The sequence below is a fragment of the Guyparkeria sp. WRN-7 genome (genome assembly GCF_001641825.1).
In the GTDB taxonomy this organism is placed as follows: Bacteria; Pseudomonadota; Gammaproteobacteria; order Halothiobacillales; family Halothiobacillaceae; genus Guyparkeria.
Genome location: NZ_LRFH01000002.1, coordinates 114,540 through 172,210, shown reverse-complemented (window position 1 = coordinate 172,210; position 57,671 = coordinate 114,540). Strand labels below are relative to the sequence as shown.

General features: G+C 65.6%; 39 protein-coding genes and 1 pseudogene (2 of these 40 cut by a window edge). 20 read left to right on the top strand and 20 right to left on the bottom strand.

All coding sequences use genetic code 11. The features are described from left to right. Positions 1-473 (bottom strand): annotated as a pseudogene (locus AWR35_RS00985) (ribonucleoside-diphosphate reductase subunit alpha) (its annotated part extends 2,329 nt beyond the left edge of the window); the annotation flags it as partial. Between the two features lie 682 nt (positions 474-1,155). Here AWR35_RS00985 and AWR35_RS00980 point away from each other — a divergent pair. Genes AWR35_RS00980 through AWR35_RS00970 form a run of 3 tightly spaced genes read left to right on the top strand, consistent with a single transcriptional unit; the run spans position 1,156 to position 4,787 of the window. After that, positions 1,156-2,163, top strand: a complete 1,008-nt coding sequence (locus AWR35_RS00980) for an NAD-dependent epimerase (protein WP_058574091.1) — start codon at positions 1,156-1,158, stop codon at positions 2,161-2,163. A 43-nt stretch (positions 2,164-2,206) separates the two neighbouring features. Continuing rightward, entirely contained in the window at positions 2,207-4,066 is a 1,860-nt protein-coding gene (locus AWR35_RS00975; RefSeq protein ID WP_058574090.1) for a putative nucleotidyltransferase substrate binding domain-containing protein, read from the top strand. A gap of 1 nt (position 4,067) precedes the next feature. Beyond that, complete coding sequence (locus tag AWR35_RS00970) at positions 4,068-4,787, top strand: 3'-5' exonuclease (protein ID WP_058574089.1); 720 nt, start codon at positions 4,068-4,070, stop codon at positions 4,785-4,787. Between the two features lie 13 nt (positions 4,788-4,800). Here the strand turns inward: AWR35_RS00970 and AWR35_RS00965 are convergent, their stop codons facing one another. From AWR35_RS00965 to glgB, 9 genes are all read right to left on the bottom strand, one after another. Next, entirely contained in the window at positions 4,801-7,935 is a 3,135-nt protein-coding gene (locus tag AWR35_RS00965) for an efflux RND transporter permease subunit (RefSeq protein WP_058574088.1), read from the bottom strand. Next, positions 7,932-9,221 carry a biotin/lipoyl-binding protein gene (locus tag AWR35_RS00960; RefSeq protein WP_058574087.1) on the bottom strand — a complete coding sequence of 430 codons (1,290 nt, stop codon included), beginning with the start codon at positions 9,219-9,221 and terminating at the stop codon, positions 7,932-7,934. Before AWR35_RS00960 ends, AWR35_RS00965 begins: the two co-directional genes overlap by 4 nt. A gap of 145 nt (positions 9,222-9,366) precedes the next feature. Then, a complete protein-coding gene (locus tag AWR35_RS00955; RefSeq protein WP_058574086.1) occupies positions 9,367-11,397 on the bottom strand; it encodes a UvrD-helicase domain-containing protein in 2,031 nt (676 codons plus the stop codon). Next, positions 11,385-12,293: a DMT family transporter gene (locus AWR35_RS00950; protein ID WP_058574085.1), complete on the bottom strand. Its 909-nt coding sequence runs from the start codon at positions 12,291-12,293 to the stop codon at positions 11,385-11,387. The genes AWR35_RS00955 and AWR35_RS00950 overlap by 13 nt, the downstream gene beginning before the upstream one ends. A gap of 13 nt (positions 12,294-12,306) precedes the next feature. Further along, a complete protein-coding gene (gene purL, locus AWR35_RS00945; RefSeq protein WP_058574084.1) occupies positions 12,307-16,233 on the bottom strand; it encodes a phosphoribosylformylglycinamidine synthase in 3,927 nt (1,308 codons plus the stop codon). Between the two features lie 190 nt (positions 16,234-16,423). After that, a complete protein-coding gene (locus AWR35_RS00940) occupies positions 16,424-16,819 on the bottom strand; it encodes a PilZ domain-containing protein (protein ID WP_058574083.1) in 396 nt (131 codons plus the stop codon). Further along, positions 16,809-19,097, bottom strand: coding sequence for a DUF1631 family protein (locus AWR35_RS00935; protein ID WP_058574082.1), 2,289 nt, complete (start codon positions 19,095-19,097; stop codon positions 16,809-16,811). Before AWR35_RS00935 ends, AWR35_RS00940 begins: the two co-directional genes overlap by 11 nt. Further along, on the bottom strand, positions 19,094-20,542 hold the full coding sequence (glgA, locus tag AWR35_RS00930) for a glycogen synthase GlgA (protein ID WP_197408097.1): 1,449 nt from the start codon (positions 20,540-20,542) through the stop codon (positions 19,094-19,096). Before glgA ends, AWR35_RS00935 begins: the two co-directional genes overlap by 4 nt. Positions 20,543-20,695: 153 nt before the next feature. After that, positions 20,696-22,867 carry a 1,4-alpha-glucan branching protein GlgB gene (gene glgB, locus AWR35_RS00925; protein ID WP_058574081.1) on the bottom strand — a complete coding sequence of 724 codons (2,172 nt, stop codon included), beginning with the start codon at positions 22,865-22,867 and terminating at the stop codon, positions 20,696-20,698. Between the two features lie 278 nt (positions 22,868-23,145). On the opposite strand from glgB, the gene glgC reads away from it, so the two are divergent. Genes glgC through malQ form a run of 3 tightly spaced genes read left to right on the top strand, consistent with a single transcriptional unit; the run spans position 23,146 to position 27,620 of the window. After that, the gene (glgC, locus tag AWR35_RS00920; protein WP_156413894.1) at positions 23,146-24,414 is read left to right on the top strand and encodes a glucose-1-phosphate adenylyltransferase; all 1,269 of its coding nucleotides are present in this window, start codon (positions 23,146-23,148) and stop codon (positions 24,412-24,414) included. A 48-nt stretch (positions 24,415-24,462) separates the two neighbouring features. Further along, entirely contained in the window at positions 24,463-26,166 is a 1,704-nt protein-coding gene (locus AWR35_RS00915) for a glycoside hydrolase family 57 protein (protein WP_231723531.1), read from the top strand. Then, entirely contained in the window at positions 26,163-27,620 is a 1,458-nt protein-coding gene (gene malQ, locus AWR35_RS00910; RefSeq protein WP_058574078.1) for a 4-alpha-glucanotransferase, read from the top strand. Before AWR35_RS00915 ends, malQ begins: the two co-directional genes overlap by 4 nt. Before the next feature lie 67 nt (positions 27,621-27,687). Here malQ and ppc read toward each other — a convergent pair whose 3' ends face one another. Continuing rightward, entirely contained in the window at positions 27,688-30,504 is a 2,817-nt protein-coding gene (gene ppc / locus AWR35_RS00905; protein WP_058574077.1) for a phosphoenolpyruvate carboxylase, read from the bottom strand. 406 nt (positions 30,505-30,910) lie between these two features. Here ppc and gnd point away from each other — a divergent pair, with 406 nt between their 5' ends. The 4 genes from gnd to tsaB all read left to right on the top strand — a co-directional run bounded on the left by gnd (position 30,911) and on the right by tsaB (position 35,878). Then, positions 30,911-31,831, top strand: a complete 921-nt coding sequence (gene gnd / locus AWR35_RS00900) for a phosphogluconate dehydrogenase (NAD(+)-dependent, decarboxylating) (RefSeq protein WP_058574076.1) — start codon at positions 30,911-30,913, stop codon at positions 31,829-31,831. Between the two features lie 47 nt (positions 31,832-31,878). After that, positions 31,879-33,390 carry a glucose-6-phosphate dehydrogenase gene (gene zwf, locus AWR35_RS00895; protein ID WP_058574075.1) on the top strand — a complete coding sequence of 504 codons (1,512 nt, stop codon included), beginning with the start codon at positions 31,879-31,881 and terminating at the stop codon, positions 33,388-33,390. Beyond that, the gene (gene pgi / locus AWR35_RS00890) at positions 33,390-35,069 is read left to right on the top strand and encodes a glucose-6-phosphate isomerase (RefSeq protein ID WP_231723530.1); all 1,680 of its coding nucleotides are present in this window, start codon (positions 33,390-33,392) and stop codon (positions 35,067-35,069) included. The genes zwf and pgi overlap by 1 nt, the downstream gene beginning before the upstream one ends. A 116-nt stretch (positions 35,070-35,185) precedes the next feature. Then, complete coding sequence (tsaB, locus tag AWR35_RS00885) at positions 35,186-35,878, top strand: tRNA (adenosine(37)-N6)-threonylcarbamoyltransferase complex dimerization subunit type 1 TsaB (protein ID WP_058574074.1); 693 nt, start codon at positions 35,186-35,188, stop codon at positions 35,876-35,878. An 86-nt stretch (positions 35,879-35,964) separates the two neighbouring features. Here the strand turns inward: tsaB and AWR35_RS00880 are convergent, their stop codons facing one another. Beyond that, positions 35,965-36,390, bottom strand: a complete 426-nt coding sequence (locus AWR35_RS00880; protein ID WP_058574073.1) for a hypothetical protein — start codon at positions 36,388-36,390, stop codon at positions 35,965-35,967. 258 nt (positions 36,391-36,648) lie between these two features. On the opposite strand from AWR35_RS00880, the gene crcB reads away from it, so the two are divergent. Next, positions 36,649-37,029, top strand: coding sequence for a fluoride efflux transporter CrcB (gene crcB / locus AWR35_RS00875; RefSeq protein WP_058574072.1), 381 nt, complete (start codon positions 36,649-36,651; stop codon positions 37,027-37,029). A gap of 2 nt (positions 37,030-37,031) precedes the next feature. Beyond that, positions 37,032-38,093, top strand: a complete 1,062-nt coding sequence (queG, locus tag AWR35_RS00870) for a tRNA epoxyqueuosine(34) reductase QueG (protein ID WP_082663816.1) — start codon at positions 37,032-37,034, stop codon at positions 38,091-38,093. A gap of 16 nt (positions 38,094-38,109) precedes the next feature. Here the strand turns inward: queG and AWR35_RS00865 are convergent, their stop codons facing one another. The 3 genes from AWR35_RS00865 to rdgC all read right to left on the bottom strand — a co-directional run bounded on the left by AWR35_RS00865 (position 38,110) and on the right by rdgC (position 42,042). Then, positions 38,110-39,540, bottom strand: coding sequence for a hypothetical protein (locus tag AWR35_RS00865; RefSeq protein WP_058574071.1), 1,431 nt, complete (start codon positions 39,538-39,540; stop codon positions 38,110-38,112). Between the two features lie 66 nt (positions 39,541-39,606). Further along, positions 39,607-40,992, bottom strand: a complete 1,386-nt coding sequence (gene purB / locus AWR35_RS00860) for an adenylosuccinate lyase (RefSeq protein WP_058574070.1) — start codon at positions 40,990-40,992, stop codon at positions 39,607-39,609. 162 nt (positions 40,993-41,154) lie between these two features. Next, positions 41,155-42,042: a recombination-associated protein RdgC gene (gene rdgC, locus AWR35_RS00855; protein WP_058574069.1), complete on the bottom strand. Its 888-nt coding sequence runs from the start codon at positions 42,040-42,042 to the stop codon at positions 41,155-41,157. A 251-nt stretch (positions 42,043-42,293) separates the two neighbouring features. On the opposite strand from rdgC, the gene pepN reads away from it, so the two are divergent. The 4 genes from pepN to AWR35_RS00835 are packed head-to-tail and all read left to right on the top strand — an operon-like array spanning position 42,294 to position 47,668. Beyond that, complete coding sequence (gene pepN, locus AWR35_RS00850) at positions 42,294-44,951, top strand: aminopeptidase N (RefSeq protein WP_058574068.1); 2,658 nt, start codon at positions 42,294-42,296, stop codon at positions 44,949-44,951. Positions 44,952-44,982: 31 nt separating this feature from the next. Beyond that, on the top strand, positions 44,983-45,837 hold the full coding sequence (motA, locus tag AWR35_RS00845; protein ID WP_058574067.1) for a flagellar motor stator protein MotA: 855 nt from the start codon (positions 44,983-44,985) through the stop codon (positions 45,835-45,837). A gap of 27 nt (positions 45,838-45,864) precedes the next feature. Continuing rightward, a complete protein-coding gene (gene motB, locus AWR35_RS00840; RefSeq protein ID WP_058574066.1) occupies positions 45,865-46,872 on the top strand; it encodes a flagellar motor protein MotB in 1,008 nt (335 codons plus the stop codon). A gap of 13 nt (positions 46,873-46,885) precedes the next feature. Then, positions 46,886-47,668 carry a class I SAM-dependent methyltransferase gene (locus AWR35_RS00835; protein WP_058574065.1) on the top strand — a complete coding sequence of 261 codons (783 nt, stop codon included), beginning with the start codon at positions 46,886-46,888 and terminating at the stop codon, positions 47,666-47,668. Between the two features lie 69 nt (positions 47,669-47,737). Here AWR35_RS00835 and AWR35_RS00830 read toward each other — a convergent pair whose 3' ends face one another. Continuing rightward, positions 47,738-48,019: an RNA-binding protein gene (locus AWR35_RS00830; RefSeq protein WP_197408096.1), complete on the bottom strand. Its 282-nt coding sequence runs from the start codon at positions 48,017-48,019 to the stop codon at positions 47,738-47,740. 472 nt (positions 48,020-48,491) lie between these two features. Here AWR35_RS00830 and AWR35_RS00825 point away from each other — a divergent pair, with 472 nt between their 5' ends. From AWR35_RS00825 to AWR35_RS00810, 4 genes are all read left to right on the top strand, one after another. Next, positions 48,492-49,496, top strand: coding sequence for a ChaN family lipoprotein (locus AWR35_RS00825; protein WP_082663815.1), 1,005 nt, complete (start codon positions 48,492-48,494; stop codon positions 49,494-49,496). A 137-nt stretch (positions 49,497-49,633) separates the two neighbouring features. Further along, positions 49,634-50,938 (top strand): hypothetical protein, encoded by a 1,305-nt coding sequence (locus tag AWR35_RS00820; RefSeq protein WP_082663814.1) that lies wholly within the window; start codon positions 49,634-49,636, stop codon positions 50,936-50,938. 140 nt (positions 50,939-51,078) lie between these two features. Further along, positions 51,079-52,977, top strand: coding sequence for a DUF294 nucleotidyltransferase-like domain-containing protein (locus AWR35_RS00815; RefSeq protein ID WP_058574061.1), 1,899 nt, complete (start codon positions 51,079-51,081; stop codon positions 52,975-52,977). After that, positions 52,977-53,696, top strand: a complete 720-nt coding sequence (locus tag AWR35_RS00810; protein WP_058574060.1) for a 3'-5' exonuclease — start codon at positions 52,977-52,979, stop codon at positions 53,694-53,696. The genes AWR35_RS00815 and AWR35_RS00810 overlap by 1 nt, the downstream gene beginning before the upstream one ends. A gap of 83 nt (positions 53,697-53,779) precedes the next feature. On the opposite strand, the gene AWR35_RS00805 is transcribed toward AWR35_RS00810, so the two are convergent. The 4 genes from AWR35_RS00805 to AWR35_RS00790 form a co-directional block, all read right to left on the bottom strand. Next, positions 53,780-55,444, bottom strand: coding sequence for a BCCT family transporter (locus AWR35_RS00805; RefSeq protein ID WP_058574059.1), 1,665 nt, complete (start codon positions 55,442-55,444; stop codon positions 53,780-53,782). A 58-nt stretch (positions 55,445-55,502) separates the two neighbouring features. Beyond that, the gene (locus AWR35_RS00800) at positions 55,503-55,919 is read right to left on the bottom strand and encodes a universal stress protein (RefSeq protein WP_058574058.1); all 417 of its coding nucleotides are present in this window, start codon (positions 55,917-55,919) and stop codon (positions 55,503-55,505) included. Positions 55,920-56,198: 279 nt separating this feature from the next. Next, positions 56,199-56,930, bottom strand: a complete 732-nt coding sequence (locus AWR35_RS00795) for a methyltransferase domain-containing protein (RefSeq protein ID WP_058574057.1) — start codon at positions 56,928-56,930, stop codon at positions 56,199-56,201. Further along, positions 56,920-57,671, bottom strand: the 3' portion of a protein-coding gene (locus AWR35_RS00790; protein WP_058574056.1) for an AI-2E family transporter. It continues 328 nt past the right edge of the window; the window shows 752 of its 1,080 coding nt (coding positions 329-1,080); its start codon lies beyond the right edge, outside the window; its stop codon occupies positions 56,920-56,922. The genes AWR35_RS00795 and AWR35_RS00790 overlap by 11 nt, the downstream gene beginning before the upstream one ends.

The following is a 57,671-nucleotide window of genomic DNA, read 5'->3' as shown; positions in this document are numbered from 1 at the left end:
AGGTTCGCGCAGGCCTCCTCGACCAGGCGGCTCAGGCGGGCGGTGTCCAGCGGTTCGACGGTGCCATCAAAGCGGGTGACGTTGATGGCCGCCTGCTCGGTGGCCTCCTCGGCCTCTTCCTCCATCTCCGCGGCACGCTTCTGCGCCTGCTGCTCGCGGTAGAGGACGTAGGCACGGGCGACCTTGTGGTGGCCCTCGCGCATCAGCGCCAGCTCGACCTGGTCCTGGATGTCCTCGATGTGGACGGTGCCGCCGCCCGGCAGGCGACGCTTGAGTGCCTGGTCGATCAGCGAGACCAGCGACTCGACCGACTCGTGGACGCGCTGGGAGGCCGCGGCGCCGCCGCCCTCGACGGCGAGGAAGGCCTTGGTCATGGCGACCTTGATCTTGGACGGATCGTAGGCGGTCAGCTTGCCGTTACGGCGAATGACACGGACCTGGCCCGGGGTGGCGGCGGCGTTCTCGATGCCGCTGGGGGTGTTGCCCGAGCTCTCGTGGTAGGCCTGCGTGGGGGTCTCGACTGTCTGACTGGTACTCATGCTGCTGATCCGTCCTGTTTGTTCGTGTTGCTGGCCCTTGCGGGGCGCGCGTTCCCTTTGACTTCGGTTTGTTCCCTGACGCCCCGGTTGCCGGGACGCGTGGGCCGTTGTCACCGGCCCTTGTTCGATCGCCCCGCAAGCCGCGCATGGCGGCTTTTACGGGACGCGACAGGCTGTGGGCGACTGCTCGCCGAATGGCCTGTCGAGAGCCTTGATTGTGGTCGCTGTCCGAACAAAGTCAACTCGGAAAATCGCAAATACTGTGGGCCGATTCCGTCAACACCACTATATGATGTGGATGAGTTGGTGAATGGTCTGGGGGAAGCATCTGGGCAAGCCGTGAAAAATCTGTGGATAAACTCGTGGACAGACGCGGCAAGTCCGCATTCCCGCTCGGATGTTCGGCACGGGGGCATCCAGGCCATCAACAAATCCCCAGGCGTGGAAAAAAATTTTTGTCTTCCAGCCTTGGGGGTGGCCCCGACCCGGTCATTGCGAGCAAGGATTCGGCCGGGGTCGTGAGCGCGGTTGGAGGGGCCGGGTGCGGCAGGCATAATCGACCCCGGGTGGCGAGCCCGCGATCCGCGGGCCACCGGACGATTTCAAGGGAGAACGCATGCGGATACTGGTTACCGGCGCGGCCGGTTTCATCGGCTCGTCGCTGTCGGCGCGACTGCTCGAGCGCGGCGACACGGTCGTCGGCCTGGACAACCTCAACGACTACTACGAGGTCAGTCTCAAGGAGGCGCGCCTGGCCCGCCTGACCGACCAGCCCGGCTTTTCCTTCGAGAAGCTCGACGTCGCCGACCGCGAGGGCGTGGCCGCCCTGTTCGAGCGGATCAAGCCCGACCGCGTGGTGCACCTGGCCGCCCAGGCGGGGGTGCGCTACTCGATCGAGAATCCGCATGCCTACATCGACAGCAACCTGGTGGGCTTCACCAACCTCCTCGAGGGCTGCCGGCACAATCGCGTCGATCACCTGGTGTACGCCTCGTCGAGCTCGGTCTACGGCGCGAACAGCGAGATGCCGTTTTCCGTGCACCACAACGTCGACCATCCGCTGTCGTTGTACGCCGCCACCAAGAAGGCCAACGAGCTGATGGCGCACACCTACGCCTCGCTCTACGATCTGCCCACCACCGGCCTGCGCTTCTTCACCGTCTACGGGCCGTGGGGACGGCCGGACATGGCGCTGTTCAAGTTCACGAAAAACATCCTCGCGGGCGAGCCGATCGACGTCTACAACTACGGTCATCATCGGCGCGACTTCACCTACATCGACGACATCGTCGAGGGCGTGATCCGCACGCTCGACCACGTCGCCGCCCCCAACCCCGACTGGAGCGCGGCCGACCCCGATTCGGGCACCTCGTTCGCCCCCTGGCGGGTGTACAACATCGGCAGTCACCGCCCAGTCGAGCTGTTGCGCTACATCGAGCTGATCGAAGAGGCCACCGGCAAGAAGGCCGAGCTCAACCTGCTGCCGATGCAGCCGGGCGACGTGCCCGATACCTATGCCGACGTCGAGGACCTCAAGAACGACGTGGGCTACGCGCCCAGCACGCCGGTCGAGGAGGGCGTGGCCCGCTTCGTCGAGTGGTACCGGGACTACTACCAGCGCTGAGCCGCCGCGCCCGGCGCAGATCATCACGGCAAGGAGCCGAGACATGGCCGCCGAACTCTGGGAAATACGCGATTTCATCGCCGGGGTGCCGGCCTTCGCCGAACTGCCCGCCGCCTCGCTCGAGGTGCTGCCCAGGCGGCTGACGGTCCGCTACCTGCGCCGCGGCCGGCCCTTTCCGCCGGAAGACGCCGGCCCCGGCCTGTGGATCGTGCGCAGCGGGGCGCTGACGGTGCGCGATTCGCAAGGCGCGCTGCAGGAGAAACTCGGCGAGGGCGACCTGTACCTGGCCACCGGGCCGGCGGGCGACGAGCAAGCGCAACTGGCCGTGGTCGAGGACAGCCTGTTCTATCACCTGCCCGAGTCGGTGTTCGAGTCGTTGATGGCCGACTACCCGGCCTTCGCCTGGCGGTTCGAGCGCTCGCGTCGCGAACGGCTCGAACGGGCGCTGGCCGAACTGGCGCAGGGCGGACGTGCCGAGGCGCTGATGGCGACCACGGTCGGCTCGCTGTTGCGCCGCGACCCGGTCAGCGCCGGTCCCGAGACCACCATCCGTGCCGGTGCCGAACGGATGAGCGAGACGCAGGTCTCCGCGCTGCTGCTGGTCGAGGACGGCCGGCTGGTCGGGCTGGTCACCGATCGCGACCTGCGCCGGCGCTGCGTGGCCGCCGGCCTGTCGGTCGACGAGCCGCTGCGCGCGATCATGACCGAGGATCTGATCACCATCGCCCCCGAGGCACCGGCCTTCGAGGCCTCGCTCAAGTTCTCGCGTCACAACATCCACCACCTGCCGGTCTGCGAGGAGAACGGCGAGCTGGTCGGGATCCTCTCCACCTCCGATCTGCTGCGCCACCAGGGCACGCATGCCGTGCACCTGGTGCGCGATGCGCTGGCCGCCGAGGACGTCGAGGCGGTCGCCCGCGTCGGCGCGCGACTGCCGGATCTCGAGCTGCAACTGGTCGGCATGGGTGCGGATGCCGAGCCGCTGGGCGAGGCGATGGTAACGGTCACCGATGCCATGACCCGCCGGCTGACCGAGCTGGCCGAGGCCGAACTCGGCCCGGCGCCGGTCGCCTGGGCCTGGGCGGCGCTGGGCAGCCAGGGCCGGCGCGAGCAGACCGCGCTGACCGACCAGGACAGCGCCCTGATCCTCGACGATGCCTTCCAGCCCGAGCAGCATGGCGAGTGGTTCGCCCGGATGGCGCAGTTCGTCAGCGACGGCCTGGCCGGCGCGGGACTCGAGCCCTGTCCGGGCGAGACCATGGCGACCACCACCGACTGGCGTCGGTCCGTGAGCGGCTGGCAGGCGCTGTTTCGCGACTGGATCGACCAGCCCGAGCCGCACTCGGTGATGCTGGCCACCAACTTCCTCGACATGCGGGTGGTTGCCGGTCGCGCGGACCTGCTCGAGTCTCTCTGGACGGAGGTGCGGCCTCGCGCCCGCAAGAACACCGTCTTCCAGCGGGCGCTGGCGCACAACGCGCTGGCCGTGCGCATGCCGCTGGGGTTCTTCCGCCGACTGGTGGTGGTCGACGACGAGCAGCACGACGAGCGTCTCGATCTCAAGCATTACGGGCTGTTGCCGATCGCCGACATTGCCCGGCTGCACGCGGTGGCGCAGGGGCTGCCGGAGCTGCACACGGTGCGGCGGCTGGAGGCGGCCGCCCGCGCGGGCGGACTGTCGAGCGGGGCGGCCGGCGAGCTGGTGGATGCGTGGCGGTTCTTCTACGTGCTGCGTGCCCGGCATCAGGCCGGGCAGGTACGCCGTGGCGAGCCGCTCGACAACCGCCTCGACCCCGGTGCGTTGTCGGGGCTGGAGCGCGATCACCTGCGCGACGCCTTCCGCGTGATCGACGATCACCAGCGCTGGCTCAAGGCGCACTTCGACGTCACCGGGACGCGCTGAAATGGCGCTGGTCCGCCTGTCGTGGTTCCCGCACCGGACCTGGCTTTCCTGGCGTCGCCGGCGCCAGCTCGCCCGTGCCGAGGGCGGATCGGCCCTGGCCGAGCTGCTCGACGGTCCGGTGCCGGATCTTGATGCCGACTGGACCGAGGCCGAGTACGTGGTGCTCGATTTCGAGACCACCGGTCTCGACCCGCGCGCCGATCGGCTGCTGAGTGCCGGCTGGGTGGTGATGAGGGGGCCCAGCATCGACCTCGGCGCCGCCGAGCACGACCTGATCCGCCCCGAGATGGCGATCCCCGAGGCCAGTGCGGTGATCCACCGCATCACCGACGATCACGCCGCGACCGGTCGCCCCGAGCGCGAGGTGCTCGCCGAAGTGCTGGATGCGCTGGCCGGGCGGGTGCTGGTGGCGCACAACGCCCGTTTCGAGATCGCCTTTTTGGGGGCGGCCTGCCGGCGACACTTCGGCGCGGTGCCGGTCGTGCCGGTGATCGACACCCTGCAGCTGGCGCGGCGTGGCTTCGAGCGTCGCCACCTGCACCACGGTCCGGGCGAGCTGCGGCTGGACTCGCTGCGCAATCGCTATCACCTGCCGCGCTACCATGCCCATCACGCCCTGGTCGATGCGCTGGGGACCGCCGAGCTGTTCAGCGCCCTGTGCCAGGACCGGGTCGGACCCGAGGGCCATCTGGGCGTGCGCGAGCTCTTGGTGCTCCTGTAGCGGGTCCGGACGATCAGGCGGCGGCCGTTCCCGGTGCGACGCGCTGGTGGACACTCTCGCGCAGCGAGAGCAGGGCGGGAACCACGAACAGCACCAGCAGGGTGGAATAACCGAGCCCGAAGGCGATCGAGGTGGCCATCGGGATCAGGAACTGCGCCTGCAGCGAGGTCTCGAACAGCAACGGCGTCAGCCCGCCGATGGTGGTCAGCGAGGTGAGCATCACCGCGCGCAGCCGCTTGACGGCGGCCTGTTCGAGCGCATCGTCCGGGGCGAGACCGGCGGCGAGCTGGTCGCGGTAGAAGGCGACCAGGATGATGGCGTTGTTGACCACGATCCCCGACAGGCCGAACAGGCCGAACAGTGACAGGATGGTCAGCTGGATGTCCATCAGCCAGTGGCCGGCGATCGCCCCCACCAGGCCGAACGGGATCACGGTCATGACGATGAACGGCATGGTCCAGGCCGAGAACACCCACACCAGCACCACGTACATCAGCGCCAGGCCCAGGTAGAGGCCGAACTTCATGTCGGCCATGGTCTCGCGCTGGTCGGCCTGACGCCCCTCGAAGCTGTAGTCGAGGCCGAAGCGGCTGGTCAGGCTCGGCAGCGTGTCGGACTCCAGTGCCGCCTTGAGCGTCTCGGCGCTGGTGAGACTGCGGTTGATCTCGGCGGAGACCTCCACGGCGCGCTTGCCCTCGGCGTGGCGGATCGCCTCGAAACCGCGCTGCGAGCCGAAGTCGACCACCTGGCGGATTGGCACGAACGTGCCGTCGTCGGTGCGCAGGCTGATGTCGTCCAGCGAGCCGATCTGCCGGCGCTCCGCGCGCGGCAGCAGGAGGCGTACCTCGACCTCGTCAGGGCCCGACTGGAAGATCTGGCTCAGGGCGCCGTCGTAGGCGGCCCGCAACTGGCGACCGACCTCCGCGGTGGTCAGGCCGAGCGCGCGCCCCTGGGCGTTGACCGAGAAGGTGATCTGCTGGCGCCCGTAGGGCAGGTCGTCGCTGACGTCGACCACGCCGGGCAGGCTCTTCAGGGTTTCAGCCAGCGACACGGCCGCGGCCTTGAGGTCGTCGGTGCTGCCGCCCTTGAGGCGCACGGTCAGGTCGGCCCCCGGTGGCCCGCCCTGACGCGAGCTGATCGAGAAGTTCTCCATGCCGGGCGGCACGTTGGTGTTCTCCTTCCAGCTGCGGATGAACTCGGCGTTGCGGGTCTCGCGGTCGTCCGGGGGCACCAGCTCGACCAGCATCGAGCCGAGCTGATCCCCCTGGGTGCTGCTCTGCGCGCCGATGGTGCTGCCCAGACGCGTGATGGCGGTCTGGATCAGCGGTTCGCCCAGTTCCTCCTCGGCCCGGACCAGGCCGTCCTCGAGCTCGGCCATGAATGCCTGCATCCGCTCGCGGTCGGTGCCGGCGACGAAGGTGGCATTGGCATAGACGATCTGCGACTCCGGGGTGGGGAAGAAGGTGAAGCCGATCCGCCCGCCGGCCAGCAGGCCCACGGCGAGGATCACGGTCGCCACGGCGGTCGCCAGCGTCACGGCCCGGTTGCCGATCGCGAAGCGCACCGCGCGACGGAAATGGTGATCGCGGAAATGATCGAAGCCGCGGTCGAAGCCGGCGCGGAAACGGGCAAAGGGACCGGGCTTTTTCGCCTCCGCTTCCCCCCTGGCACCGTGGCCGCTGAATGCGCCGCGCAGGTGGCCCGGCAGGACCAGGAATGCCTCGACCAGCGAGGCGGCGATCACGCAGATCATCACCACCGGGATGTCACGCAGGATCTGGCCGATGGTGCCGCCGACGACCAGCAGTGGCATGAACGCGGCGATGGTGGTCAGCGACGAGGCCATCACCGGCCAGAACATGCGCCGGGCCGCGCCCTGCGAGGCGGACAACGCCGGTTCGCCGGCACGGAAGTGCGCATCGGCGTCCTCGCCGACGACGATGGCGTCGTCGACGATCACGCCCAGGGCCATGATCAGGGCGAACAGCGAGATCATGTTGATCGAACCGCCGATCAGCCACAGGATAGCCAGCGCGGCGAGAAACGCCGCCGGAATGCCCGCGGCCACCCAGAAGGCCACCCGCCCGGGGAGGAACAGGTACAGCAGCACCAGCACCAGCACCAGGCCGCCGAAGCCGTTGGTGACCAGCAGGTTGATGCGGTCGCGGATCAGCTGCCAGGACTGGTCGTAGGCCTTGAGGTTGAGATGCGGCGGCAGGGTGGGGCGGGTGTCGTCGATCCATTGCTGCAGTGCCTCGGCCGACTCGAGGCTGTCACCGTGCTGGGCACGCTGCAGCACCAGCTCGGCCGCCGGCTGACCCTCGTGGCGCATCAGCAGCGAGTCGCGGCGCGGTTCCTGGATGATCCGCGCGATCTGCTCAAGGTCGAGTCGCACCTGCGGGGTACTGACCACCGACAGGTCGGCGAACTCGATCGGCCGGCGACGCTGTTCGACCGCGCGCAATTCACGGCCGCCGTCGGCGCTGCCGAACTCGCCGGCCGGCACGTCGCGCGACAGGGCGTCGACCGTGTCGGAGAGTTGCGGCAGCGATTGTCCCAGCTGGACCAGCGTGGCCGACGGCACCTCGATGGCGATGCGCTGCTCGGGCAGGCCGTTGACCTCGATGCGGTCGATGCCGCGGTCGATCAGCTGGCGCTCGAAGCGGTCGACCCACTGGCGGAGCGCCTCGCGGTCGACATCGCCGTAGACCAGCAGCCGTCCGACCGGGTCGAACTTGGGCACGCGGCTGATCTGCGGTGTCTCGGCGTCGGCGGGGAAGTTGCGGAAGGTGTCGACCTGTTCGCGCACGTCGTTGAGTGCCAGCACCGGGTCGGTGCCCTGGCGGAACTCGATCGTGATGTTGGAAATGCCCTGCGCCGAGGTCGAGGTCATGGTGTTCACGTTGGGCACCGAGCGCAGCCGTTCCTCGAGCGGCTCGGTGATGCCGCGTTCGATGTCCTCGGCCGAGGCGCCGGTCCAGACCACCGAGACGCCGACCACGTCAACGGCGAAGTTGGGGAAGAACTGGATGTTCATCCGCGACAGCGCGAACAGCCCGCCGAGGACCATCAGCAGCATCACCAGGTGGGGGGCGACCCGGTGACGGGCGAAGCGTTCCAGCAGACCCGGGGTGGCCTCGGTGCTCATTCGGCCGCGGTCTCGCTCGCCCCGTCCTGCCAGCGGACCTTGAGTCCGTCGACGGCGTTGGGCAGCTGGGTGGTCGCGATACGGTCACCGGCGGACAGTCCCGGGGCGCGCACCAGCAACTGGCCTTGCCCGGTCTCGTCCGTGTCGGCGGCCGCGCCGAGGCGCTCGATGCGCACCCGTTCGAGGCGGCCGTCCCGTATGCGGTAGAGATGATCGTTGCCGTACAGCGCGCTGCGCGGAATGGCGACGGCATCGTCGACTGCGGGCAGTTCGAGCTCGACGGTGAGCACCTGGCCCACCCGCAGCGAGTGGTTGGTCGCGGTGAACTCGAACAGCCCGGTCATCCCTTCGCCACTCGCCTCGCCGGCCAGCCGGGCCAGGCGCAGGGCGAGACCGTTCTCGCGCACCCGGGCCTCGGGCGCATTGCCGTCGGTCAAGGCAGCACTGATCGTGCCCACCCGGCTGCCGGGAATCAGGGCCCGCAGCTCGAAGCCGGCCCAGGGGAAGAAGTCCAGCAGGGCGGCATTGGTATTGACCAGGGCGCCGGCGGTCACCTCCACCGGTCCGACCAGTCCGTCGGCGGGGGCGGTCACTTGCGCGCGATCGAGATCGCGTCTGGCGGCGGCGACGTCGGCGGCAGCGGCATCGCGGCGGGCCTCGAGGCCGGCCAGGCGGGCATCGAAGGTGGCCAGCCGTTCGCGGCGGGTATTCAGCGACAGGCGGGCCTGGCTCAGGGCATCGCGAGCGGCGTCGACATCGGCCTGCGAGGCGAGGTTCCGCTGGCGCAGGTCACGATTGCGGGCCAGCGCGGTTTCCGCGTTCGCCACGATTTCCCGCTCCAGGGCCAGCGCTGCCCGATCGGTCTCGTGGCTGGCCTCGGCCTGCCGGATCTGGGCCTCGAGATCGGCGAGGTTGGCCCGGGCCCGGTCGAGCACCGGCTGGAAGTCGCGCGAGTCGAGCGCGACCAGGAGGGTGCCTTTGTCGACGCTGGCGCCGTTCTCGACCGGGACGGTCTCGACCCGCGCCGAAAGCGGCGCGCGCACCGTCAGCCGGTCGGGGTTGGTCACTTCGCCGTAGAGGGTGAGTACCGGATGGCGGCGGCTCGGCTCGACTACCTGGGTATCGATCAGCCATGCGCGTTCCTCCGGGGCGGCGCGTGGCGGTTCGGGGCGACTGGCCTTGAGGGCCATGAATGCCGCGATCGCCACTCCGACGATCACCAGCGGCAGGATCAGGCGGAACAGCCAGGGGCGCTTGGTCTGGGATGTCTCTGCGTGTTGGGCCATCGGTATCGGTCGATCCTTGTCGCTGGCGAAAACCGGCTGCCGACGCCGGGTGGCGGGGCGTGGAGCGTCTGCGAGCTTAGCAAACTATTCGCAAACTGGGCTTCTCGGGGTAATCCCGGATTAATGCTGTTTATCTGAGTGCCTTTCAGGAGTTGTCCGCTTTGCCCAGCATCGCACGGATCGCACTCATGGCCTCGGCAGCGGTGGCGCGGTTTTCTTCCTCGCTCTTCTGCACGCCGACGCCTTCCCAGCGCAACAGCTCGGTCTCGATCTCCTCGAGGAAGCGGCTGGGCTGGACGTCGCGCCACTGTCCGTAGCGTCGGCGACGCTTGGTCAGGGTGAAGGTGAGGCTCCTCTGGGCGCGGGTGATACCGACAAAGCACAGGCGCCGTTCCTCGGCCAGCCGGTCGTCCTCCTGGCAGTCCTGGTGCGGGAGGAGATCCTCCTCCATGCCCGAGAGGTAGACATGCGGGAACTCCAGACCCTTGGCCGCGTGCAGGGTCAGCAGGCGCACGGCATCGTCGTCCTGGTCGCGGGTCTTCTGCTCGAGGATGCCCAAGAGGCTCATCTTCTGCACCAGCTCGGTCAGCGACAGCGTCTCCCCGGACTCGTTGTCGGTGCCGATGCGATCGGTCCATTCGAGCCAGTCCTGGAGGTTGGCCCAGCGCCGTTCGGCGGCCTTGGCGGTATTCTCCTGCTCGCGCAGGTAGCCGAAGTAGTCGATCTCCTCGAGCAGGGCGCGCATGGCATCGGCCGCCGGCTCCTCGTCCATGCGCCGTCGCGTGGCCTCGAGCCAGTCGAGGAACTGCAGCAGCTGGTGATGCACGCGATTGTCGAGGCGTTGCTCGGCGGTGATCGAGCGGGCCGCCTCGGCCAGATGCGTGTGGCGTTCGCGGGCGATCTGCCCGAGGCGTTCGAGCGTGGTCGGGCCGATACCGCGCCGCGGGGTGTTGATGATGCGCAGCAGCGCGGCGTCGTCCGAGGGGTTGGCCATCAGCCGCAGGTAGGCCATGGCGTCCTTGACCTCGGCGCGCTCGAAGAACGACTGCCCGCCGGTCAGCAGGTAGGGGATCGAGAGTTTGCGCAGCTGCTGCTCGAGCAGGCGCGCCTGGTGGTTGCCGCGGAACAGGATCGCGAAGTGCCGGTAGGGGGTGTTGTCCTTGAAGTGGCGGTGGATGATGTCGGTGGCGATCCGTTCGGCCTCGTCGTCGGCGGTGTCGCAGACCAGCACGCGGTGCTCCTCGCCCGGGCCGACCGCGCTCCAGAGGTTCTTCGGCTGGGTGGTCGGGTCGTTGGCGATCAGCTGGTTGGCCGCGGTGAGTACCGTGTTCACCGAGCGGTAGTTCTGTTCGAGCTTGATGGTCTCCAGGCGCGGGAAGTCGCGCGCGAGATGCGAGAGATTCTCGGGCCGCGCGCCGCGCCAGGCGTAGATCGACTGGTGGTCGTCGCCCACGGCGGTCAGCCGGCCGAGCGGCCCGACCAGCAGGCGTACCAGCTCGTACTGGCTGGCGTTGGTGTCCTGGTACTCGTCGACCAGCAGGTAGCGCACCCGCCGCTGCCAGCGCTCGCGCGCCTCGGGGTCGTCGCGCAGGAGCTCGACTGGCCGCTTGATCAGGTCGTCGAAGTCGAGCGCGTTGCAGGCGGTCAGCTGCCGGGCGTAGTCGCTGTAGAGCGAGGCGGCCGCGGCCTCGACCTCGTCCTCGCTCGCCGCCATTGCCTGATCCGGGTTGAGCAGGTCGTTCTTCCACTGCGAGATCTTGCCCTGGGCCTCCTTGGGCTCGAGCACGCCGGCCGCGGACTCGTTCTGCTGCAGCAGGGACTTGATCAGGTTGAGGCTGTCCTCGGCATCCAGCACGGTAAAGCCCGGCCGCAGCCCCAATGTGCGGGTCTCGCGGCGGATGAGCTTGAGGCCGAGGGTGTGGAAGGTCGAGATGTTCAGGCCCCGGCGGCGTTCGGCCTCGAGGCGCTGGCCGATGCGCTCGCCCATCTCGCGGGCAGCCTTGTTGGTGAAGGTGACCGCCCAGATGCCGCGGGCGGGCAGGCCGCGGTCCTCGATCAGGTGGACGATCTTTTCGACGATCACGCGTGTCTTGCCCGAGCCCGCGCCGGCAAGTACCAGCAGCGGGGTGTCGACGTGGCGCACGGCGGCCTGTTGTTGCGGATTCAGCCCTTGCATGGCGCGACCGGAGGGTGATGGTGACGGGCCGAGGTTGCCTCGAGCAGTGCAGCGACCAGGATCAGTGCGCCACCGCTCCAGACGTTGGCGCCATGGAAGCGATCGCCCAGCCAGGCCGCCGAGGCGACGGCCACCAGCAGTTCCAGGGTCATCAGGATCGCGCTGCGCGAGGCGGGCAATCGCTCGACCGCGTACTGTGTGGCCAGGATGGCGGCGAGCAGCATGGTCGCCCCGTAAAGCGCGCTGCTGCCCAGCGCCTCGAGGGTCGGCATGATGCCGTACTCGCTCGACAGCGCCCAGGCGACGAGGCCGAGCAGCACGGTCGAGGCCTGCATCAGCGACAGCTTGATCGGAATGGGCTGGTCGGCGAGGAAGCGGAACAGGGTATTGGCGCCGGCCAGGCTGAAGCCGGCGACAAGCGCGAACAGGTCGGCCGGGCGCAGGCCGTCACCGAAGTCCGGCCCGAGGATCAGGAAGGCGCCGACCAGTGCGCTGACCACGGCGAGCATCCGCGGGGGTGTGAGTGGTTCCTTGAGGAACAGCCGACCGAAGAGCACTCCCCAGGCGGGGATGAGGAAGAACAGCATCATCGAGCGGACGACATCGCCGTAGACCATCGCCATGGTGAAGCCCACGCCAGCGACGCCCGAGGCGAAGGCGAGCAGGGCGAGCCACGGCCAGTTCAACCGGGTGATCGGTGGTCGCGAGGGATCCTTCATGGACCGCCAGGCGAAGGGGGCCACCAGCAGCCACTGAACCGCGAAGGCGACGACCGACAGCAGGATCGGACCGATGCCGAGCGCGTGGGCGTGCTTGAGCCAGATCCAGGTCAGGCCCCACAGGGTCGAGCCTGCCATCAGGATGAGACTGGGCGGGATGCGCTCGCCCACGGTCATCCCGGTCGACACCTCAGCTGTCGACCCAGACCCGGGCGTTCTCGAACAGGCGCAGCCACGGGCCCCGGTCGGTGGTCGAGTCGCTCTGCTCGTCCGACCAGCGCGCCGGTTTCCACGAGAACTGGCTTGCCCGCCAGACGCGCTCCGGGTGCGGCATCATGATGGTGAAGCGGCCGTCCTCGGTGGTGAAGCCGGTCTCGCCGCCGGCCGAGCCGTTGGGGTTGGCCGGATACTGCTCGGTGGCGATGCCGTGACCGTCGACGTAGCGCAGGGCGGTGAACGCCTCGTCGGCATCCTCGGGGCGGCGATAGGCGACGCGGCCCTCGCCGTGAGCCACCGTGATCGGCAGACGGCTGCCGGCCATGCCGGCGAGCAGGACCGACGGCGACTGCGGGATCTCGACCAGTGACAGGCGCGCCTCGAATTGCTCGGAGCGGTTGCGCAGGAAGCGTGGCCAGTGCGACGCACCCGGGATCAGGTCGGACAGCTGGGAGAACATCTGGCAGCCGTTGCACACGCCCAGGCCAAAGGTGTCGTCGCGCTCGAAGAACGCCTGCATGGCATCGCTGGCCCGCGCGTTGTAGCGGATCGCATGCGCCCAGCCGGAGCCGGCACCGAGGACGTCGCCGAAGGAGAAGCCGCCGCAGGCGACCAGGCCTTTCATGTCGGTCAGGTCGTGCTGCCCGCCGATCAGGTCGGCCATGTGCACGTCGACGGCCTCGAAGCCGGCGGCGGTGAAGGCGGCGGCCATCTCGACCTCGCCGTTGACCCCCTGTTCGCGCAGGACGGCGATGCGCGGGCGCTTGCCGGTGGCGATCATCGGCGCGGCGACCGACTTGCTGACGTCGAAGCTCGCCCGGCTGCCGGCCAGCTGCGGGTCGTCGAAGTCGGTTGCGGCCCGGTAGGCCTGCTCGGCGGTGGCCGGGTTGTCACGTAGCGCGGACATGTGGAACGAGGTGGCCGACCAGATGCCCTTGAGTTCGGCGAGCGAGCGCTCGATCAGGGTCTTGCCGCGCCAGTCCACACGCACGTCGCGTGAGGCGGTGGCCCGGCCGACGTCGATCAGGGCATCGCCCAGGCCGGCGGCTTCGAACTGCTCGCGGACGAAGTCGGCATCCGCCGCCCGTACCTGGAAGACCGCGCCGACTTCCTCGGCGAACAGCCCCGCCAGCGGGTCGCCGCCCAGGGCGTCGATTTCCAGGTCGAGGCCACAGCGGCCGGCGAAGGCCATCTCCAGCAGGGTGGTGATCGCCCCGCCGTCGCTGCGGTCGTGGTAGGCGGTGAGCATCTCGAGGCGGTTGAGCTCCTGGACCACGTCGAAGAAGGCCTTGAGCGGGGCGGGAGCGACGTCGGGCGTGGTCACGCCGGTGGCGTTGTAGACCTGGGCGAGCGCCGAGCCGCCCAGCCGGTTCTGACCCTGACCGAGGTCGATCAGGAACAGGCGGTTGTCGGTATCCGAGACCAGCTCGGGGGTCAGGGTGCGGCGGACGTCACTGACCGGCGCGAAACCGGTGACCACCAGGGAGACCGGGGAGGTGACGCTCTTCTCGGTGTCGCCGTCCTGCCAGCGGGTCTTCATCGACAGCGAGTCCTTGCCCACCGGGATGCTGATACCGAGTGCCGGGCAGAATTCCATGCCGACGGTGCGCACGGTGTCGAACAGGCGCGCATCCTCGCCGTCGTGGCCGCAGGCGGCCATCCAGTTGGCCGACAGCTTGATCATGTCCGTGCCGTCGATGGCCGTGCCGGCGAGGTTGGTGACCACCTCGGCGATCGCCAGCCGGGCAGAGGCCGGGGCGTCCAGCAGGGCCACCGGGGCGCGCTCGCCCATCGCCATGGCCTCGCCGTGGTGGTGGTAGAAGTCGGTCGAGGTGACCGCGCTGTCGGCCACCGGCACCTGGGCCGGCCCGACCATCTGGTCGCGAGCCACCAGGCCGCCGACCGAGCGGTCGCCGATGGTGATCAGGAAGCTCTTGTCGCCGACGCCGGGCAGGGCCAGCACGCGGTCGAGCGCGTCATTGATGGCGACGCCATCAGCCTGGAACTCGACCGGGGCATGCGGACGCCGGGCGACGTCGCGATACATCTTCGGCGGGTGGCCGAACAGGGTCTGCATCGGCAGGTCGACCGGATCGTTGCCGAAGTGCGGGTCCGCGACATTGAGGTGTTGCTCGGCGGTGGCGGTGCCGACCACGGCGAACGGCGCGCGTTCGCGGTCGCACAGGGCGGCAAAGCGCTCGAGATCGCCCGGCTGGATGGCGAGCACGTAGCGTTCCTGCGACTCGTTGCACCAGATGGCCAGCGGCGACATGCCCGGCTCGTCGTTGGGGATCTCTCGCAGGTCGAACTTGCCGCCCATGCCGGCATCGTTGATCAGTTCGGGCAGGGCGTTGGACAGGCCGCCGGCGCCGACGTCGTGGATGGAGACGATCGGGTTGGTCTCGCCGAGCGAGATGCAGCGGTCGATGACCTCCTGCACGCGGCGCTCCATCTCGGGGTTGGCACGCTGGACCGAGGCGAAGTCGAGCTCGGCGCTGCCGCTGCCCGAATCCTGCGAGGAGGCCGCGCCGCCGCCCAGGCCGATCTGCATGGCCGGGCCGCCGAGCACGATCAGCAGGTGGCCGGGGGCGATCGGCTCCTTCTCGATCAGGTTGGGGCGGATCACGCCAACGCCGCCGGCGATCATGATCGGCTTGTGGTAGCCCCAGGCGGTGCGTCGGCCTTCGGCGTCTGCCTCGCCCGTGTTCAGTTCAAGGGTGCGGAAGTAGCCGCCCAGGGCGGGGCGGCCGAATTCGTTGTTGAACGAGGCGGCACCGATCGGGCCCTCGAGCATGATCTCCAGCGGGCTGACGATGCGGTCCGGCCGGCCGAGGTCGGCCGTGTCGGCCTCCCAGGGTTGCGGCAGCTCGGGGATGCGCAGGTTGGAGACCGAGAAGCCGGAGAGGCCCGCCTTAGGCTTGCCGCCGCGACCGGTCGCACCTTCGTCGCGGATCTCGCCGCCGGCGCCGGTAGCCGCCCCCGGGTCCGGCGAGATCGCGGTGGGGTGGTTGTGGGTCTCGACCTTGGCCAAAAAGTCGATGCGTTCGTCGACGCTCTCGTAGTGGCCGGTCTCGGGGTTGACGGCAAAGCGGGTGCCGTCCTGACCCTGGATTACCGCCGCGTTGTCCTTGTAGGCACTCAGCGTGCCCTCGGGATGGCGGCGGTGGGTGTTGCGGATCATGGCGAACAGCGACAGGTCGTGGTCTTCACCGTCGATGGTCCAGTCCGCATTGAAGATCTTGTGGCGGCAGTGCTCGGAGTTCGCCTGGGCGAACATCATCAGTTCGACGTCGCTCGGGTCCCGGCCCAGGCGGTCGTACTGCTCGGCGAGGTAGCCGATCTCGTCCTCGCTCAGTGCGAGCCCCATCTCGGCGTTGGCGGAGGCGATCGCCGCGCGGGCATCGTCACCGAGCGCGATCCGCCCGAGCGGCGCCGGCTCGGCGTGGGTGAACAGGGATTCCAGCGACGTGGTGTCCCGGTAGACCGACTCGGTCATGCGGTCGTGCAGGATCTCGAGCAGGTCGTCGCGCCAAGCGAAATCGTTGGCGTTGAGCCCGTCACCGGATACGGCAAACTCGATGCCGCGCTCGATGCGATTGACGCCCTCGAGGCCGCAGATGCGGGCGATGTCGGTTGCCTTGCTCGACCACGGCGAGATGGTCCCGGCGCGCGGCGCGACGATGATTCGCGGCCAGTCGTCCGACCAGGCTTCCGCCGGTTCGCCGTAGTCCAGCAGCTCCTCGAGCCGACCCTCGTCCAGCGATGCCGCCGGATCGTGGTCGAGAAGGTGAACGAATCGGGCATGGACCGCCTCGATCCCGGGGTGCAGGTCGCGCAGGCGCTCGGTGAGCTTGGCGAGTCGGAAGGGGGATCGGGCGGCGTTGCCGGTAATGATTCGCATAGGTCGATCGGACGGTTCGCGTGGATTCGGTTAGGAGCGGGGCAGCCGATGGTCGGAGCCCTGCCGTCGGTCGGGACGGCGGGAATTGTACATCAGGGCGCCGGCGGCGCCGGCACGAATTGCGCGGCGCCAGAAGCGGGCGAAGGGTCTTCGGTCCTGCGGGGGCAGGCCGGTTCGTCAGACCGGGAAGTCAGGCGAGGAACAGGGCCCGCCAGTCGCGGTTGTCGTGTTGCGCCTGGTTCCCGCTGTCGTCGATCATCGGCAGTTCGATGCCGATCTGGCACTGGCCCCGGTCGAGATTGCGTACCCAGATGACCTCACCGACGAGGTAGAAGGGCTCGCTGGCATCATCGAGCCGGGCGACGACTTCGACCGGGGCGCCGGATTCGACCCGTTCGGCCCAGTCCGCCTCGCAGCAAAGGTTCAGGCCGTTGGCGCTGATGTCGATGATCTTGCCACTCCCGACGGGGGTGGCTTCGCCTTGCAGGCGCAGCAGGCCCTGGCCCGACTTCTCCAGTCGCAGGAAGTCGCGGCGGTCCTGGATGCGCTCGTCACCGGTCGGGGTTGTCGCGTGTTCAGCGCTCATCGCGAGCCTCCTCCAGCTGGGTGCGCAACTGCTCGGTGGCGCGAACGAAGCGCGGGTTGTCGAATACCAGTCGCGTGCGTTCCTCGAGCAGGTCATCGATGACCTGAGCGACCGGAAGCGTGAGCTTGGCCTGGCCAGTACGGTTGGCGAAGTTGATCACGCCGTTTTCGCTATCGAGATTGCGGATCTTGAGGCGTCGCAGGGCCCGACCCGGGCCGGTATAGACCTCGAACCACTCCTCGCTGAGAACCTGCTGGTCGAAGAACGCCTGCACGAAGTCCAGCGAGGCGAGGAACAGGCCGTCACGGGGGATGCCGGAGGCGGATTCTTCCGCCGGCGTCGGCTCGGTCCGCTCGGTCGCTGTAGCCGCCTCGGTCGCGTTGGCCGGTTCGTCCACCTCGCTGGGCGGGTTCGGTTCGACCGACGCGAGATCGATCGGTGACGGAATGTCGATCGACTCACCTGTGTCGGGGGTTGGGTCGCTCGCCGAGTCCGGCTCGGGAGCCGGGGCGGATTCGGCAGTCGCCGGGGCGGCCGCCCGTTCCTTCAAGTCCGCCGGGTCTGGAGTCTCCATGCCGAGCTCGTGGCCCGCCGGCATGACATATTCCGGCTCGGCCGACGGGGAGGAGGCGGGTGCCGCCTGTTCGGTCTCCTGCGTCACCGGCCGTTTGGGGATCGACATCTCCGGCATTTGCCGGGCCTGTTCGTCGAGATATTCGATGAAGCCGTCGAGTGCCTGCTGCTCCTCGGTGAGCAGACCGTCGCCGGCCGTCTCGTTGAAGAGTTGGGTCGCGTGACGTCGGTAGTCGTCGACGTCCGCGCGCTCGATGGTCGGGTCGATCTGCAGGGTGAGCGTGTCCTGAAGGAGCGTGATGATCCCCGCCCAGGGCGCGCTCTGGCGCCCTTGGTTGATCATCGTGCGCACCATGAACGGCTGGAAGACTTTCGCTAGGACATCACGGGCAGGCTCGCGCAGCGGCATGTCAGCGACGTGGCCGGCGAGAATCTTGTCCACCCGGACCCGGCAGCGCTGCTCGATCAGCGCCAGACGGTCGCGTGCCGGGCTGGGGCGCTGGGCCTCTGGTTCGACCGGCTTGCCCCGCGAGATGTCGCGCATCTGGTCGGCCAGTACCTCGAGACGTTCCGGCGCATCGACGATTGCCTCCTGGATCGGCACCAGCATGTCGGCAGTGGCCTGGACGTCGGGCTTGAGGTCCGGGTCGGAACCGATCAGCGCCATCAGGTTGATGATGCGACGTGCCGGGTGGTCCGCATCGGCGAGGAAGTGTCGGTCGCGCGCCGCGAGCAGCAGCACGGCGAGCTGCAGTGCGGCAATCTGGCGACGATGGCGCGGGTCGATCAACTCGTCGTTGAGCACGTCACTGAACGTCATGCCGACCAGACGGATCAGATCCCGGCTGCGTGTCGGCCAGTTGCCCAACGGCAGGGTGGGCTCGATCCGATCCATGATGAATTCGGCAAAGGCCTCGGCCCGCCAGTCCTGATCGCGTTCGAAGCGGAACAGGTACTGGTCGTCGCCGGCGATGGTGGCCCGGACCAGCGGTACCAGGCGGTCGGCGAGTGCTTCCGGGTTCGGGCCGTCGTGCCGAGGTTCCTCCGTGGTCGTGTCCGGCGGAGGAGTGATCTGCAGTGCCGGGTCGACTTCATCCAGCGGGTTGCGCAGGCGCTTGATGCCGGGGAGCACGCCTACCTGGATGAGGTAGTCGTTGAGCACCGAGTAGATCGGCGCCAGTCGGTTGAGTACCTGGTCGGCCCAGTGGGCGATGAGTCGGTGCCGAAGTGCGTCCGGAAGGTCTCGGGTCTGGGCGAGGAAGGCCTGGCTGATCGATTCCATCGTGTAGAGGTCGGCCGGCACGGCTTCCGGGTCGTCACTGTGCAGCTGGCCGATACGGGCCTCGAACTGGGCATGCTCGGTACCGCAGCGTTGCTTGGCATCAGCGAGGGCGTCCTCGAACAACAGCGCCCGCGAGCGATCTCCGATCAACTCGTGCCACTCGACCGGGTCGGTGGCCGCGCCGCTGCCGAGCAGCTTGTCTGACAGCCCGCGGAAGAAGCCGTCCTGTTCGGCCCGCGCCTCGGCGATGGCCTCAAACGCCTCGGCCCGGCGGGCATCGTCGCGTTCGCTGGAGGCCAGGTCGAACAGCTGACGCTCGACCTGGGCAAACAGGCGGCGGACACCCTCGTGCAGCGCCGCTCCCATCAGGCGAGCCAGTTCGTCGCGGACCTGGGCGGGACTGGTCTGGAATCGATTCATCATTGCGGTTCGGCTTTCGTGATCGCGCGGTAGAGGTCGAGATAGGACCGAGCGCTCGCGCCCCAGTCATAGTGTTGCCCCATGGCCTGTTTCCGGACCTGCTCGAGGTCGTCGGGGCGCCGGAACAGGGCACTGAACTCGTCTATGGACCAGAGGATAGCGTTCATGTCCAGATGGTTCATCACGACGCCCGTCGCGGTCCCGTCGCGCAGTGTGGCCGGCGTGACCGGGGTGACGGTATCGGCCAGACCGCCCACCTGGTGGACGATCGGCACGGTGCCGTACTTGAGGCTGTAGAGCTGGTTCAGACCGCAGGGTTCGAACCGGCTCGGCATGATGAACGCATCACCCCCTCCCTCCATGCGGTGGGCCAGGCCCTCGTCATAACCGATCCGGACCGCAATGCGTTCGGGGTCGGCCTCGGCGCGGGCGCGCAGTGCCTGCTCGAATCGGGCCTCGCCGCTGCCAAGGCAGGCGAACTGGACGTCCCGCTGGCCGAGCATGGACAGGGCCTGGATGACCAGGTCGATGCCTTTCTGCTCGACCAGTCGGCCGACGTGCACGATGAGGGGCACATCGTCACGTATCGGCAGGCCGAGCTCTTTCTGAAGGGCTGCCTTGTTTTCCGCCTTGCCGGCGAGGTTTGTCCGCGAATAGTTGGTCACCAGCGCGGCGTCCTCTTCCGGGTCCCAGTCCGAGCCGATGCCGTTGAGAATGCCGACCAGCGAATCGCGTCGATGGCGCAGCAGGCCATCGAGGCCGTAACCGAACTCGTGAGTCTGGATCTCGCGGGCGTAGTTCGGGCTCACCGTGGTGATGCGGTCGGCAAAGACGATGCCGCCCTTGATGAACGACATGTTGCCCCAGTATTCCAGGCCGTCTGGACGCCACAGGCTCCAGGGCAGGCCGAGGCGTTCGAATGTCGAGCGGTCGAACACGCCCTGGTAGGCGAGGTTGTGCAGGGTGAAGACCGTCTGCGGCTTGTCGGCCTCGTGGAGCAGGGCCGGGATCAGGCCGGTCTGCCAGTCGTTGGCATGCACCACGTCGGGTTGCCAGGACGGATCGACGTCACCCGTGGCGAGCGCGACGGCGGCGCGCGCGAACAGGGCGAAGCGATCCGGATTGTCGTGCCAGGAGTTGCCGTCCGGGCCCATGTAGGGGTTGCCCTGCCGGGCGGAGAACGTGGGGTGGTCTACCAGGTAGACGGGGACGCCACTGTCGGGCATCACGGTCTGGAGGATATCGACCGGCTGGCCGAGCACGTCGATGTGGGCGATGTGCTCGGTGGTCTGGTCCTCGCGCAATGCCAGATCGCCGTAGCGCGGCATGACGAGACGGACGGTGACGCCAAGCTCGGTGAGAGCCGCCGGCAAGGCGCCGGAGACATCGGCGAGTCCCCCGGTCTTCATCAGGGGATAGGCTTCACTGGTCGCGAACAACACAGACAGCGACACGTCGGTATCTCCTCGAGTCGGGTGAACGGGCGGTCAATCCACGCGACGACCTGCTCCCGGGGGCGGGTCGTCAGCCGGAGTATCGCATGTTATCCGATTGCTGTGTTCCGGGCTCGCCTCAGCGCGACCCGGAAGAGCGGGTTCGCCTCAATGGCCGCTATGCTTGAGCACCACCGCACTGAGGCCGGGCAGTTCCAGCTCGAGACTGGCGGCCTGGCCGTGCCAGGGCGTCTCTTCGGCAGCGGTTGGGGCCGGGTTTCGCCCGGCACCGCCGAATTCCTCGCTGTCGGTATTCAGTATGACCTGGTAACGGCCAGCCTTCGGCACGCCGATGCGGTATCCAGATCGCGAGACCGGGGTGAAGTTCATCACCACGATCAGGCTTTCTAAGTGGCCGTGACGAGAGAAGCTGACCACGGACTGGTTGCGGTCACTGCAGTCGATCCACTCGAAGCCGCCGGCCTGGAAGTCGCGTTCGTGCAGCGCCGGCTCCTGACGGTAGCGGAAGTTGAGTTGATCGACCAGGGACTGAATGCCCTGATGCAATGGGTAGTCGAGCATCCACCAGTCGAGCTCGCGGGCGTGCGACCACTCGTTTCCCTGCCCGAATTCCGTGCCCATGAACAGGAGCTTCTTGCCGGGGAAGGTGTACTGCCAGGCCAGCAGCAGGCGCAGGTTGGCGAAGCGCTGCCACTCGTCACCCGGCATCTTGGCGGGCAGCGCCCGCTTGCCGTGGACCACCTCGTCGTGCGACAGCGGCAGGATGAAGTTCTCGGAGAACGCGTAGAGCAGCCCGAAGGTCAGCAGGTTGTGGTGGTGCGGCCGGTGGAGCGGATCCTCGCTGAAATAGGCGAGCGAGTCGTTCATCCAGCCCATGCTCCACTTCATGGAGAAGCCCAGGCCGCCGTGATCGGGCGGACGGGAGACCATCGGCCAGGCGGTCGACTCCTCGGCCATCATCAGGGTGCCCGGGTTGCGCGACAGGATGGTGTGGTTGAGTCGCTGCAGGAATTCGATCGCCTCGAGATTCTCTCGGCCCCCGTGCTTGTTCGGCAGCCAGTCCCCCGCCTGGCGGGAGTAGTCGAGGTAGAGCATCGAGGCGACCGCATCCACGCGCAGGCCGTCGAGGTGGAGATGTTCGATCCAGTATTGCGCCGAGGCGATCAGGAAATTCTCCACTTCCCGGCGGCCGTAGTTGAAGATCAGCGTGCCCCAGTCGCGATGTTCGCCCCGACGGGGGTCCTCGTGCTCGTAGAGTGCGCTGCCATCGAAGCGAGCCAGGGCGAATTCGTCCCGCGGGAAGTGGGCCGGTACCCAGTCGAGGATCACGCCGATCCCGGCGGCGTGGGCGCGATCGACGAAACGGCAGAACGCTTCAGGTGTGCCGAATCGGCTGCTGGGAGCGAAATAGCCGGTGGTCTGGTAGCCCCACGAGCCGTCGAAGGGGTGCTCGGTAACCGGCAGCAGTTCGATGTGCGTGAAACCGCGTTCCTGGACGTAGGGAATCAGCTGGTCCGCCAGTTCGTCGTAACTCAGGAACTCGTCGCCGTGGCGGCGCCATGAGCCCAGGTGAACCTCGTAGATCGAGATCGGTGCCTGGTCCCACTGCCATTGCTCGCGCCGTTCCAGCCAGTCGTCGTCCTGCCAGTCGAAGTTCTGGAAGGCCGGCACGATGGCCGCCGTGTCCGGGCGCAATTCGAATGCACGGCCCACCGGGTCGGTTCGCAGGCGGGTTTCTTCGGTGAGTCGACTGGTGATTTCGTACTTGTAGAGATCGCCGACGTTCACGCCGGGGATGAACAGCTCCCAGACGCCGCTGCCACCGAGAACGCGCATCGGATGGCGCCGGCCGTCCCAATCGTTGAAGCTGCCGACCACGCTGACACGGGCGGCGTTCGGCGCCCAGACGGCGAATCGTGTGCCGACCACCCCGTCGACCGAGAGAACTTGCGCACCGAGCATCTGCCACAGCTGCAGGTGGCGTCCCTCGGCGAACAGGTGAAGATCGAGCTCGCCGACCGTCGGCAGGAAGCTGTAGGGGTCGATCACCTGATAGCCATGGCCGTCCTCGAGCGTGACGTGATACTCCGGATGGGCGGGCACCCACTCGCGCGGCAGGGTGACCTCGAACAGCCCCGGGCACTCGGGGTGGGCGTTGAGGCTGACGGGTTCGCCGTCGCGATCGCGTGTCTCGACCCGCGCTGCGTGTGGCTGGAAGGTGCGCAGCTTCAGGTTGTCCTGGTCGTCGGCATGCACGCCGAGTACCCGGTGCGGGTCGTGATGGCGGACGTCGATCAGAGCTTGAAGGTCGTTTTCCATGCGGTCTCGGGGAGCGATTGATGCTGTTCTGACGCAAATCGGGCGGACGCCTCCGTGGCTGCCAGCGCCAAGCGTTGACTATGGCATAGGTCAGGACAGGCGGCGAATCCGAGTGTGCCGGCCGCGCCGGGACGTGGCGATGCGCCTCGCGTCGGCGTGAAATTTGTTATCCAACCGAAATGTGGATGCGCTAGTCTCTAGGATTGATCTGGACGGCGGGCCGGCATGGGTCCGCGGGAACCTCGCAATGGATGGAGCTCAAGAGGTCTGGCCACATGATTGTCGATAGCCCCCAACGACTCGTCAGTCGCATCACCCGGGATACGCTGGCCCTGGTGCTCGCCGGCGGACGCGGTTCGCGCCTGCGCCAACTGACCGACTGGCGCGCGAAGCCCGCGGTACCGTTCGGCGGCAAGTTCCGCATCATCGATTTTCCGCTGTCGAATTGCGTCAACTCGGGCATTCGTCGCATGGGTGTGCTCACGCAGTACAAGGCGCACTCGCTGATCAAGCACGTGCAGCTCGGTTGGGGCGGCAACCACGTGGCGCGCGGAGAATTCGTCGAACTGCTACCCGCTCAGCAGCGCGTCAACGACCAGTCCTGGTACAGCGGTACGGCCGATGCGGTCTACCAGAACATCGACATCCTGCGCGCCCACGATGCCGAGTACACGCTGATCCTCGCCGGTGATCACGTGTACAAGATGGACTACGGGCCGATGATTGCCTATCACGTCGAGAAGCAGGCGGACCTGACGGTCGGCTGCATCCAGGTGCCGGTCGATCAGGCTCGCTCGTTCGGCGTGATGGATATCGATAGCGAAGGGCGGATCCACAGTTTCGTCGAGAAGCCTGACAACCCGCCGACGATGCCGCGCTCGCCCGACCAGTCGCTGGCATCGATGGGCATCTACGTCTTCCGCACCGACTTCCTGTTCGAGCAGCTGATCCGGGACGCGGATGATCCGGAATCCGAGCACGACTTCGGCAAGAACGTGATCCCGCGGCTGATCGAGGAGCACCAGGTCTTTGCCTACCCGTTCCGCGAGCCCGGTCAGGACGAGCAGTCCTACTGGCGTGATGTCGGGACGATCGACTCCTACTGGTCGGCAAACCTGGAACTGATCGGCGTGGAACCGGACCTGAATCTCTACGACACGGAGTGGCCGATCTGGACCTACCAGGAGCAGCTGCCGCCGGCGAAGTTCGTCTTCGACGAGGATGGCCGGCGGGGAACGGCGATCGACTCGATGGTCAGCGGCGGCTGCATCATCTCCGGGGCGGTGGTGCGCCACTCGCTGCTGTTCTCGAACGTGATGGTGCGCGAGCAGGCCTACGTCGAGGATGCGGTGATCCTGCCCAACGTGCAGGTGGGCGAGGGCGCCGAGATCCGGCGGGCGGTGATCGACAAGGGCTGCATCATCCCGCCGGACATGAAGATCGGGGTCGACGCCAACGCCGATCGCGAGCGCTTCGAGGTCAGTCCGAACGGCGTGGTTCTCGTCACGCCGCAGATGCTTGGCCAGAAACTGCACATGGTGCGCTGACAGGCACCGTCTGGCGATTCGTCGCCGCCGACCCTGGGGATGGGCGTGATGACAGACAAGCTTCCGGTGGTGTTTCTCTGGCACATGCACCAGCCCGAGTACCGCGATCCCCGCGATGGCGTGTACCAGCAACCCTGGACGTATCTGCACGCAATCAAGGATTACGCCGACATGGCGGCGCACCTGGAGCGTTGGCCCAAGGCTCGCGCGGTGGTCAATTTCGTGCCGATCCTGCTCGAGCAGCTGGAGGACTACGCGGCGCAGATCGAGCGGTGCCTCGCGACCGGCTCGAGTGAAGCGCTGCGCGATCCCGTTCTCAAGAGTCTCATCGATCCGGCCGCCCTGGCCGGCGAGGAGCGCAGCAGGGTGCTCGCTGCGCTACAGCGCGCCAATCGCGAGCGGATGATCGACCGCTTCCCCGCCTTCGCGCGCCTGATCCAGGCCGCCGAAGCCATCGGCGTGACCCCGACGCCGGGTCGATATGCGAGCGACACGTTCCTGGCCGACCTGTCGACGTGGTATCACCTCGCCTGGTGTGGCGAGACCTTGCGCCAGACGCATCCGTTGATCGCCCGTCTGATCAAACAGGAAGGAGCATTCTCGGCTGATTCCCGCGCCGGCTTGCTCGAGGTGATTGGTGAGACCATCGCCGGGCTGTTCGACCGCTACCGCGCATTGGCCGAACGGGGTCAGGTGGAGCTGTCGATGACCCCTTACGCACACCCGATCGTGCCGTTGCTGCAGGATCTGCGAGCGGGCACCGAAAGCGAGCCGGGTGCGCCACAGCCTGAGGAAAATACGTATCCGGGAGGCGAGAGCCGGGCATGGTGGCACATCGAGCACGGCCGGGCCGTGTTCCGCCGTCTGCTGGGACACGACCCGGCCGGCTGCTGGCCATCGGAGGGGGCGGTCTCGGATGCCACCGCCCGTCTGCTGGGCGAGGCGGGATTCGACTGGATGGCCAGCGGGCAGCAGGTGCTGCGCAACAGCCTCAACCACGCCCGCCAGGAGGTGCATTGCCCGCATCAGTCCTACGTGCTGGCAAACGAGCCCATTCGTCTGTTCTTCCGCGACGACGGCCTGTCCGATCGTATCGGTTTCGACTATCAGAACTGGCACGCCGACGATGCCGTCGGTGACCTGATCCACCACCTGGTATCGATCGCCGACACCTGCAGCCACCTGGGTGTCGAGGCCCCGGTCGTGCCGATCATTCTCGATGGTGAAAATGCCTGGGAGCACTATCCCGATAACGGGTTCTGGCTGCTCGACGGACTCTACAAACGGCTCTCCGACCACCCGCGTGTAGCGATGACCACCTTCACCGAGTACCTTTCGCGCCGGCCGGCGCCCGTCACGTTGCGGGGGCTGGTGGCCGGCAGCTGGGTTTACGGCAACCTTGCCACCTGGATCGGGGAGGCTGCCAAGAATCGGGCCTGGGATCGATTGGTCGAGGCACGGCAGGCCTATCTTGCCGCCGAGGAGAGCGACGACTGGGACGACGAGACGGCGGGGCGCAACGCGCAACAGCTGGCGGTATGCGAGGGGTCGGACTGGTTCTGGTGGTTCGACGACACCAGCCCGGCCGATGCGGTGCGTGACTTCGACCAGCTGTTCCGCCTCCAGCTCGCGCGGCTCTACGAATTGATCGGTCGACCCGTGCCGGAGGCGCTGGAGAGGCCTGTATGCGAACCCGTTCCGGATGACGAGCGGCCGAAGACCGGCGGGACGATGCGCCGGGGGCAGGCATGACGACGGCAGCCGGCGGATATTGCGAGGCACCGGCAACACGGCGCCGCGCCGGCCTGCTGCTGCCGGTGGCGAGCCTTAGCGAGCCAGGGTTCGGTCAGGCGGCCCGCGAGCTGCTCGACTTCCTGGCCCGTGCGGGCCTGTCGGTCTGGCAGGTGCTGCCGCTTGGCCCCACGCATTCGGATGGCTCCCCCTACCAGTGCCTGTCGTCGTTCGCGCTCGAGCCCACGCTGCTCGACGAACGGGACCTGGCCGAAGATCCGGCTTTCGACCGTGATACCCCGGTCACCGAACGGCGCCGGGGAGTGGGGGCGTGCCGGGCACTGCGCCAGTCCTTCGAGGCATTTCGCGACGAAGAAGCCGACTGGCTGGTCGATTACTGCCGGTTCATGGTCCTGCGTGACGAGCAGGGCGGGCGTTCATGGTTCGACTGGCCTCGCGGGCTGCGCGATCGAGAGCCATTGGCCATGCAAGGGGTTGAACGGGAGCAGGGCGACAAGATGGAGGCGGTGGCCTTCGAGCAGTTCCTGCTTGATCGCCAATGGCGGGCATTGCGGGAACAGGCCCGGTCGAAGGGCATCTGCCTGTTCGGTGACCTGCCCATCTTCGTTGCCGGCGACTCGGCCGACGTCTGGGCAAACCGTCGGCTGTTCAAGCTGGATGATGCCGGGCAACCGACGGGGGTGGCCGGGGTCCCGCCGGACTACTTTTCCGAAACCGGTCAGCGCTGGGGTAACCCATTGTTCGATTTCGACCGGATGGCGGAGGACGACTTCGGTTGGTGGCGGTTGCGGCTGGCTCGCCATCTGGCGCTGTACGACTGGGTGCGTATCGACCATTTCCGGGGATTTTCCGCCTACTGGGAAATCCCTGCGGCGGCCGACGATGCTACCGGCGGCCAGTGGATGGACGCCCCGGGGGAGGCGTTGCTCGCCTCCCTGCAGCGGGTCGGGGATGGTGATCTGCCGCTGGTGGCCGAGGATCTGGGCGTGATCACGCCGGACGTGACGGCCTTGCGTGATCGCTTTAGTCTGCCCGGCATGGCCGTGTTGCAGTTTGCCTTCGACGGTAGCGAGAACAACCCGCACCGACCCGACCAGCATCGGCAACACAGCGTGGTCTACACCGGCACGCACGACAACGACACGACGCTCGGTTGGTGGTTGTCGCTGGGCAACGCCGATCGGGCCTGCGTACGACGTCAACTGGAGGCGCTCCAGGGTATCGACCCGGCCACGCCGATGCCCGATGCGCTGGTCGAGTCGGCCCTGGGGTCGTGTGCCTCGCTGGCGATGCTGCCGGTGGCTGACTTGCTGGGGCTGGGCTCCGAGGCGCGCATCAATGTCCCCGGCACCTCGGAGGGCAACTGGGTGTGGCGCTTGCCGACCGGGGCGCTGGATGACGCACTGGCCGAACGGAGCCGGGCCAGGCTTGCCGCCCACGACCGGCTGATGTGAACGCCCGCCATAAAAAAGCCACCGCCTGGCAGCGGTGGCTTTTTCACGATTCGGCGTCGCGATCGTCCTAGCCGGTGTTGCGCATCCCCGCGGCGATCGCGTTGATGCTACGCAGCAGCGGCGGCAGCCACTTCTCGCGCTCGCCCTCCGGCACGCTCTCGTCCCGGTGGCGCGCGAGCAGGGTGATCTGAATGTGGTTGAGCACGTCCAGATAAGGATTGCGTCGCTTCATCGAGGTGCCGATGTACTCGTCGATCTCGATCAGGTTCTGCGCATGCGCGACCTCGAGCAGCTGTTCGACGGTGCAGTCGTATTCGCTGCGGATCTTGTCGTAGACCGCCTCGGCCTGCTCCTTGTCGGATACCAGGCCGGCATATTCGCGGGCGATGTTCATCTCGCCCTTGGTCAGCGACAGCTGGGTGTTGCGAAGCACACTGTGGAAGAACGGCCACTGCTCAAAGAGCTCGTGCAGGACGTCTTCCCGACCCGGGTTTTCTTCGCGCCAACGCTTGATGGCCGAGCCGATGCCGTACCAGGCCGGCAGCGTGTGGCGCGACTGCGACCAGCCGAACACCCACGGGATCGCGCGCACCGAGGCCTTCGACAGGTCGCCTTTCTTGCGCGAGGTCGGACGTGAGCCGATGTTGAGCAGGCCGAGCTCACGTACCGGCGTCGCCTCGTGGAAGTAGTGGAAGAAGAATGGCGTGTGGTCGGTCAGGTCGCGGTAGCTCTCCTCGCCGAAGCGGGCGAGATCCGAGACCACCTGCTCGTAGTCCGGCGGGACGGGATCCTCGGCCACCACCTGGTGGCGGGCCGCCTTCATCAGGCCGGTTGCGCCCATGGTGAGCTCGTAGATCGCCGTCTCGTTGTTGCTGTACTTCGAGGACAGCACCTCGCCCTGTTCGGTGAACTTGATCTGGCCCTCGACCGTGCCTTGCGGCAGCGACAGGATCGACTCGTGGGTCGGGCCGCCGCCACGGGCGACCGTGCCGCCGCGGCCGTGGAACAGGCGACATTCGATGCCGTTCTCACGGGTGACGCGAATGACGCGCTTCTGGGCGTTGTACAGGCTCCAGGTCGAAGCGAGCGAGCCGCCGTCCTTGCAGGAATCCGAATAGCCGAGCATGACCTCCTGCAGGTCTCCTGATGCGCTCACCAGGCCACGATAGGTCGGGTTGTCGAACAGGCGGCCGAGTACGTGCTCGATGTGCTTGAGATCCTCGATGGTCTCGAACAGCGGCGAGACCTGGATGTCGCTGAACCACTCGCCGGCCTCGTTCTTGCCCACCAGGCCGGTGATCGAGGCCAGATACATCACCTCCATCACGTGGCTGGCCGAGTGGGTCATCGAGATGACGTAGGTGCCGAAGCATTCGCGACTGATGTGGTCGATCAGTTGGCGCTTGACCTCGAGGACCTTGATCACCTCGCGGCTCTTTTCGCTCAGATCCGAAAGCGAGTCGGCGCGGTGGTTGCCGGCTTCGATCAGCTCGCCCAGCACCCGGGTGCGATCGTCCTCGGACAGGTTGGCGTAGTCGACGTCCGGGGCCAGCTGCTTGAGGACCTCGGTCACGGTCTCGGTGTGTTCGGTCGACTCCTGGCGGATGTCGAGACGGACCAGGTGCCAGCCGAAGGTCTCGGCCAGGCGGATGAGGTCCTTGAGGTCGCCTTCGGCCAGGAGGTGATCCCCGATGCCGGTCAGCGAGTCGCGCAGCCGGTAGAGATCGTCGAGGAAGGCGTCTTTGCTCTGGTAGGCGCGCGGATCCAGCTTGGCCGGCTTGCGGTCGAGCTCGCTGTGGATGTAGGCGAGGTTGTAGCGCAGGCGCTGGCGAATGGCGCGCAGCTTGAGGCGATAGGGCTCCTCGGGGAAGAACTCGCCGTTGCACGTGTTGCGCTCGAGCATGTCGAGTGCTTCGGCATCCGTCTTGAGTTGCAGCTGCTGGCAGTCGATCTCCGGGACCAGCTGCAACGAATGGGTCAGGATGCGCTTGAGTGTCTCGATCCGGTCGAGGTACTCGTTGATGATGGTTTCCGAGGCGAGACAGACGGCCTGGATGGTGACGTCGTGCGTCACGTAGGGATTGCCGTCGCGGTCGCCGCCGATCCAGGAGCCGAACTTGAACAGGCTCGGCACCTTGACCGGGTTGTCGGGGTGGTTCTCATTGAAATTGAGATTGACCGCTCGCTCCAGGTAGCGATACGCCTTGGGGACCGCCGCAAAGATCGAGGTGCGGAAGTAGTACATCCCCAGACGGATCTCGTCTGCCACTTCAGGGCGCGTGGTGCGCACCTCGTTGGTGCGAAGGAGGGCCAGGATGATCGACTTGACCTCGTCGAGCAGGCGCTCGCGCTCGACGCCCGTCGCCTCGGGGCGGTCGAGTTCACCGCAGAGCAGGAAGATCCGACGCTGCAGGTCCATCACCGTGCGGCGCTTGGCTTCGGTCGGGTGGGCGGTGAATACCGGCATGTACACCAGCTGATCGAGCAGACCCTGCAGCTGGTCGGGGGTCATGCCCTCGCGCTGGAACCCGCGGATGGTGTCGTAGAAGGACCCACGCCAGAGGCGAAGACCGCGGCGGATCTGGCGGCGACGGTGCTGGTGGGAATAGTCTTCCTCGGCGATGTTCACCAGGTTGAAGTACAAGCCGTAGGCACGCACGACCAGGTTCAGGCTGTCGGCGTCGAGCCCCTCGATCTCGTCCATCAACTGCTGGTAGAGCGCCTCGTCGTGGCTCTTGCGCAGATGGATGAAGCCACGCCGCAGGCTCTCGACCGTGTCGAACACGGTTTCGCCGGCTTGCTCACGCAGCACTTCACCGAGGAGGTTGCCGAACAGGCGCACTCGTGCGCGCAGGGCCTTGTCCTTGTCTTTGCTTGTCGTCATCGCGTCTGTTGTCTCGCGGCTTGATGTAGGCGGCTCCGTACCGGGGGTCGCGGCGGCCGGAGAGGGCATCCGACCCAGGGGTTGGCCCGTGGAATGTGGTCGGATGCATCGAGAAAATTCGCGGGCATTATATCGATTTCTCTCGCTTCTTGCCCCATCGCCAGCAGACAGGGGCTTCAAGAGCGAGGTTGCATCGGTGTCTCCCGACGCGAGGTTCATTCGCGAATGCGGTTGTCATCAGTGTCATAGAAATCGCATCCACCTTGTCTAGGCTTGTGTGTGAGGCGCGGGCCGCGCCGCTCGGCGTGGCCCGGACATTGCATGATCAATCGTCGTCGTTCCGGTGACGGGCCCACACCCGTCACCACGTTTCCGTGTTTTGGTTCGAACTCAGGGTGATTCAGGTATGAAACTCGCGATTCTCGGTCTCGGGCGCATGGGCGCCAACATGACCCGCCGCCTTTCCCGCGGTGGGATCACGGTGGTGGCGCACAACCGCAGCCGTGAGCCGATCGACGAGCTGGTACGAGACGAGGACAACGTCGTGCCGGCCTACACGGAGGCCGACGTCATCGCCTCTCTGGAGGCACCGCGCGTGGTCTGGCTGATGCTGCCGGCCGGCGAAGTCACCGAAGCGGCGATTGAGCGGCTCCTGCCGCAACTCGAACCCGGCGACGTGCTGGTCGACGGGGGTAACTCGCGATACAGCGAGACCATGGCGCATGCGGCGCGCGTGGAGGAGGCCGGTGTGCATTTCCTCGACTGCGGCACCTCCGGCGGCGTCTGGGGGCTGAAGAACGGCTACAGCCTGATGGTCGGCGGGAGTGAGGCCGGCTTTGTCCATATCGAGCCCGCGATTCGTGTACTGGCTCCCACCCCGGACAGCGGCTGGGGTCACGTCGGGCCAGCCGGCTCCGGCCACTTCGTCAAGATGATCCACAACGGCATCGAGTACGGCATGATGCAGGCGATGGCCGAAGGGCTCGCCGTGCTGCACAAGAAGGAAGAGTTCGATCTGGATCTCGCCCAGGTGACCGAGCTGTGGCGAGAGGGGTCGGTGGTGCAGAGCTGGCTTCTCGACCTGACGGCCGACGCACTGAAGAACGAGGGCCAGAGCCTGGAGGCGATCCAGCCGAAGGTCGCGGACTCGGGCGAGGGGCGCTGGACGGCGATCGAGGCGATCGATCTCGGCGTCGCCGCACCGGTGATGACACTGGCCCTGCAGATGCGTTTCGCGAGCCAGGATGACGAGGGTTACGGCAATCGTGTGCTCGCCATGATGCGTAACGCCTTCGGCGGTCATGCGGTCGAGCGACGGGACGACTGACGCGAACAACGCCGCCTGACGCCACTGCAACTGCCGGAACCATCAACATGCGCAAGCCCGATCAACGCAATCCGCCCAAACCGGTCACGATCGTCATATTCGGCGCGACCGGCAGCCTGTCGCGCCACAAGCTGTTGCCGGCCCTCTACCAGCTCGAGGTAGCGGGGCGCCTGGCCGAGGGTACCCGCATCATCGGCTTCGGTCGGCGGGACTGGGACGACGATGCCTGGCGCGAGGAGGTCCGTCGTCTCTGTCTCGCCGGCGGCGACGAGCCATGCGCTTCGGATGACGCAATCGAACGCCTGTTGCCGAAGCTTCACTTTCACAATGGCGATATCAACGAAACCAGCTGCTTCGAGAATCTCGCGGATCGCATCGAGCATGCCGAATTCCCGGACTGCGTGGTGTTCTATTTCGCGGTCGCCCCATCGGCGTTCGGGGCAATCTGCCGGAACCTGGGTGCCTGTGGGCTGACGGACGAGAGCCTGGGCTGCCGACGCGCCGTGATCGAGAAGCCGTTCGGTCACGATGTCGAAAGTGCCCATGCGCTCGACGGGTTGTTGCACCAGTACTTCGACGAAGGGCAGATATTCCGCATCGACCATTACCTCGGCAAGGGCACCGTGCAGAACATCATGGTGATGCGTTTCGCCAATCTGCTGCTCGAGCCGCTCTGGAACCGCAATCACATCGACCACGTGCAGATATCCCATGCCGAACAGCAGGGCATCGAGGGCCGGGGCGGTTATTACGATTCGGCCGGCGCATTGCGCGACATGGTGCAGAGTCACCTGATGCAGATGTTGGCCCTGACGGCGATGGAGCCGCCGGCCTCGATGGATGCCGAAGCGGTGCGGGACGAGAAGGTCAAGGTGCTTCGCTGCATCCGGCCGATCTCTCATCGCAGCGTGCATGCTCAGGCGTTTCGGGCCCAGTACGCGCGCGGGACGGTGGAAGGGGTGAACGAGCCCGGCTATCTCGATGAACCGGGGGTTCCCAACGATTCGGTGACGGAGACCTATGCGGCCCTGAAGCTCTACATCGACAACTGGCGCTGGCGTGACGTGCCGTTCTACCTGCGTACCGGCAAGCGGCTTTCCAAGAGCCACTCGCAGATATCGATCCGCTTTCGCGAGCCGCCCCAGCAGCTGTTCCGCGAGACACAGATAGCCAACACCGCGCCCAACTGGCTGCTGATCGGCATCCAGCCCGAGGAGAATTTCCGTTTCGAGCTCCAGATCAAGACCGAAGGGCTGGAGATGCGCACGCGAACGGTGCAGATGGATGCCAGCTACACCGGTCCGGAACCCCCCAATCTGGATGCCTACGCCAGCCTGCTTCTCGACGCGATCAACGGCGACCAGACCCTGTTCCTTCGGTATGATGAGGTGTCCTGGGCCTGGCGGGTGGTCGATCCGATCCTGCGCAACTGGGCGGTCGAGCGGGACTACATCCCGACCTACGCGGCGGGCAGCTGGGGCCCGCCGGAGGCCGACCGGTTGTTCGACTCCGATTCCCACCGCTGGCGAAACAACCTCAAGATCCCTGGGGAGGATTGATGCACAAGGAACGGTATGTCGGCCGGATGAGCCCGATATGGCAACTGCTCGAGGTCAAGGCGACCGAACACATGCGCCGTCACCCGAACGAGTGGTTCGACACCGACCCGGAGCGCGCCAACCGGCTGAGTGGTCACGCCGCCGGCCTGTCGATCGACTATTCCAAGCAGCGGGTTACCGACGATGTCATCGATGGCCTGATCGCCCTGGCCGATGAACGCAAGGTGCTCGAGCTGCGCGACGCGATGTTCGCCGGCGAGCACATCAATGGCAGCGAGGATCGGGCCGTTCTCCATGTCGCCCTGCGTAACCGTTCCAATCGCCCGATTTACCTCGATGGCGAAGACGTCATGCCCGAGGTCAACGCCGTTCTCGACCACATGGAAACCTTCGTCGAGGCCGTGCAGTCCGGCGAATGGCGCGGCTATGCCGGCGATGCGATCACCGACGTGGTCAACATCGGCGTGGGCGGCTCGGATCTGGGCACGCGGATGGTCTGCCGGGCACTCGGGTCGTACGCGGACCGGGGCATGCGGGTGCATTTCGTCTCGAACATCGCGCCGAGTGACCTGGCCTCCAAGCTGGACGTGCTGGACCCGCGGACCACGCTGTTCGTGGTGGCTTCCAAGAGCTTCGGTACCCAGGAAACGCTGGCAAATGCGCGTTCGGCACGTCGCTGGTTCCTCGAGGCTTCGGGTGACGAGCAGGCGATCGCCAAGCACTTCGTCGCGGTCTCCACCCACACGCAGCGTGTGCGCGAGTTTGGTATCGACCCTGCCAACATGTTCCCGATATGGGACTGGGTCGGTGGGCGTTATTCCCTCTGGTCTGCCATCGGGTTGCCGATCGCGCTCTATCTTGGCATGGATCGATTCAAGCGCCTGCTCGATGGGGCGCACGCCCTCGACGAGGAGTTCCGCCTGAACACGGGACGCGATAATCTGCCGTTGATCCTGGGCTTGATCGACGTCTGGAATGCCGATTTCCTCGGTTCCGATTCGCTCGCCATCTTCCCCTACGGCACGCGGCTTGGCTTCCTGCCCGCGCATCTGCAACAGGTGATGATGGAATCCAACGGCAAGCGGGTCCGCATCGATGGCCAGCCGGTCGACTCGCACACCAGTGCGGTCCTCTGGGGCGGGCTGGGCACGAACGGCCAGCATGCCTTCTACCAGCTGTTGCACCAGGGGACCCGGCTGATTCCCTCGGACTTCATCAGCTCCATTCGAACGCACTCGCCGATCGGCAGCCAGCAACGTCAGTTGCTCGCCAACCTGGTGGCACAGAGCCGTGCCTTGATGCTGGGGCGCACGCAGGAGGAGGTCGAGGCCCAGATGCGGGCCGAGGGTGCCGACGAACAGACCATCGAGCAGATCGCTCCTCACCGCGTCTGCCCGGGCGGCCAGCCCTCCAACACCATCCTGTTCCCGCAGATGACCCCCGAAGCGGTGGGTGCCTTGCTGGCACTTTACGAACACCGGGTATTCGTGGCGGGTGCGGTCTGGCAGATCGACTCCTTCGACCAGTGGGGTGTCGAGCTGGGCAAGCAGATGGCAAACGAGCTCGAATCCTTTATCGGCACCGACCAACCCGACGGGGAATTCGATGGCTCGACGCAGTGGTTGCTCAACGAGATTCGCAGTCACTGGCAGCCCGGCCAGAATGCCGACGACAGCTGAGTCGTCGGGCGGCACTTTTTTGGCGCGGATGGGAAAGTGGAGTGGCTGCCGGTAGAATCCGCACGCCGACGCAAACGGTTGGTTGTTTTTGATCCCACCGCTCCACAGGTGCCCGCTTGAACGTTCTCTACCTGGATTCCTCGACCGAGGCTTGTACCGCCGGCGTGGCGGCGGATGACCGGATCGTGACCGATTTCGCGATCGCACCGCGTGGCCACGCCCAACGCCTGTTGCCCATGGCCGAGACACTGCTGGAGCAGGCCGGCATTGGGTTTGCCGATCTCGACCTGGTCGGCTTTGGCCGCGGGCCGGGCTCATTCACGGGCGTGCGCATTGCGACAGCGATGGCGCAGGGCATCGCCATGGCCCGTGATTTGCCCATGGCGGGAGTTTCGTCGCTGGAATGTCTCGCCCTGGGGGCTTGGCAGCGGTTCCGGCGTTCCGGCGATCCCGGCGAGGGTGCCGAGATCCGCGTGGCGATCGACGCCCGTATGGGGGAGATCTATCGTGCAGTCTATCGTGCCGGGGCCTCGGGTGAGCTGGAAGTGCTCGAGCAGGAAGCCGTGACCAAGCCCGTTTTCCCCGGGCGGTTTGACGCCTCCCTGCCACTGATCGCCGCCGGGAGCGGTTTCGGGCGCTATCCCGACATGAACGAATCGGCTGTCGTCGCCCTGTGCGACCCCGACGCCTTGCCGCATGCCCGGGACGCTCTGTCGCAATTGCAACGGCTGGGCGAGGAGCGGTGGATGCCGCCCGACGCGGCCGTGCCGCATTACGTACGCGACAATGTGGCACAGGTCGCGAAGTGACTCAGGGGCCGAGCGTTATGCGTGGATGGCAACGAAAAAGCCCCCGATAGCGGGGGCTCTAGTCGTGCGGTCGTTATCAACGGGAGTTACTGGATATTGCCGCAGGCAGTGATCGTGTTGCCGTCATAGATGACAACCGAGCGCGGCTGGCCCATCAGCTCTTCGATGCTGATGTCGATGGTGGTCATCGACTGGCCGTCCTGAAACGGGGTGCACTGAAACTCCGGCTGCTTGTTGAAGGCGAGGTTTTCCGGTGCGCCCTCGCTGTCTTCCGCGTAACGGCAGACGCCGCGATGGATGCCCACCGACATGCCTTCGGCGTTCTCGGCGTTGACGACAACCGTCATCTGGCCGTTCTCCGGATCGAAGATCGCCGTGCCGGAAACGCCGGAATCCCCGCGCTCATCGACGGATGCCTGGTAGGCCTCGTACTGATCATCTTCCGCCATCGTCGGCGCGCTGAGCCCGAGGGACAGTCCGGCAATGGTGGTGGCGAGTAGCAGTTTCTTCATGCGATCTCCTTGACGTTGTCTGGATTGAGACGATTCTCGGAACGCTAGGCACTCAAACGGCTCGATTGATATCTTGCCTTTCGACTTGGTGTTGCCTGACGCCGAGCTTAGGACACTTCGACCGAGTTGCAACCGTGGACTGACGGCCAGCCGGGCGGCATCAGGTCGGCCGATCGGACCAGGTGGGCGTGCTACGCTCGCCGCCCGGATCGGCCGGCCGTCTGAGGGTGGGAACCAACACTGGAGGCAATAAACGGCATGAAGCTCTATCTGCTGATCGGTCTGGCGGGCGGGCTCGGCGCCATGGCCCGTTATCTGGTCACCTCGTTTTTCATGCATCTGGCCGGGCGTGGTTTCCCCTGGGGGACCTTTTCGGTAAACGTGCTGGGCTCGGCCTTGATGGGATTCCTGGGTGTTTGGCTGGTCGCTCGCTGGCAGCTGCCGCTGGAGTATCGTCTGGCGATTCTCACCGGATTTCTGGGTGCCTTCACCACCATGTCTGCCTTCTCGGTCGATACGCTGGCCTTGCTGGAGCGCCAGCAGTGGCTCTCGGCGATTGCCTATGCAGGCGGCACGGTGATGCTTTGCCTGGTTGCCGCCCGCGGTGGCATGTTGATGGCGGAACGGCTGGCGTCCTGAGCGTGGAAGCCGAGGATCTCAAGCGGCGTATTCTGGCCTGGGCCGAGGAACTCGGTTTCACCGATGCCCGCGTCACCGACACCGACCTCTCCGCTTACGAGCAGGGGTTCCGGGACTGGCTGGCTGACGGGAACGCGGGCTCGATGACGTTCCTCGAACGTCACGGGCTACTGCGCTTTCGGCCCGAGGAACTGGTGCCGGGCACCCGCCGGGTGCTGATGGTCAGTCGTGATTACCTGCCGCCCGAAACGACAGGGCCGCGACATGTGCTGGGAAATCCGGCCCTGGGTTACGTGAGTCGCTACGCCCTGGGGCGTGACTATCACAAGCTGGTACGCAAGCGCCTCGCTCAGCTGGCCCGCCGGATCAGCGACGAGATCGGCCCTTTCACTCACCGGGCCTTCGTTGACTCGGCGCCCGTCTACGAGACCGGATTGGCCGAAAAAGCGGGACTGGGCTGGAAAGGCAAGCACTCGCTGGTACTCAATCGCAGTGGCGGTTCCTGGTTCTTTCTTGGTGCCTTGTTTCTCGATCTCGACCTCCCGGTGGACGAGCCGGTCGACGACCACTGCGGCACCTGCACGGCCTGCATCGATGTCTGTCCGACCGGTGCGATCGTCGCCGACGGCGTGGTCGATGCCCGCCGTTGTATTTCCTATCTGACCATCGAGGCCGACGAGGACATCCCGGAATCCCTGCGACCCATGATCGGCAATCGCATCTACGGTTGCGACGACTGCCAGCTGGTGTGTCCGTGGAATCGTTTTGCGCGGCAGACGGAAGACGCCGACTTTCATGCCCGAAACGGGCTCGATGCGCCGGAGTTGGTCACGCTGTTCCGCTGGGACGAGGCGACGTTCCTGCAACGCACCGAAGGCTCGGCGATTCGTCGCATCGGCTGGAGACGGTGGAGGCGCAACCTTGCCGTCGCGCTGGGTAACATCCCGACCGATACGCCCGGCGTCGCCGAGGCAGTGGCAGCCCTGGAGGCGGGCCTGGGTGAGGCCGGCGATCAGGTCGATCGTCACATCCGCTGGGCGCTTGCCCGTCTGCGCGCAGCGTAAAGGGGGTGGGGCGCCCTCAGCCGGACGTCGTCGAGTGGCCAGATTGGATGGTCTCGAGCACTGACGCGCGGGGCAGGGTGGAGTCGCCCCGGCAACAGAGCGTCGAGACCAGCTGGCCGTCGACGGCGAGCGGCGCGATGATCAGGTTCGTGCGGCCCGCCTCCGCGAGGGCCTTGCCCAGATAGCCCTCGAGACGGTCGACGTTGTCGGCGTCGATGGTCAACGGCTCGAGCCGCGTCTGAAGCCGCGGCAGCAGCGGGCTTGCCTGCAGATCGATCGTCTCGGGCAGGCTGCCGGCTTCGTTCTGTCCCTGCCAGTGGAATCGCCGTCGGGCCTGTGTTTCGGACACGTTGCTGTAGAGCGCGATTTCCTTCATGCCCGCGAGTGTGGCGAGTCTGCGAATCATGTCGCCCAACTGGCGACTGGAGGATCGAGGCTTTGGGCTGCGTTTCGCGGCGTGATAATCGTTGTCTGCGACGTCCAGTCCGTAGTCCGCGGGCAACGGCCAGAGCCGGTCGCGGCCGTCGTCGTGCTGAACGAGCATGTGCGCCGGGTGGTACATGGGGATGTCGGCGAACTCGCGCGCATCGCGGATCGACTTGTTCACGGTCAGGTGCCAGGCGGCGTCCGGCGACAGATGCAACTGCTCGCCGAGCATCACGGTAAGCCGGCGGACGACCGGATGGTGCCAGCCGAACTCGCTGGCGAAAGCCAGGCGGCGTGCCAGGACCAGGATGGCCTGATGATGTGAACCGAGAACCGGAATGCTGGCTTCTTCCGCCAACAGCATGACCGGCAGGTAATAACGCTCGGTCATTGCATGCTCGAGTTCGGCCAGGTCGATGCCGACGTCAGCCAGTACGGCCTGGAAGGCATGCCCCAGGGAAAAGCATTGCTCGAGGTTATTGTCGTCGCCATGCGCGGCGGTGAAGTCGATCAGTTGCCGACGCGACTCGCTCAGCGCCCGGCGCGCGAGAGAGGGCTCGTCCCGCCACAGGGCGAGCTCGATCAGGTTATGCAGCAGCGCCGCGATGGCGACCATCTCGACGCTGGTTTCCCGGCGCTCAATCAGCCACGTTTCGGTCAGTCGCGCGGCGCGGAACGCGCGCGAGGACGCGGCCAGATAGCCGGCCCGCTGCGTCGGATCGGTGAGCGTGTCCTCGAGGACCGGCATCTCGGGAAGATGCCGGCGCACCCAGTTGCTCCCCAGGAGCGACAAGGCGTGCTCGAGATTGTGCGGGGCGCTGCGTTGGCGTTCGCGCTGACCGCGAGCCGCGGCCCCCAGCACCATGCTCGATGCGGCGGGGTCACGCCGCAGCCATCCCACCAGCCGGGGGAAGTCGGGCGACTCGGTCTGCAACTCGCGCCGGATGCCCTGGTGAATGGCCCGTCGGACCGGCAACGGGTGCTCGAGCAGGTACTCGCTCCAGTTATCGGGCAGGGCCATGGCGGATCTCCCTGGTCTTGATGCCGCCGCCAGCGGCTGCGGCCTGTCGCGCCGGTCCCTGGCGGGTCAGATGCGCTCGGCCATCTCCTTCGCATTGCCAATATAGTCCCCCGGGGCCATCGAGGCGAGTCGATCCCGGGTTTCCTGCGGCAATTCGGCGATGCCGTCGATGAATGCGCGCATCGCCGGACCGTCCACGCGCTGACCACGGGTCAGCGCCTTGAGCTTCTCGTAGGGCTTCTCGACGCCGTGCCGGCGCATCACGGTCTGCACCGCCTCGCCGAGGATCTCCCAGTTGCCGTCGAGTTCGGCCGCCAGCTGATCGGCGTTGATCTCGAGCTTCGACAGGCCCTTGGCCAGCGAGCGGTAGGCGATCAGCGAGTGGCCCAGCCCCACGCCGAGGGTGCGCAGCACGGTCGAGTCGGTCAGGTCGCGCTGCCAGCGGCTGATCGGCAGCTTGCGCGCGAGATGGCCCATGACCGCATTGCCCACCCCGAGGTTGCCTTCGGCGTTCTCGAAGTCGATCGGGTTGACCTTGTGCGGCATGGTCGACGAGCCAACCTCGCCCTCGACCAGACGCTGCTTGAAGTGGCCCAGCGCGATCTGGCCCCAGATGTCACGGGCAAAGTCGATCAGTACGGTGTTGGCGCGTTCGACCGCGTCGAACAGCTCGGCGATGTAGTCGTGCGGTTCGATCTGGATGGTGTACGGGTTGTGTGCCAGCCCCAGCCCCTCGACGAATCGCTTTGAGAAGGCCGGCCAGTCGACCTCCGGGTAGGCGGCCAGGTGGGCGTTGAAATTGCCCACGGCCCCGTTGATCTTGCCCATCAGGTCGACGTCGGCGATCTGCTGGCGCTGTCGTGTCAGGCGGGCGACGACGTTGGCGATTTCCTTGCCGATGGTCGACGGCGAGGCCGGCTGGCCGTGGGTGCGAGAGAGCAGGGAAACCGCTGCCCACTCATGTGCCATCTTGCGCAGGGTGTCCGCGATGCCGTCGATTTCGGGGAGGATCACTTCCTCGCGGGCCTTCTTCAGCATCAGGCCGTAGGCGAGGTTGTTGATGTCCTCGGAGGTGCAGGCGAAGTGGAAGAACTCGCTGGTGCGGCCGAGGCGCGGATGATCGGCGACCTGCTCCTTGAGGAAGTACTCGACCGCCTTGACGTCGTGGTTGGTGGTCGCCTCGAACTCCTTGACCCGCATTGCCGCGTTGACGTCGAACGTCTCGGCAATCGCGTCGAGCGAGGCGCGATCTTCGTCGCTCAGGGCCGGCACCTCGGCAATCGCGGCCTCGTCGGCCAGTGCCTTGAACCATTCGACTTCGACCAGCACCCGGTACTTGATCAGGGCGTATTCACTGAAACATTCGGTCAGCGCCCGGGTGTGACGGGCGTAACGGCCATCGAGCGGTGACACGGCGGTCAGGGCGAAAGCGGCTTGGGCTGAATCAGTCATGCGGTTTCCTGTCGAAGATCGGTTTCCGGGGTGGGGCCGACATCGGCCCGGTTCGGTGGCGGATCGGAAGCGGCCGGTCCGGCCATCGGTGTTCTGGTCGAGATTATGCGGGCGGGCGCTCGCGGGGCCAAATGGCGGGCTCCGCGTCGCGCGGGCTCGATGTCAGTTGGCGTCGGGACGCGCCAGCGCCTCGTGAAGAACGCGAGTGAGCTCACGGAGCACGTCGAGCGTCAGGCGCTGCTCGGCCTCCAGGCGGGTGGCCGGATCGTCGAGCCCATCGTCGTCGAATTCGTCGTCCAGCGTGTCGAGCGCCTTGACCTTGGTCAGGTGGCCGTCGGCACGCATGGTGAAGCGCAGCCGGTCGCGCCAGACGAGTTCGAGTTGCTCGACGGTCATGCCGTCGCGCAGGTGGGCGAGCACGTTCTCGTCCGGCAGGCCGAGGCGGGTGACGGTGATGGTGCCGCCGTCACGCGGTTCGAGCAGCTTGGCCGAGTCGCCGAGCTCGAAGCCCGCCGGCGGCCCTTCCAGCAGCCAGCGTGACAGCCGGCTTCCATGTTCCTCCGAGCCGAAGGCGGGCGTGATGCGCCACTGGCCGAGGGTCTCGCGCAGCAGGGAACTGATCTGGCTGTTGCGCTTTTCGGCGGCGTTTGCCAGCCACACCTGCTTGTTGCGCGTATCGATCAGGACCCGGGTCTCGGCCTGGCGGGGAAAGGCCTGCGGCAGGAGCTCCAGCAGGGCCGATTCGCGGGCCTGGCGCAATTCGTCACGTGACGGTTCGCGCTCGCCGGATTCCTCGGCAAGCTTCTTGGCGGCATGGTCCTGTACTACCCGCGGCGGGACCGCCCGTTCCTCGCGGCGGAACAGCAGTCCGAAGGCACCGTCCGTTTCCATCGCGAGGGACTCGTCGACCACCGGCGCCCAGCCCATCGACTCGACCTGTTGCGACAGGGTGGGGGCGAATCGCTTTTCGGCCAGCTTGTCGACAAGCGTCTCCAGGGACATTTCGGGCCAGTCGGCGAGGTCGAAGGCGGCAATCTGCGAAAAAAGCATGGCGTCGGCAACTCCCGGGAAGTCGGCTGCATTGGGGATAGCGTGCTTCTCGCGCTATCTCGTCATCGAAGGGGGCGCATTATGCCTGATGGGCGGGCCGATTGCTTCCGGGGGACGCGGGTGCGGGGCGCGTAAATCACCGGCTTCCTGATATGCTGAACGCACTTGCGTGATCCCGTGGCCACCACTGGCGACGGGGCGTCACGACCGAACTTGCGAATCCCTTTGCAACGACCTTTTTCAGAGCCCTCATGACTGAACGCCAAGCGCAGACCATTCGCCTCGCCGACTACCGCCCACCGGCGTATCTCGTCGACCACGTCGACCTGACCTTCGAGCTTGCATCGCGCAGCACCCGTGTCGTCTCCGAATTGACGTGTCGCCGTAACGGCGATCACGAGGCCCCCTTGTGGCTCGATGGTGACGAGCTGGAGCTCGAATCGGTCGCGCTGGACGGCGAGACCTTGGGGGCGGACCGGTACGAGTGCCGTGATGACGGCCTCTCGATATCCGGGGTGCCGGAGCAGTTCACCCTGACGGTTGTCTGTCGTGTCGACCCGGTCGACAACACCGCGCTCGACGGCCTGTACCAGTCGTCGGGCAACTTCTGCACCCAGTGCGAACCGGAAGGGTTCCGGCGGATCACCTTCTTCCCGGACCGGCCGGACGTGCTCAGTCGCTATCGCGTCACGCTGATCGCCGACAAGTCGACGTGCCCCGTCCTGCTGAGTAACGGCAACCCCGTCGAGCAGCGTGACCTCGACGATGGACGCCACATGGCGGTCTGGGAGGATCCGTTCCCCAAGCCGTCCTACCTGTTCGCCCTGGTGGCGGGAGATCTCAAGTCGATCCACGACCAGTTCACCACCCGCTCGGGACGGACGATCGATCTGGGCATCTATGTCGAGCCGCACAACATCGATCGCTGCGATCACGCCATGCGCTCGCTGATCAAGTCGATGGCCTGGGACGAGGAGACCTACGGGCGGGAATACGATCTCGACGTGTTCAACATCGTCGCTGTCGACGACTTCAACATGGGTGCGATGGAGAACAAGGGGCTGAACATCTTCAACTCCAAGTTCATCCTCGCCCGTTCGGAGACCGCGACCGATCAGGACTACGAGGGCATCGAGTCGGTGGTCGCGCACGAGTATTTCCACAACTGGTCGGGCAACCGCGTCACCTGCCGCGACTGGTTCCAGCTCTCGCTCAAGGAAGGCTTCACGGTCTTCCGTGACCAGGAGTTCTCTGCCGACATGGGCTCCTGGTCGGTCAAGCGCATCGAAGAGGTGAACCTGCTGCGTCAGGTGCAGTTTGCCGAGGATGCCGGCCCGCAGGCGCACCCCGTGCAGCCCAAGGAATACGAGCAGATCAACAACTTCTACACCGCGACGGTCTACAACAAGGGCGCCGAGGTGGTGCGGATGTGGCACAACCTGCTCGGCTGGGAGGCGTTCCGACGTGGCACCGACCGTTACTTCGAGCGATTCGACGGTCAGGCGGTCACGATCGAGGACTTCATCGACACCATGGCCGAGCAGGCCGACTTCGATACGGCGCAGTTCCGCCGCTGGTACGACCGCGCCGGCACCCCGGTCCTGCACGTGCGCAAACGGGTCGACGGCAACGAGCTGGTGGTCGAGTTCGAGCAGGAGGTGCCGACGGCCGCCGGGCAATCGGACGACGACCCGTTCCTGATCCCGGTGCGCATGGCGGCCTTCGATGCCGCGGGCAAACCGATCCCGTTGGGCGCACCGGATGGCGACGCGAGCGAGGAATGCACCGTGGTGCTGAGCCAGGGCACCGAAACGCGTCGTTTCCGCCTGCCGTCGGGTTCGGACATGCCCGTGCTGTCGCTCAATCGCGGATTCACCGCACCGATCAAGATCGAGCACGCCTTCACCGACGAGGACCTGGCGCTTCTGGCCGCTTCGGATACCGACGAGTTCAACCGCTGGGATGCCTATCAGCGGCTGGTATTGAAGACGCTGGTCGAACGGGTCCGCGCGGCGCAGGAGTGCGCCGACTGGCCGCAAAGCGAGTTGCCCGCCGGATTGAGCGAGGCATTCGGCCAGCTGCTGCACTCGGCTGTCAGCACGCAGGGAAAAGCGGATCCCCGTTTTGTCGCCGAATGCGTCGCGCTGCCCTCGGAAAACTACGTTGCCGAGCAGTTTTCCCAGGATGTGCCCGTGGATGCGATTCACCGGGCGCGTGTCGAACTGCGCGAGCAGCTGGCGAACGAGTGGTCGCAGACACTGGTGCTGGTGCACGGCAAGGCGGCCGTGGAAGGCGAGTATCGATTCGATAGTGCTGACGTGGCGCGTCGCGCGCTGCGGACCCAGGCACTGGTCTATCTCAATGCCCTCGACCACCCGGCATGGCGCCGGCTGGCGACCGAACAGATGGCCGAGGCGGACAACATGACCGAGCGCTTCGGGGCGCTGACCGCGTTGTCAGTGCGCGAGAGTGCCGAGCGGGACACGGCGCTCGAGGCGTTTGCCCAAGAGTGGGCGAACGACCCGCTGGTCATGGACAAGTGGCTGGCCCTGCAGGCACGGATCGTGGCGCCCGACGACCGGGAGGCACTGGAAACACTTGAAGCCCACCCGGCCTTCTCGCTTCGCAACCCGAACCGGGTCCGCGCTCTGGTCGGGGCGTTTTCCCGCGGCAACCCGGTCGCATTTCATGCCGAATCGGGTTCAGGATATCGCTGGGTTGCCGACAAGATCATCGAGATCGATGGATTCAATCCGCAGATCGCCGCGCGCCTGGCGACCGTATTCAGTCGCTGGCGCCGCTATGATGGCGCACGCGCCGACCGGATGCGGGCCGAGCTGGAGCGCATGATCGATCGCGCCGACTGTTCTACCGATCTGGCGGAAATCGCCGGCAAGGCACTGAAATAAATATAACTATCGAATTGGAGACTGATACACCATGATGGTTGCAATTGGCTGGCTGGTGGTGCTCGGGAGCATCATCGGCGGCTTCATGCTTGCTGGTGGTCACCTGATCATCCTGTTTCAGCCGATCGAGTACCTGATGATCTTCGGCGCGGCCGGCGCCGCCCTGGTGGCCGGCAACTCGCCCAAGACACTCAAGGCCACCCTCGGCGGGTTTGGCACGGCATTCAAGGGCTCGCGGTACGGCAAGAAGCTCAACATGGAGACGCTGGCGCTTCTCTACGCCATCTTCACGCGGGCACGCAAGGAAGGTCTGATGGCGATCGAGGAGGACATCGACGATCCGGAGAACAGCCAGCTGTTCCAGAGCGCCCCCGCGGTGATGAAGGACCACCATACCGTCGAATTCATCACCGACTATCTGCGCCTGATGGTCTCGAGCACCCTCGATGTGCATCAGATCGACAACCTGATGGATCTGGACATCGAGACCCATCATGAGGAGGCCGACCTGCCGCGAGAAGGGATCCAGAAAATGGGCGAAGCCCTGCCGGCCTTCGGTATCGTGGCGGCGGTGCTCGGTGTGGTGCATACCCTTGAGTCGGTTCACCTGCCGCCGTCCGAGTTGGGCAAGTTGATCGCCGCGGCTCTCGTCGGCACCTTCCTGGGTATCCTGGCGGCCTATGCGTTCGTCAATCCGGTGGCCAACAATCTCGAGCACAAGATCAACGACTCGACCAAGTACCAGCAGAGCATCAAGGCCGCCCTGATCGCCTTCATGAACGGCTATCCGCCGCAGGTGGCGGTCGAGTTCGGCCGCAAGGTCCTGTACGCCTCCGAGCGTCCGGGCTTTACCGAGCTCGAAGACTACCTCAAGCAGAACAAGTGAACCGGTTGAGAGTGGAGTAGCTGCGACGTGGCCGAACAGCCGGATCAGAACCAGCAGATCGTCATCAAGAAGGTCAAGAAGGGCCATGGTGGGCATCACGGCGGCGCGTGGAAGATCGCCTACGCCGATTTCGTGACCGCCATGATGGCGTTCTTCCTCTTGATGTGGCTGCTCGGTTCGTTGGGCGAAGAGGATCTCAAGGGGATTTCGGAATACTTCGCCAATCCCACTCAGGTCACGCTGCAAGGGGGGAGCAACGCCGGCATGAGCGAAAGTCTCATCGATGGCGGGGGCGATGATCTGACCCGGCAGGAGGGGCAGGTGCACGCCGGCGAGAAACCCACGGTCGAGAAGCGTGATACGCAGGACATGACCGAGGAAGAGATCCGCCAGATGGTGGAGGAACTCGAGCGTGAACAGATCGAGGAATTGAAGGAGCGGGTCGAGTCGCTGATCGAGGTCGACCCGGCCCTCAAGGCATTCAAGGATCAGATCAAGCTCGACATCACCCGTGATGGTCTGCGGATCCAGATCATCGATAACGAAAAACGGCCGATGTTCGAGCTGGGCTCCGATGACCTGCAGGACTACGCCGACGAAATCCTGCATTCTCTCGCCCCGATTCTCAACGAGATGCCCAATCGCCTGTCGATTGTTGGTCACACGGATGCGCGGGCATTCGGGCGCCCCGGGCGAAGCAACTGGGAACTGTCTGCCGAGCGGGCCAATTCGGCCCGGCGGACTCTGCAGCAGTACGGCTACAGCGAGGACAAGGTGTTGCGCGTTATCGGCATGGCAGCCGCTCTGCCATTCGTCGATGACGACCCGCTGGATCCGCAGAACCGCCGTATCTCGATGACGGTGATGAAGGAGTCGGCCTCGCGTCGCATCCTCCAGCCGACGACTCCCCAGGGTCTGGATGCGCGCCAACTGCTCGATACCGAAGGGGCGGTCGGTGCGGAGACAACACTCCCTGAGGCCACCGGGTCTGAGAAGGCCGCGGCGGAGGAGAGCGCCGGGGAGCCGGCACAGTGATCCGAGGGCGGCGATGCGTCGCTATCTAAGCCTGATCAGCGGCTTTGCGGTCCTCGCGCTGGCCATTACGGTCAGCGTCCTTCTGGCGCGCGCCTACATCGAGTGGAGTGGCAACAGTGTGCCGCCATGGCTGATCGCGATGATCGCCGGTGCGCTTGGCATGCTGATGGGATGGGCGCTGCTTCCCACCTGGTGGCGCGGTGTGCTCCTGATCGCTCCCCTGGTGGTCTGGGGTGGCTTCCAGATACACCCGGGATGGTTTCTTGCCGCTGCCGTCCTCCTTTTCCTGGTGCAGTTCAATGCCATTCGTCACCAGGTCCCGCTGTACCGTTCCGGTCGGCCCGTCATCGAGGCGCTGGCCGACGAAATCGAGTCACGGGGTGCGTCTTCGTTCGCCGATCTCGGCTGCGGCGATGCGCACATTATTGCCGCGCTGGCCGCCCGATATCCCGACTGCCGGTTCACCGGTTTCGAGACCGCCCCCGTGCTCTACCTTCTTGCGCGATGGCGTTGCCGGCACCTGACGAACTGCGCGATTCGCTATACCGATTTCTGGTCCGTGTCGTGGAGCCGTTACGACATGGTGTTCGCCTTTCTCTCGCCCCAGCCCATGCTTCGCCTGTGGCGAAAGTGCCAGCGGGAGCTTGCGCCGCAAGCGAGCATGTATTCACTGGCCTTCGAGGTGCCCGGTGTAGATGCCTCGGAGGTGATCGAGGCGGGACGGTTCGACCTGCTGCGCTATGCAGTGTTGCCCAAGGGCGGTGTTCGCGACGCGGGCGATCAGCCACGCGATTGACGGAGTGTCGAAAAACAGAAAAGCCGGCCAAATGGCCGGCTTTTCGTAGCGCTCCCACGGAGAGGGCGCTTAGAAACGCGAACGGAAACCGCCGCGATCGTTGTTGCGCTCACGCGGACGGGCTTCGTTGACACGGAGGTTGCGACCGTCCATGTCCGAGTCGTTCAGCGCTTCGATGGCCTGCATGCCCGCGTCGTTGTCGACCATCTCGACAAAGCCGAAGCCCTTGGAACGACCAGTGGCCATGTCCTTGATGACCTTGGCCGACTTGACTTCGCCAAAGGCCTCGAAAGCGGCCTGGAGGCCCTGGTCATCCTGGGAGTAGGGCAGGTTGCCCACGTAAATATTGATCATCTCGAAAACAAACTCTCAAACTCGTGCTGACCGTGAGGACCGTCCGCGGCGCTCAGCACGCACACACCACGGGCGGATGACAATCGCGTCGCCCTCTCGGGCGTTACCGCGACCATCACGAAATCGACAGTAACCGATCCACCCCGGAACGCAAGCAATCCGGGAGATGGCGGGCATCTCCCTGTGGTTTTTCTGCACCATCACCCGCCGACACGCCCTCGATTGGGTTCCACGCCGCATGCAAGCCCAGCTATGGCAGGCTTCCTGAGCCGCAAGTGCGTGCCTCGGCTCGATGGTTCGCCGCCCGGATCTCCCGCCTCAGACCACCCGCCATTCCGTCGTCAATGCACCGATTTGGCTCGACTGCCGGCAATCGCGCTCAGGTTGTCTAAGCTTTGCCCAGTCGCGTGTGCCGGGGTAAGGCGCACGTCAGCCGACACGGCCAGACGAGAGGGGTATCAATCCGAGAATGCAGCGGTTGCGTGACCGATCCGTGACGGCAGTATTTCGCCGGTCGCGACAAAGTGGCCCGTTGGCGGTGACACTCCGATCGCTCGCATGGGCCATGGCGATGACCTTGGCCGGGTGTGCGGCGGATCCGTCAGCTTTCCGGGGCGGACCGTCAACGATTGCCCCCGGGCAATGGGTCTCGGAGCAGGGCAAGCCGGTCGAAGAGGCCGTTGTGTTGAGCCGGCTGCGGGAGGCGGACGTCGTCCTGATGGGAGAGGTGCACGACTCGACGCCGGTGCATCGCAAGCAGCTGGAAATCCTGCGCGACCTGGATGGACCGCTGGTACTGGGACTCGAACAGCTGGACCTGGATAAGGAGAGCGAGACCGGATCGAATGGTGAGGCCATGGCGCTTGATGCGCGGGAACGTGCCGAACGACTCGGATTCGATTTCGACGGCTGGGGGTGGCAGCACTATCGGGCGCTGTTCGAGCTGGCCACATCCCGTCGCTGGCCGGTATGGCCGCTCAACCTGTCGCGACGCAACGCGTTTGCCGTGGCGATGACGGATGAAGGGCAATGGCGCGAGGAGCTTGAGCGCGAGCAGGTCGAGACGATCGAGGCGTTTGGCGGGCAACTGAGGTTGCCGGAAGGCTCGCATTCCGAACTCGTCACCGATCTGCAACAGGCGCACTGCGGACGCGTCGATGTCGCGATGGCAAGACGCATGGCTCGCGCTCAGGTGGCTCGGGACATGCTGATGGCGGACGCCGTCGTTCGGGCGCGCACGACGTTTCCCGCGCACCCGGTGATCGCGGTGATGGGCAACCAGCATGCCCGGCGCGATCGCGGTGTCGGCTACTGGCTTGACCGCCCGGCAATGACGGGGACAGGAAAGATGTTGGCGATCGGCATGTTGCCGATCGACTCGATCAAGACGCTTTCGATGTCGGCAGCGGCATACGACTTCGTCTTTATTACCGAGCCGGTGGAGCGTGACGTCGACTGTGACACTGCCGCATGAAGATGGCGGCGCGGTAACGGATACGGTCGACGACGCGTTCCGAAAGGGGGGTTGAAACGCATGTTAGCGTGGCCCGGAACGGCAAAAAAATCGTGAATAAGAGCCGTAGTAGACAACCAATGAAGAAAGAGGGATCGATGATGAAGAAGCATTTGTTGGCACTCTCCATCGGCGTTGCTCTCGGTACGTCTCCGATGACAGGCATGGCCGCGGAGCACAACGCGAGCGCCGAGCAGATCATGCAGGAGCTGGAGGCGCTCAAGCAGCGCGTCGAGAATCTGCAGACCGAACTCGAGCAGGAGCGTGCGCGTAACGACGAGATCGAAGAGACGCAGAAGGAGCAGGCCGAAAAGGTCGCCGCTGCCCAGGAGAAAGCCGAGAGCTCGTCTCCCGATATCAACGTCGGTGGTGCGGTTCGATTCAACTACACCGTGGACGACAACGACAGCGACCAGAAGGATCGTGGTGGTGATTTCGCCTTCGATACGTTCCGGCTCAACCTGGACGGCGAGATCGGCGACGTGATCCTGTCGGCCGAATGGCGCTGGTACGAGTACTTCACCTCGATCCACCACGCCTGGGTCGGTTACGAGTTCACCGATGACCTGATGGCCAAGGCGGGTGTATTCCAGACCCCGTTCGGTGTCCTGCCGTACAACTCGCACAACTTCTACTTCTCCTCGCTCTACTACGTAGGTCTCGAGGACAACTACGACTTCGGTATCGGCAGCACCTACACGCCGGGCGACTGGCGCTTCGATGTCGCGCTCATGAAGAACGACGATCGTCTGTGGGGTCCTGAGTTCGACGGTTCGGGTGATACCGACACCTACGATGCGAACGTCGTCGGCTACAACGGCAACCAGGGCGCTACCGAGGCGATCAACACGCTCGTGGCTCGCGCCGAGTACGACTACAAGGTCAACGACAAGCTGACTCTCAAACCGGGCGCGTCGGTCAAGTACGGCCAGCTGGAAGGTGCCACCTCGGCCGGTGACGGCGACTATTACGCGGCAGCCGCACACCTGGTGGCCAATTACGATCGCTGGAATGCGCAGCTGCAGTACACGGACTGGGAGTACGACCTGGATGATCCTGACGCCCAGTTCTTGAACTATGGCTACTACGCCGGTCTGTACACCGGTCCGTTGTCGGCGAAGGCGTTGACTGCCAACGTCGCATACACGCTCCCGGTTGAGTGGGGCCCGGTATCTTCCCTGACGTTCTACAATGACTACAGCGTCATCTATGACAAGAACGCGGATTACGAAGACACCTGGATGAACGTGACCGGTATGGCAGTTGCCGCTGGCGGTCTGTATACCTACATCGACATCGTCAACGGCGAGAACCAGCCGTTCATCTCCGGCGGCACCGGTGCAATGACCGGCGATGCCGAGAGCAACACGGTCTTCAATATCAACGTCGGCTACTACTTCTAAACGACGTTCACTCGAAGATCACGCAAGGCGGGCTCCGGCCCGCCTTTTTTTGTACCCGTTCGCCTCAAAAATGACAGCTAACTGCCACACTGTAGGCAACAACGCCCTCCCGGTGGACGCCGGCTGCAAGCGAGGAAATCATGGAAGCGGAAGTGCAGGAGATTCGGGAACACTTGCGGCGTTTTCCGCCCTTCGACCGGCTCGAGTCGGAGTGGCTGGATCAGATTGCCGCGTCGGTAGAGGTTGCCTACTACCGTGACGGCACGCCGATACAGAACTATGGCGAACCCATCGACTCCCTGCGCTACGTGCGCAGTGGGGCGGTCGAGGTCTACCGCCACAACGGCGAGCTCTACAATCGGCTCAGCGAAGGCGACATTTTTGGCCAGGCCGGGCTACTCCACAAGCATCGCGTGCGCTTTCCCGCCAAGGCCATCGAGGACACGCTTCTCTACCTGATCCCGGGTGACGTGTTCGACCGGCTCTGCAACGCGGACGATCAGTTCGCCGATTTCGTCGAGCTGTCCGGCCCGCGACTCAAGGCGACCGTCGAGCAGAACGAGCGCGAGAACGACATGATGGTCACGCGGGTGCGCCGGTTGTTGAGCCGCTCACCGGTGATGATCAACGAGGGCGCCACCGTGCGTGAGGCCGCCCAGATGATGACCGAGCACCAGGTCTCGGCCATCCTGCTGGTCGTGCAGACGTCGGCAGATGACGATCGGGCCTTCTCGGGCCAGGACAGGAACTACTGGCGCGTGACCGGGATACTCACGGATCACGATTTCCGGGTGCGCGTGCTCGCCGCCGGCGGTTCAGCAGACACCCGCCTGGCCGACATTACGCACGAAAAGCTGGTCACGATTCAATCGGAGGAATCCGTCTACGAGGCCATGCTGGCCATGCTGCGCAACAACGTGCATCACCTGCCGGTCCTCCATCGCCGTCGGCCGGTAGGGGTGGTGCATTTGTCCGACATCGTGCGCTACGAGACGCACAGCAGCCTCTACCTGGTCAGCAATATCTACAGCCAGGGCAGCGTGAAGGGACTGGTGCGCCTGATGCCGGACGTGCGATCCGCCTTTCTGCGGCTGGTTGAGGAAGGGGCCACAGCGCAGATGATCGGCGAGGCGATGTCGAGTATCGGACGGAGTCTGATCCGGCGACTGATCGAACTCGCCGAGCAGGAGTTGGGGCCGCCGCCGGTGCCGTACTGCTTCATGGTCAACGGTTCGATGGCGCGTAATGACCAGACCATTTCCACCGATCAGGATAACGCGCTGATCCTCGACGACTCGTTCGACCCCGAGCAGCACGATGCCTGGTTCAAGGCACTGGCCAAGCGCGTCAGTGACGGTCTCGACGCCTGCGGTTACCCGTATTGTGACGGCGGTATCATGGCGACCAACGACAAATGGCGCCAGCCGCTCTCCGTCTGGCGACGCTATTTCGAAGAGTGGATCAGCGAGCCGGACCCCGAACGGCTGCTGCACAGCTCGATCTTCTTCGATCTCGATCCGGTATATGGCGAGGAACGGTTTGTCGAGCAGCTACAGGATCTGGTCGCACAGCGGGCGAGCCAGAGCCCCCTGTTCCTGGCGGCGATGGCACGAAACGCGCTCAATCGCACGCCGCCGCTGGGCTTCTTCCGGACCTTTGTCATGGAACAGGACGGTCGTCACAACAATTCGATCAACATCAAGCGACGCGGCACCGCACCGCTGGTCGACGTCATCCGCGTGCATGCCCTGGCAGTCGGATCGCGGTCGCAGAACTCGTTCGACCGTCTCGACGACATTACCCGCGCCGATACCCTGCCCGCCGGTCAGGCGGACAAGTTGCGCTACGCGCTGGAATTCCTGTCAATGGTGCGCATTCGCCATCAGGCGCACGATCTCAAGCACCATCACGCTCCGGATAACAATATCGAACCGGAGAACGTATCCGACGGGGAGCGACACAACCTCAAGGATGCCTTCCAGGTCCTCAGTAATGCGCAGAAATTCCTGCGTTTTCGCTACCCGATGCCGAACCGCTGATGGCACGCGTGGCCGCAAAAGACCCGGTGGCTACCTGGCCGCGTTTCTTCGCCGACCAGGCCAGCCGTTGTAAGGATCCGGCGCTGCGCGCTTTCTACGCTGCCGGATTGCCGGACCCGACGACTCCCATTCGGGACGTCGAGATGGTTGCGCTGGATTTCGAGACGACGGGAATGGATGTCCATCGGCACGCCATCGTGTCGGTGGGGATGGTGCCGTTCACGCTGGACCGGATTCGGCCCGCTGCCGGCCATTACTGGGTGGTCCGGCCACCGCGGCCGCTGGATGAAGCGTCGATCCGTTTTCACCGCATTACCCACGCGGAAGTCGAGACCGCGCCGGATCTGGACACGATCCTGGACGAACTGCTGTCCCTGCTCGCGGGCAAGATCGTCGTGGTTCACTATCAGGGGATCGAGCGGCCGTTCCTGGACGCTGCGGTTCTTGATCGGCGCGGCGAGCGATGCCTCTTTCCCGTCATCGACACCATGCATCTCGAGGCGTTGGAGGTCCGACGCGGATGGTGGACTCGCCTGCGGACATTCTTCGGGGCGCCGCCGACCTCGATTCGACTGGCGGACACGCGGACACGCTACGGTCTGCCCAGCTATTCCGCTCACCATGCGAAGCTCGATGCGCTGGCCACAGCCGAACTCCTGCAGGCGCAGATCGCGTGTCATCATTCAGCCGAGACGGCTCTCGGCGACCTCTGGAGCTGACTGAGGGAGCACAAAAAAAGCCCCGCCAAATGGCGGGGCTTTCTCGTTCTGCCTGCGCGTGTCACCGCAGGCTGTCCGCGGCGTTATTTCGACCGCGGTTCGCTCATCAGTCCCTTGACGATGGCATAGCAGCCCACCAGCAGGACGAAGGTGAACGGCAGGCCGGCTGCCACCGCAGCGGACTGCAGTGCGGCGAGACCGCCGCCGACAAGCAGCGCGATAGCGATGGCGCCCTCGATCACACCCCAGAAGACACGCTGCGGTTTCGGCGCGTCGATCTTGCCGCCGGCGGTGATCGTGTCGATAACCAGCGAACCGGAGTCCGAGGAGGTCACGAAGAACACGATGACCAGCACGATGCCGACGAACGAGGTGATCTCGGCGAGCGGCAGCTGGCTGAGCATTTCGAACAGCTTGACCGGCAGGTCGGCGTTCTGAACGCCCTCGAAACCGGCTTGCGCCTGCTTGATCGCCGTCGTGCCGAACGCGGTCATCCAGAGGACCGAAATGGTCGACGGCACCAGCAGTACGGCGGTCAGGAACTCGCGTACAGAGCGGCCACGGGAAACCCGGGCGATGAACATGCCGACGAACGGCGACCAGCTGATCCACCAGGCCCAGTAGAACGTCGTCCAGCCCTGGCTGAAGTTCGCGTCCTCGCGGCCGAACGGATTGGAGAGGAACGGCAGTTCGGCGAAGTACGAACCGAGGTTCTTGAAGAAGCCGGTCGCGATCAGAAGCGTCGGGCCGACGAAGATCACGAACATCAGCAGCAGGAACGCCAGCACCATGTTGATCTCGGACAGGCGCTTAACGCCCTTGTCCACACCGGCCACGATCGAGACGATCGCGACGGCCGTGATGCCGGTGATAAGCAGTACCAGCGTGGTGTCCCCGCCGGGGATGTCGAACAGGTAGCTCAGGCCGGCAGATGCCTGCTGAGCACCGATACCGAGCGACGTCGCCAGACCGAACAGCGTCGCGAATACCGCCAGGATGTCGACGATGTGGCCCGGCCAGCCCCAGATGCGCTCGCCCAGGATCGGGTAGAACATGGAGCGTACCGTCAGCGGCAGGCCCTTGTTGTAGGCAAAGATGGCCAGCGAGAGCGCGACGATGGCGTAGATCGCCCAGGGGTGCAGACCCCAGTGGAAGATGGTGGCCGCCATGCCAAGGCTCATGGCTGCACCCTCGTCACCGGCCGCAGCACCCAGCGGTGCCCAGTCGGTACGTGCGCCGTCTTCACCGACACTGATGCCGCCCAGGGATGTCCCGTAGTGCGACATCGGTTCGGATACGCCATAGAACATCAGGCCGATGCCCATACCCGCGGCAAACAGCATCGAGAACCAGCCCAGATAGCTGAAATCGGGCTTGGCGTTGGCCCCGCCGATGCGCACCTTGCCCAACGGTGTGACGATCAGCACCAGGCAGAGCAGCACAAAAATGTTGGCTGCGCCCAGGATGAACCAGGTCATGTTGTTGTTGATCCAGTCCTTCGCGGCACCGAACCAGTCGGTCGATTGGTCGGGCAGTGCGAGCGTGAGGATCACGAATGCCAGGATCACCAGGGACGAGAAGGCGAACACCGCACCGTGGATGTCGATGTTCACGCCCATCGGCGCGGCCTGGTAGTTGTCCTGACCGATCTGGTAGTCCGTATTGATCAGGTTGGCAGCACCCTCCGGCGCCGGGACGCCAACGGACTCTTCATGGTTGTCCGGGGAATTGTCGGGTTTGTTGTCCACGATATTCTCTCCGTTCGTTGGTTCTGGTTAGCGGAAAACGGGTCGTATTGGCCTTGATCTACGGACGGACCAGGAAGACCGATACGTCGGTGTGAGCGGCGACCTTGCTGCCGTTGGCCGGCATGATCGCGTCGATGTGATGGGGCAGGTGGGTGCCCATCACCACGAGATCCGCTTCGACTTCCCCGATCGCCTTGACCAGGATGTCATCCAGATCCGTGACCGGATCGTGACTGTTGTAGACGCGCGCGCTCGGCTCCTGGCCGTTGTCGGGCGCGTGTTCGTGGGCGAACGCCTTGAGCTTCTGCTCGTATTCTTCCGGGGTCCGCGCCACCGAGCTCGGCTGAGAGGTGGTCACGCCGACGTAGCAGAGTGCGGCGTGATAGTGCTTCGCCATGTCGGCGGCGACGGTCAACGGTTTTTCCAGCGCCTCGAGATGGGCGAGGTCCACCGGCACCATTATCTTCTTGTACATGCAGTTGGCTCCTCTATGAATCGATTGCATGAACGAAATCGGCCGGATCTTCTTAATGCCGCTGTAATGCATCCACCCTGGACACATTTCAGACCGAATGGAGTATAGGCACCAAAATCGCTGATTGTGCGGACGAATGGCAGCGGCTGTCGTCGTCCAGCCTAACGTGATTGTCAAATCCCCAGCCGGGCGTGCCGAATAATGCGCCGTCTATCGGATACGGTTCGCGAGGCCCGTGCCGAAAAGCGGCCGGGTGATTATCGAAGGGAAATGGCCGGATTAATCGACCGCGTTGTCGGGCGACGGGCCCGCCGTGTCCACGGTCTCGAGTTGCCACAGGCGCTGGCCGCTTGCGTGGTATTTGCGTTCGAACAGGGTCAGGGGACCGCCCTGCGGCTCGAGCGGGCGCAACTGCGCCTCGCGGCCATGGAAGGCCAGTGCGATCGCCATCTCCTCGAGATAGATGCGCCAATTGCTGCGCGACTCGATGTGACCGCCGAGGGCGACGAAATCCGGAAAGACCGGATGGGCATGAAAGCGCCGCTTGAGGTGGCGGGCCTTGGGTTCGGGGTTGGGGTAGAGGAGGTAGTGCCGTGACAGTCGCCAGCCCGCCTGACGGGCCAGACGCCAGAAATCGAGCAGGTCGGCTCGTACCAGGATGCAGTTGGTCGGGGTCTCGGAGCGTTGGCGTGACAGACGGTCGGCGGAGCGGTCCACGCCGACCACCAGGTGATCCGGGTAGCGGCGCGCCAGTTCCCGCGAGCTGTCACCGGTACCGCAGCCGGAGTCGAGGATCAGCGGCAGACCGGCCTCGATGACGCGCCGGTTCACGAGCTCGAATGCTTCGCGGTTGTAGTCGGCGATCGGCTTGTCGAAGCGCCCTTGTGCATGGCGGGCAACCCGCTCGCGCAGCGAGTCGTGCGGGCCGGTCTGGCTGGAGGTCACCGGTCGCGAATTGCCCTCGACTGGCGGCTCATGGCCGGACTGTCCTGCGTCGTTTCTAGCCGTCATGCCGCGCCGAACGGTCCGAAGGCAGGCGGCGCACCCGGTCGCTCAGAAGAATGCCGGCCCAGCGGGTCTGGGGACTCGAGTCGAGCGCCAGTTTCGCGATCATGGTCAGCGGCACGGCCAGCAGCATGCCGATGGGGCCGAACACCCAGCCCCATACCAATAACGAGATCAGCACGATCACGGGTGACAGGCCCAGCGTTCGACCCAGCAGCCGGGGTTCGAGGATGCTGCCGATACTGATGTTGACCACCAGGTACAGTGCGCCGACGAACAGGATGTCGATCGGCGAGCCGCCGACGACCGTGACCAGCAGTGCCGGGATGGCGGCGATGAACGAACCGATGGTGGGGATGAAATTGAGCAGGCCGGCGACGATGCCCCACAGGATCGCGAAATCGATGTCGAGCCAGCTCAGCCCCACACCGACGAGCAGACCGGTCAGCACGCTCGCGCCAGTCTTGATCAGGAGATAGCGGTAGACCGAACGCAGGAATCGACGCGTGCGCACCCGGGCGCGCCGACGGCCCGGAAACGCCGCCTCGAGCTTCTCGGCCAGCGTCCGCTCCTCAAGCAGCAGGAACATGAAGGCGAGCAGCACCAGCAGGGTGCTGGCCGTGAACTGTCCCAGTCCGGTGGCGATTCCCGTGGCCGTCCCGGTAATCGTACTGGTCTGCGGCAGGGGTAACCGCTCCGGCAGAAGCTCCGGCGGTGCACCACGCTCGGCCAGCATCGCGCGCAGTT

Bases quoted from the DNA above. Each gene is read 5' to 3' on its own strand.
- AWR35_RS00815 (WP_058574061.1), top strand. From the start codon at position 51,079: ATGGAAGCGGAAGTGCAGGAGATTCGGGAACACTTGCGGCGTTTTCCG.
- AWR35_RS00980 (WP_058574091.1), top strand. From the start codon at position 1,156: ATGCGGATACTGGTTACCGGCGCGGCCGGTTTCATCGGCTCGTCGCTG.
- AWR35_RS00915 (WP_231723531.1), top strand. From the start codon at position 24,463: ATGACAGACAAGCTTCCGGTGGTGTTTCTCTGGCACATGCACCAGCCC.
- purL (WP_058574084.1), bottom strand. From the start codon at position 16,233: ATGCGAATCATTACCGGCAACGCCGCCCGATCCCCCTTCCGACTCGCC.
- AWR35_RS00810 (WP_058574060.1), top strand. From the start codon at position 52,977: ATGGCACGCGTGGCCGCAAAAGACCCGGTGGCTACCTGGCCGCGTTTC.
- glgB (WP_058574081.1), bottom strand. From the start codon at position 22,867: ATGGAAAACGACCTTCAAGCTCTGATCGACGTCCGCCATCACGACCCG.
- AWR35_RS00955 (WP_058574086.1), bottom strand. From the start codon at position 11,397: ATGCAAGGGCTGAATCCGCAACAACAGGCCGCCGTGCGCCACGTCGAC.
- pepN (WP_058574068.1), top strand. From the start codon at position 42,294: ATGACTGAACGCCAAGCGCAGACCATTCGCCTCGCCGACTACCGCCCA.
- AWR35_RS00835 (WP_058574065.1), top strand. From the start codon at position 46,886: ATGCGTCGCTATCTAAGCCTGATCAGCGGCTTTGCGGTCCTCGCGCTG.
- AWR35_RS00795 (WP_058574057.1), bottom strand. From the start codon at position 56,930: ATGACGGCTAGAAACGACGCAGGACAGTCCGGCCATGAGCCGCCAGTC.
- AWR35_RS00865 (WP_058574071.1), bottom strand. From the start codon at position 39,540: ATGGCCCTGCCCGATAACTGGAGCGAGTACCTGCTCGAGCACCCGTTG.
- malQ (WP_058574078.1), top strand. From the start codon at position 26,163: ATGACGACGGCAGCCGGCGGATATTGCGAGGCACCGGCAACACGGCGC.
- pgi (WP_231723530.1), top strand. From the start codon at position 33,390: ATGCACAAGGAACGGTATGTCGGCCGGATGAGCCCGATATGGCAACTG.
- AWR35_RS00965 (WP_058574088.1), bottom strand. From the start codon at position 7,935: ATGAGCACCGAGGCCACCCCGGGTCTGCTGGAACGCTTCGCCCGTCAC.
- zwf (WP_058574075.1), top strand. From the start codon at position 31,879: ATGCGCAAGCCCGATCAACGCAATCCGCCCAAACCGGTCACGATCGTC.
- AWR35_RS00825 (WP_082663815.1), top strand. From the start codon at position 48,492: ATGCAGCGGTTGCGTGACCGATCCGTGACGGCAGTATTTCGCCGGTCG.
- AWR35_RS00880 (WP_058574073.1), bottom strand. From the start codon at position 36,390: ATGAAGAAACTGCTACTCGCCACCACCATTGCCGGACTGTCCCTCGGG.
- ppc (WP_058574077.1), bottom strand. From the start codon at position 30,504: ATGACGACAAGCAAAGACAAGGACAAGGCCCTGCGCGCACGAGTGCGC.
- AWR35_RS00975 (WP_058574090.1), top strand. From the start codon at position 2,207: ATGGCCGCCGAACTCTGGGAAATACGCGATTTCATCGCCGGGGTGCCG.
- gnd (WP_058574076.1), top strand. From the start codon at position 30,911: ATGAAACTCGCGATTCTCGGTCTCGGGCGCATGGGCGCCAACATGACC.
- AWR35_RS00940 (WP_058574083.1), bottom strand. From the start codon at position 16,819: ATGAGCGCTGAACACGCGACAACCCCGACCGGTGACGAGCGCATCCAG.
- AWR35_RS00800 (WP_058574058.1), bottom strand. From the start codon at position 55,919: ATGTACAAGAAGATAATGGTGCCGGTGGACCTCGCCCATCTCGAGGCG.
- AWR35_RS00820 (WP_082663814.1), top strand. From the start codon at position 49,634: ATGATGAAGAAGCATTTGTTGGCACTCTCCATCGGCGTTGCTCTCGGT.
- crcB (WP_058574072.1), top strand. From the start codon at position 36,649: ATGAAGCTCTATCTGCTGATCGGTCTGGCGGGCGGGCTCGGCGCCATG.
- motA (WP_058574067.1), top strand. From the start codon at position 44,983: ATGATGGTTGCAATTGGCTGGCTGGTGGTGCTCGGGAGCATCATCGGC.
- rdgC (WP_058574069.1), bottom strand. From the start codon at position 42,042: ATGCTTTTTTCGCAGATTGCCGCCTTCGACCTCGCCGACTGGCCCGAA.
- AWR35_RS00935 (WP_058574082.1), bottom strand. From the start codon at position 19,097: ATGATGAATCGATTCCAGACCAGTCCCGCCCAGGTCCGCGACGAACTG.
- AWR35_RS00970 (WP_058574089.1), top strand. From the start codon at position 4,068: ATGGCGCTGGTCCGCCTGTCGTGGTTCCCGCACCGGACCTGGCTTTCC.
- AWR35_RS00960 (WP_058574087.1), bottom strand. From the start codon at position 9,221: ATGGCCCAACACGCAGAGACATCCCAGACCAAGCGCCCCTGGCTGTTC.
- AWR35_RS00950 (WP_058574085.1), bottom strand. From the start codon at position 12,293: ATGACCGTGGGCGAGCGCATCCCGCCCAGTCTCATCCTGATGGCAGGC.
- purB (WP_058574070.1), bottom strand. From the start codon at position 40,992: ATGACTGATTCAGCCCAAGCCGCTTTCGCCCTGACCGCCGTGTCACCG.